At 67.5% G+C, this 57,671-nt stretch carries 47 protein-coding genes (1 of these 47 running past the window's edge); 33 read left to right on the top strand and 14 right to left on the bottom strand.

Annotation, left to right across the window (positions count from 1 at the left end):
* Both topA and ACERLL_RS00230 read left to right on the top strand, forming a co-directional pair.
* On the top strand, positions 1 to 1,646 hold the 3' portion of the coding sequence (gene topA / locus ACERLL_RS00235) for a type I DNA topoisomerase (protein WP_373654044.1). It extends 715 nt beyond the left edge of the window; 1,646 of the gene's 2,361 nt are visible here — the last part of the coding sequence; its start codon lies beyond the left edge, outside the window; its stop codon occupies positions 1,644 to 1,646.
* Positions 1,647 to 1,791: 145 nt separating this feature from the next.
* The gene (locus tag ACERLL_RS00230; RefSeq protein ID WP_373654043.1) at positions 1,792 to 2,517 is read left to right on the top strand and encodes a 5-formyltetrahydrofolate cyclo-ligase; all 726 of its coding nucleotides are present in this window, start codon (positions 1,792 to 1,794) and stop codon (positions 2,515 to 2,517) included.
* Between the two features lie 207 nt (positions 2,518 to 2,724).
* Here the strand turns inward: ACERLL_RS00230 and gyrB are convergent, their stop codons facing one another.
* From gyrB to dnaA, 4 genes are all read right to left on the bottom strand, one after another.
* Complete coding sequence (gene gyrB / locus ACERLL_RS00225) at positions 2,725 to 5,148, bottom strand: DNA topoisomerase (ATP-hydrolyzing) subunit B (protein WP_373654042.1); 2,424 nt, start codon at positions 5,146 to 5,148, stop codon at positions 2,725 to 2,727.
* A complete protein-coding gene (gene recF / locus ACERLL_RS00220) occupies positions 5,149 to 6,234 on the bottom strand; it encodes a DNA replication/repair protein RecF (protein WP_373654041.1) in 1,086 nt (361 codons plus the stop codon).
* 187 nt (positions 6,235 to 6,421) lie between these two features.
* Positions 6,422 to 7,519, bottom strand: a complete 1,098-nt coding sequence (dnaN, locus tag ACERLL_RS00215) for a DNA polymerase III subunit beta (RefSeq protein ID WP_373654040.1) — start codon at positions 7,517 to 7,519, stop codon at positions 6,422 to 6,424.
* A gap of 36 nt (positions 7,520 to 7,555) precedes the next feature.
* On the bottom strand, positions 7,556 to 8,908 hold the full coding sequence (gene dnaA / locus ACERLL_RS00210; protein WP_373654039.1) for a chromosomal replication initiator protein DnaA: 1,353 nt from the start codon (positions 8,906 to 8,908) through the stop codon (positions 7,556 to 7,558).
* Positions 8,909 to 9,381: 473 nt separating this feature from the next.
* On the opposite strand from dnaA, the gene rpmH reads away from it, so the two are divergent.
* From rpmH to ACERLL_RS00110, 20 genes are all read left to right on the top strand, one after another.
* Positions 9,382 to 9,516: a 50S ribosomal protein L34 gene (gene rpmH, locus ACERLL_RS00205; RefSeq protein ID WP_373654038.1), complete on the top strand. Its 135-nt coding sequence runs from the start codon at positions 9,382 to 9,384 to the stop codon at positions 9,514 to 9,516.
* 31 nt (positions 9,517 to 9,547) lie between these two features.
* Entirely contained in the window at positions 9,548 to 9,922 is a 375-nt protein-coding gene (rnpA, locus tag ACERLL_RS00200) for a ribonuclease P protein component (RefSeq protein WP_373654037.1), read from the top strand.
* Complete coding sequence (gene yidD / locus ACERLL_RS00195; protein WP_373654036.1) at positions 9,915 to 10,127, top strand: membrane protein insertion efficiency factor YidD; 213 nt, start codon at positions 9,915 to 9,917, stop codon at positions 10,125 to 10,127. The genes rnpA and yidD overlap by 8 nt, the downstream gene beginning before the upstream one ends.
* Positions 10,128 to 10,172: 45 nt before the next feature.
* Positions 10,173 to 11,870: a membrane protein insertase YidC gene (yidC, locus tag ACERLL_RS00190; protein ID WP_373654035.1), complete on the top strand. Its 1,698-nt coding sequence runs from the start codon at positions 10,173 to 10,175 to the stop codon at positions 11,868 to 11,870.
* The gene (gene mnmE, locus ACERLL_RS00185; protein ID WP_373654034.1) at positions 11,843 to 13,186 is read left to right on the top strand and encodes a tRNA uridine-5-carboxymethylaminomethyl(34) synthesis GTPase MnmE; all 1,344 of its coding nucleotides are present in this window, start codon (positions 11,843 to 11,845) and stop codon (positions 13,184 to 13,186) included. Before yidC ends, mnmE begins: the two co-directional genes overlap by 28 nt.
* A 2-nt stretch (positions 13,187 to 13,188) precedes the next feature.
* Positions 13,189 to 15,054 (top strand): tRNA uridine-5-carboxymethylaminomethyl(34) synthesis enzyme MnmG, encoded by a 1,866-nt coding sequence (mnmG, locus tag ACERLL_RS00180; protein WP_373654033.1) that lies wholly within the window; start codon positions 13,189 to 13,191, stop codon positions 15,052 to 15,054.
* An 84-nt stretch (positions 15,055 to 15,138) separates the two neighbouring features.
* Entirely contained in the window at positions 15,139 to 15,918 is a 780-nt protein-coding gene (locus ACERLL_RS00175) for a ParA family protein (RefSeq protein WP_373654032.1), read from the top strand.
* A complete protein-coding gene (locus ACERLL_RS00170) occupies positions 15,915 to 16,805 on the top strand; it encodes a ParB/RepB/Spo0J family partition protein (RefSeq protein ID WP_373654031.1) in 891 nt (296 codons plus the stop codon). Before ACERLL_RS00175 ends, ACERLL_RS00170 begins: the two co-directional genes overlap by 4 nt.
* A gap of 136 nt (positions 16,806 to 16,941) precedes the next feature.
* Complete coding sequence (locus tag ACERLL_RS00165; protein ID WP_373654030.1) at positions 16,942 to 17,352, top strand: ATP synthase subunit I; 411 nt, start codon at positions 16,942 to 16,944, stop codon at positions 17,350 to 17,352.
* A 2-nt stretch (positions 17,353 to 17,354) separates the two neighbouring features.
* Positions 17,355 to 18,146: a F0F1 ATP synthase subunit A gene (gene atpB, locus ACERLL_RS00160; protein WP_373654029.1), complete on the top strand. Its 792-nt coding sequence runs from the start codon at positions 17,355 to 17,357 to the stop codon at positions 18,144 to 18,146.
* A gap of 64 nt (positions 18,147 to 18,210) precedes the next feature.
* Positions 18,211 to 18,465: a F0F1 ATP synthase subunit C gene (atpE, locus tag ACERLL_RS00155; protein WP_373654028.1), complete on the top strand. Its 255-nt coding sequence runs from the start codon at positions 18,211 to 18,213 to the stop codon at positions 18,463 to 18,465.
* 80 nt (positions 18,466 to 18,545) lie between these two features.
* On the top strand, positions 18,546 to 19,016 hold the full coding sequence (locus ACERLL_RS00150; RefSeq protein ID WP_373654027.1) for a F0F1 ATP synthase subunit B: 471 nt from the start codon (positions 18,546 to 18,548) through the stop codon (positions 19,014 to 19,016).
* Between the two features lie 10 nt (positions 19,017 to 19,026).
* Complete coding sequence (locus tag ACERLL_RS00145; protein ID WP_373654026.1) at positions 19,027 to 19,563, top strand: F0F1 ATP synthase subunit delta; 537 nt, start codon at positions 19,027 to 19,029, stop codon at positions 19,561 to 19,563.
* Between the two features lie 28 nt (positions 19,564 to 19,591).
* Positions 19,592 to 21,133 (top strand): F0F1 ATP synthase subunit alpha, encoded by a 1,542-nt coding sequence (gene atpA, locus ACERLL_RS00140; protein WP_373654025.1) that lies wholly within the window; start codon positions 19,592 to 19,594, stop codon positions 21,131 to 21,133.
* A 27-nt stretch (positions 21,134 to 21,160) separates the two neighbouring features.
* The gene (atpG, locus tag ACERLL_RS00135; RefSeq protein ID WP_373654024.1) at positions 21,161 to 22,024 is read left to right on the top strand and encodes a F0F1 ATP synthase subunit gamma; all 864 of its coding nucleotides are present in this window, start codon (positions 21,161 to 21,163) and stop codon (positions 22,022 to 22,024) included.
* Between the two features lie 42 nt (positions 22,025 to 22,066).
* Complete coding sequence (gene atpD / locus ACERLL_RS00130; protein ID WP_373654023.1) at positions 22,067 to 23,467, top strand: F0F1 ATP synthase subunit beta; 1,401 nt, start codon at positions 22,067 to 22,069, stop codon at positions 23,465 to 23,467.
* A 78-nt stretch (positions 23,468 to 23,545) separates the two neighbouring features.
* Complete coding sequence (locus ACERLL_RS00125) at positions 23,546 to 23,971, top strand: F0F1 ATP synthase subunit epsilon (protein ID WP_373654022.1); 426 nt, start codon at positions 23,546 to 23,548, stop codon at positions 23,969 to 23,971.
* 107 nt (positions 23,972 to 24,078) lie between these two features.
* Positions 24,079 to 25,455, top strand: coding sequence for a bifunctional UDP-N-acetylglucosamine diphosphorylase/glucosamine-1-phosphate N-acetyltransferase GlmU (gene glmU / locus ACERLL_RS00120; RefSeq protein WP_373654021.1), 1,377 nt, complete (start codon positions 24,079 to 24,081; stop codon positions 25,453 to 25,455).
* Complete coding sequence (gene glmS, locus ACERLL_RS00115; protein ID WP_373654020.1) at positions 25,456 to 27,288, top strand: glutamine--fructose-6-phosphate transaminase (isomerizing); 1,833 nt, start codon at positions 25,456 to 25,458, stop codon at positions 27,286 to 27,288.
* A 51-nt stretch (positions 27,289 to 27,339) separates the two neighbouring features.
* The gene (locus ACERLL_RS00110; RefSeq protein ID WP_373654019.1) at positions 27,340 to 29,094 is read left to right on the top strand and encodes a chloride channel protein; all 1,755 of its coding nucleotides are present in this window, start codon (positions 27,340 to 27,342) and stop codon (positions 29,092 to 29,094) included.
* Positions 29,095 to 29,124: 30 nt separating this feature from the next.
* Here ACERLL_RS00110 and ACERLL_RS00105 read toward each other — a convergent pair whose 3' ends face one another.
* Positions 29,125 to 31,107 carry a chloride channel protein gene (locus ACERLL_RS00105; RefSeq protein ID WP_373654018.1) on the bottom strand — a complete coding sequence of 661 codons (1,983 nt, stop codon included), beginning with the start codon at positions 31,105 to 31,107 and terminating at the stop codon, positions 29,125 to 29,127.
* 117 nt (positions 31,108 to 31,224) lie between these two features.
* On the opposite strand from ACERLL_RS00105, the gene ACERLL_RS00100 reads away from it, so the two are divergent.
* Positions 31,225 to 33,405 carry a UvrD-helicase domain-containing protein gene (locus ACERLL_RS00100; protein ID WP_373654017.1) on the top strand — a complete coding sequence of 727 codons (2,181 nt, stop codon included), beginning with the start codon at positions 31,225 to 31,227 and terminating at the stop codon, positions 33,403 to 33,405.
* A gap of 20 nt (positions 33,406 to 33,425) precedes the next feature.
* On the opposite strand, the gene ACERLL_RS00095 is transcribed toward ACERLL_RS00100, so the two are convergent.
* From ACERLL_RS00095 to ACERLL_RS00085, 3 genes are all read right to left on the bottom strand, one after another.
* Positions 33,426 to 34,394: a homoserine kinase gene (locus tag ACERLL_RS00095; RefSeq protein WP_373654016.1), complete on the bottom strand. Its 969-nt coding sequence runs from the start codon at positions 34,392 to 34,394 to the stop codon at positions 33,426 to 33,428.
* A 17-nt stretch (positions 34,395 to 34,411) separates the two neighbouring features.
* Positions 34,412 to 34,747 (bottom strand): DUF2782 domain-containing protein, encoded by a 336-nt coding sequence (locus tag ACERLL_RS00090; RefSeq protein ID WP_373654015.1) that lies wholly within the window; start codon positions 34,745 to 34,747, stop codon positions 34,412 to 34,414.
* An 85-nt stretch (positions 34,748 to 34,832) separates the two neighbouring features.
* Positions 34,833 to 35,555: an LOG family protein gene (locus tag ACERLL_RS00085; protein ID WP_373654014.1), complete on the bottom strand. Its 723-nt coding sequence runs from the start codon at positions 35,553 to 35,555 to the stop codon at positions 34,833 to 34,835.
* Positions 35,556 to 35,631: 76 nt separating this feature from the next.
* Between ACERLL_RS00085 and polA the strand changes: the two genes are divergently transcribed.
* The gene (gene polA / locus ACERLL_RS00080) at positions 35,632 to 38,337 is read left to right on the top strand and encodes a DNA polymerase I (protein WP_373654013.1); all 2,706 of its coding nucleotides are present in this window, start codon (positions 35,632 to 35,634) and stop codon (positions 38,335 to 38,337) included.
* Here the strand turns inward: polA and ACERLL_RS00075 are convergent, their stop codons facing one another.
* Entirely contained in the window at positions 38,338 to 40,332 is a 1,995-nt protein-coding gene (locus ACERLL_RS00075; protein ID WP_373654012.1) for a PhoX family protein, read from the bottom strand.
* A 406-nt stretch (positions 40,333 to 40,738) separates the two neighbouring features.
* Positions 40,739 to 41,818, bottom strand: a complete 1,080-nt coding sequence (locus ACERLL_RS00070; RefSeq protein WP_373654011.1) for a class I SAM-dependent methyltransferase — start codon at positions 41,816 to 41,818, stop codon at positions 40,739 to 40,741.
* A 174-nt stretch (positions 41,819 to 41,992) separates the two neighbouring features.
* Here ACERLL_RS00070 and ACERLL_RS00065 point away from each other — a divergent pair, with 174 nt between their 5' ends.
* The 8 genes from ACERLL_RS00065 to ACERLL_RS00030 all read left to right on the top strand — a co-directional run bounded on the left by ACERLL_RS00065 (position 41,993) and on the right by ACERLL_RS00030 (position 52,741).
* Positions 41,993 to 42,625 (top strand): TetR/AcrR family transcriptional regulator, encoded by a 633-nt coding sequence (locus ACERLL_RS00065; RefSeq protein ID WP_373654010.1) that lies wholly within the window; start codon positions 41,993 to 41,995, stop codon positions 42,623 to 42,625.
* A gap of 11 nt (positions 42,626 to 42,636) precedes the next feature.
* Positions 42,637 to 43,206, top strand: coding sequence for an endonuclease dU (locus ACERLL_RS00060; protein WP_373654009.1), 570 nt, complete (start codon positions 42,637 to 42,639; stop codon positions 43,204 to 43,206).
* A 271-nt stretch (positions 43,207 to 43,477) separates the two neighbouring features.
* Positions 43,478 to 46,231 carry a PD-(D/E)XK nuclease family protein gene (locus tag ACERLL_RS00055; protein WP_373654008.1) on the top strand — a complete coding sequence of 918 codons (2,754 nt, stop codon included), beginning with the start codon at positions 43,478 to 43,480 and terminating at the stop codon, positions 46,229 to 46,231.
* Positions 46,218 to 49,706, top strand: a complete 3,489-nt coding sequence (locus ACERLL_RS00050; RefSeq protein WP_373654007.1) for a UvrD-helicase domain-containing protein — start codon at positions 46,218 to 46,220, stop codon at positions 49,704 to 49,706. Before ACERLL_RS00055 ends, ACERLL_RS00050 begins: the two co-directional genes overlap by 14 nt.
* A gap of 35 nt (positions 49,707 to 49,741) precedes the next feature.
* Positions 49,742 to 50,326, top strand: coding sequence for a methyltransferase family protein (locus ACERLL_RS00045; RefSeq protein WP_373654006.1), 585 nt, complete (start codon positions 49,742 to 49,744; stop codon positions 50,324 to 50,326).
* A gap of 80 nt (positions 50,327 to 50,406) precedes the next feature.
* On the top strand, positions 50,407 to 50,994 hold the full coding sequence (locus tag ACERLL_RS00040; protein WP_373654005.1) for an exopolysaccharide biosynthesis protein: 588 nt from the start codon (positions 50,407 to 50,409) through the stop codon (positions 50,992 to 50,994).
* A gap of 312 nt (positions 50,995 to 51,306) precedes the next feature.
* On the top strand, positions 51,307 to 51,885 hold the full coding sequence (locus ACERLL_RS00035; protein WP_373654004.1) for a hypothetical protein: 579 nt from the start codon (positions 51,307 to 51,309) through the stop codon (positions 51,883 to 51,885).
* A 301-nt stretch (positions 51,886 to 52,186) separates the two neighbouring features.
* Positions 52,187 to 52,741 carry an isochorismatase family protein gene (locus ACERLL_RS00030; RefSeq protein ID WP_373654003.1) on the top strand — a complete coding sequence of 185 codons (555 nt, stop codon included), beginning with the start codon at positions 52,187 to 52,189 and terminating at the stop codon, positions 52,739 to 52,741.
* Here ACERLL_RS00030 and ACERLL_RS00025 read toward each other — a convergent pair.
* The 4 genes from ACERLL_RS00025 to ACERLL_RS00010 are packed head-to-tail and all read right to left on the bottom strand — an operon-like array spanning position 52,731 to position 56,626.
* Positions 52,731 to 53,333, bottom strand: a complete 603-nt coding sequence (locus ACERLL_RS00025; protein ID WP_373654002.1) for a class I SAM-dependent methyltransferase — start codon at positions 53,331 to 53,333, stop codon at positions 52,731 to 52,733. The two genes, ACERLL_RS00030 and ACERLL_RS00025, sit on opposite strands and share 11 nt — an antisense overlap.
* Positions 53,334 to 53,384: 51 nt before the next feature.
* The gene (map, locus tag ACERLL_RS00020) at positions 53,385 to 54,131 is read right to left on the bottom strand and encodes a type I methionyl aminopeptidase (protein ID WP_373654001.1); all 747 of its coding nucleotides are present in this window, start codon (positions 54,129 to 54,131) and stop codon (positions 53,385 to 53,387) included.
* Positions 54,132 to 54,171: 40 nt separating this feature from the next.
* Positions 54,172 to 54,645 (bottom strand): carbohydrate-binding protein, encoded by a 474-nt coding sequence (locus tag ACERLL_RS00015; RefSeq protein WP_373654000.1) that lies wholly within the window; start codon positions 54,643 to 54,645, stop codon positions 54,172 to 54,174.
* Positions 54,646 to 54,661: 16 nt separating this feature from the next.
* Positions 54,662 to 56,626, bottom strand: coding sequence for an amylosucrase (locus ACERLL_RS00010; protein WP_373653999.1), 1,965 nt, complete (start codon positions 56,624 to 56,626; stop codon positions 54,662 to 54,664).
* Between the two features lie 561 nt (positions 56,627 to 57,187).
* Here ACERLL_RS00010 and ACERLL_RS00005 point away from each other — a divergent pair.
* The gene (locus ACERLL_RS00005) at positions 57,188 to 57,523 is read left to right on the top strand and encodes a hypothetical protein (RefSeq protein WP_373653998.1); all 336 of its coding nucleotides are present in this window, start codon (positions 57,188 to 57,190) and stop codon (positions 57,521 to 57,523) included.
* Positions 57,524 to 57,671: the final 148 nt, after the last annotated feature.

Raw genomic sequence — 57,671 nt, 5'->3', positions numbered from 1 at the left:
TGCGCGCTCGCGTGGAGGCGGCAGCCAGCGATGGCACCCTCCCCGTCACCTCGGTGGAGAAAAAGCAGAGCAAGCGCAACCCCACGCCGCCCTTCACCACTTCCACCCTGCAGCAGGAGGCCTCCCGGAAGCTGGGGTTCTCCGTTTCCCGGACCATGCGGGTGGCCCAGCAGCTCTACGAGGGCATGGACCTCGGCGAGGGCACCGTCGGCCTGATCACCTACATGCGGACCGACTCGGTGAACCTCTCCGAGGAGGCGGTGTCCGAGGCCCGGACCCTTATCGACGAGCGCTACGGGCAGGATTTCCTCCCCGACAAGCCGCGCCACTTCAAGTCCCAGTCCAAGAACGCGCAGGAGGCCCACGAGGCCATCCGGCCCACCAGCCCGGCGCGCCATCCCGAGCAGGTGAAGGACAAACTGGATAAGGACCAGTTCCGCCTCTACGAGCTGGTCTGGAAACGCATGGTGGCGGGGCAGATGACCCCGGCGCTGGTGGACAACGTCACCGCCCATTTCGAGATCGAGCCCGGCTGGCGCCTCAAGGCCACCGGCTCCACCATCGCCTTCCCGGGCTTCCTGAAGGTGTACGAAGAGGGCAAGGACGACGCCACGGGCGACACCAAAGAGAGCAAGCTGCCGCCCCTTGCCGAGGGCGATACCCCGGAATTGCAGCAGGCCCGCGCCGAACAGCATTTCACTCAGCCGCCGCCGCGCTACACCGAAGCCACCCTGGTGAAGCAGCTGGAGTCCTACGGCATCGGCCGTCCCTCCACCTATGCCTCCATTTTGTCTACCCTGCAGGATCGGGGCTACGCCGAGCTCGATAACAAGCGCTTTTTCCTCACGGACGTAGGGCGGGTGGTGAACCGTTTCCTGACCAATCACTTCACCACCTACGTGGACTACGACTTCACCGCCCGCCTCGAGGACGAGCTCGATGCCGTCTCGCGGGGTGAGGAGGACTGGCGCCCCGTGCTCCGGGAGTTCTGGGAGCCCTTCCACAAGCAGGTGGCGGAGAAGGAAGAGACGGTCAGCCGCGCCGAGGTGACCTCCGAGGCCATGGAAGAGGCCTGCCCCAAATGCGGCGCCAACCTGGAGAAGAAGCTCGGCCGCCATGGGCAGTTCATCGGGTGCTCCGCCTATCCGGAATGCGATTATACCCGTCCGGTGGAAGGGGAGGCCGAGGAGCCCGAGGAAACCGACCGGAGCTGCCCCAAATGCGAGCGGCCACTGGCGATCAAGCGCGGCCGCTACGGCAAGTTCCTTGGCTGCACCGGCTACCCGGAGTGCAAGTACCTCGAGCCCCTGGAAAAACCGAAGGGAACCGGGGTGACCTGCCCCGAATGCGGCAAGGGGGAGATCCAGGAGAAGAAGTCCCGCAAGGGCAAGACCTTCTACAGCTGCTCGGAGTACCCGGACTGCAAGTACGCAATGCCCAACCCCCCGGTGGCAGAGCCGTGCCCGGATTGCGGCTCGGCAATCCTTATGGAGAAGACCACCAAGAAATACGGGCGGGAGAAGGTCTGTCCCAACAAGGAATGCAAATTCCGCACGCCCTATCCGGAGGGCGACGAGGAAGGGGCCTCCGCCGAAGCCGCTGGCGAGTCACCCCAGCCGGTAAACGCCAAGGCCTCCGACTCCTGAGCTCCCGCAAGCCTGCAACGGAAGGCCTCCGGGGGCACTCGGAGCGGTTCGCGTAGGCCGCCCGGGGTCCCCCCGCTCCCGGCCATGGCGGGGTAGCCCCCTTGCGCTTTCCGGGTCTTCCCGCTCGCGCAAACGGACTTCCGCTATGCAGACTTACCCCACCAAGGACGCCGCCCGGCAGGCGGTCTGGGACGATCTCCAGGGTAACCGCGCCGCCCGCTTTCCGTATCCGCCCCACGGGCGCATCCCCAACTTCGCCGGTGCCGAGGAAGCAGCCTTTCGCCTCTTGGAGCATCCGCTTTTTTCGCGGGTTAACGTCATCAAAGCCAATCCCGACGCCCCGCAGCGTCCGCTGCGCCAGGGGGCCCTGGAAAGGGGTATCACCGTCTATATGCCCACCCCGCGTCTGCGGGGCGGATTCCATCGGCTTGACCCTGCCCGGATCCCCCCCGAACACCGCAAGGCGGCCGCGTCCTTGTCCAGGGGCACCCACTGGGCCGAAGCGATCCCGTTGAAGAGCCTGGACACTTCCATCGACCTGGTGGTTACCGGATCCGTGGCCGTGACGGCCAGCGGCAAACGCTGCGGGAAAGGCCACGGCTTCGGCGACATCGAGTACGCCATTCTCCGCGAGCTGGGGCACCCGGCCATCCCCGTGGTCACCACTGTCCACCCACTGCAAGTGGTGGGGGACTTCCCGGCCGAACCCTTGGATCTGCCGGTTTCCCTGATCACCACCCCCGAAGGGACCATCGGGGTCTCCAACCCACCGCCGGCACCATCCGGTCTCGATTGGGCGTCGCTTCCCGAGGGGGCCCTGGAGGAGATGCCGGTGCTTTTGGAGCTGCGCGAACAGGGGATAAACAAATAAGAAAACGCCAAGGCGCCAGGGCACCGGGAGTGCAGGATCCCAAAACGGGGAGTAACCGTTCAGGGTTGAATTCGGGATCGGTGGCCCAATGCGCAGTACCGAAAAAGGCCGGGGCTAGGCCCCGGCCTTTTTCGGTGATAACCGCCTTTCTCGACGTTGCTCGAGTTCCTTGGCGGCTTGGCGTTACATCCCTACCGTAGAATCCACTCAGACGTCCAGATTCTCCACCTCCAGGGCGTTGGCCTCCAGGAACGCCCGGCGCGGCTCCACATCGTCGCCCATGAGGGTGGTGAAGATCTGATCGGCGGCCACCGCGTCCTCGATTTGCACCTGAAGCATGCGGCGAGTCTCCGGGTTCATGGTGGTGTCCCAGAGCTGCTCGGCGTTCATCTCGCCCAGGCCCTTGTACCGCTGCACGGAGAGGCCACGCTTGCCCTCGTCGAGCAGCCAATCCACCACATGCTCGAAGGAGTCCACTTCCTTCTCCCGTTCACCCCGGCGGACCCGTGCCGGCGGCTCCAGCAGCCCCTCCAAATTCTGCGCCATTTCCCGGATCCGCCCGTATTCCGGGGATTCCAGGAACTCCCGGTCAATGAGGGAGCGGGTCACGGAACCATGCTCATAGCGCTCGATGCTGGCCTTATAGCCGCCTTGCTCGGGGTTTTGCAGGGTCTGGAGCCGGGCGTGCACGTCCTCTCCGCCACCTTCGGTAAGCTTGTCCACCACGGGCTCCAGGGCGGCACGCAGGTGTTCCTCGTCCCCGCACACCTCGGCGCCGAGCTCCGGATGGCCGAGGAGGGCACGGAGCAGTACGGGATCGTACCGACGACTCAGGCGTTCGATCAGGCGCTGGACGTCGCGGAAGCGCCGCGCCAGATCCAGCAGTCGGTTGCCCTCGATGGGCGCCTCGGCGGCCTCGCTCGGGTAGAGCTGCGCCCCTTCCAGGGCGTTCTCGAACAGGTACTCCTCAAGCGACGGCTCGTCCTTGAGGTAGGTCTCCTTCTTGCCCCGGGTTACTTTGTACAGCGGCGGCTGGGCGATGAAGATGTGGCCGCGCTCCACCAGGTCGTACATCTGCCGGTAGAAGAAGGTCAGCAGCAGGGTGCGGATGTGGGCCCCGTCCACGTCCGCGTCGGTCATGATGATGATCCGGTTGTAGCGCAGCTTCTCCGGATCGAAATCCTCCTTGCCCGCGCCAGTGCCCAGGGCCGTGATCAGGGTGCCGATCTCCTGGTGGGAGAGGATCTTGTCGAAGCGGGCCTTTTCCACATTCAGGATCTTGCCCCGAAGGGGAAGAATGGCCTGAAAGCGGCGGTCCCGGCCCTGCTTCGCCGATCCGCCGGCCGAATCGCCCTCCACCAGGTACAGCTCCGATTCCGACGGATCCTTGGTCTGGCAGTCCGCCAGCTTGCCCGGTAGGTTGGCGGTCTCCAACGCCCCCTTGCGCCGGGTCAGGTCCCGGGCCTTCCGGGCCGCCTGACGGGCGCGGGCCGCCTCCACCACCTTGCCGGCGATGGCCTTGGCCTCTTTGGGGTTCTCCTCCAAGTGGCGGGTCAAGGCCTCGTGGAGGACGGTCTCCACTACGTTCTTGACCTCCGAGGAGACCAGCTTGTCCTTGGTCTGGGAGCTGAACTTGGGGTCCGGCACCTTCACCGAGATCACCGCGGTCAGCCCTTCGCGGGCATCCTCCCCCGAAGTCTGCACCTTCTCTTTTTTCGCCAAGCCCGCGGCCTCGATGTAGCCATTGAGGCTGCGGGTCAGCCCGGCCTTGAAGCCGGAGAGGTGGGTGCCGCCATCCCCCTGAGGGATATTGTTGGTGTAACAGAAGACGTTTTCCTGATAGGACTCATTCCACTGCAGGGCCAGCTCCACCTCTATCCCTTCGCTCTGCTCCTGGATGTACACCGGATCCGGGTGGAGCGGATGCTTGTGCTGGTTCAGGTGATCCACAAAGGATCGGATGCCGCCGGCGTAGGCGAAGCTCTCCTCCTTGTCGCTGCGCTCGTCCCGGAGATCGATGGCCACACCGGCATTCAGGAAGGATAGCTCGCGCAGCCGGCGGGCCAGTACGTCATAGTGGAACCGGGTATCGGAGAAGATCTCCGGACTGGGACGGAACTGGATCGTGGTTCCCGAGCCCTCCGCCTGCCCGCTGACCTCGAAGGCTGTCGCAGGCTCGCCCAGGCGGTACTCCTGGTGCCAGACCTGGCCTTCCCGGCGGACAGTCAGCCGTAGCCACTCGGAGAGGGCGTTCACCACAGAGACCCCAACTCCGTGCAGGCCGCCGGACACCTTATAACTGTTGTCGTCGAACTTGCCCCCGGCGTGGAGGCTGGTCATGATCACTTCCGCGGCCGGGCGGTTCTCCTCCCGGTGCCAGTCCACCGGGACCCCGCGTCCGTTGTCCGAAACCGTGACGGAGTCGTCGGTATGGATGGTAACCGTTATGCGGTCGCAGTGCCCGGCCAGGGCCTCGTCGATGGCGTTGTCCACCACCTCGAACACCATGTGGTGGAGGCCGGTGCCGTCGTCGGTATCCCCGATGTACATCCCGGGGCGCTTTCGAACCGCCTCCAGGCCCTTGAGGACTTTGATACTGGAAGAATCGTAGGCCTGCGTGGTGTCGGGCATTCAATCGCTCCGCTCGATGTTTCCCCCGTGAACCCGGAATGTCGCTGCCGGGAGCTCGGGAGAGGGGAGGGGGCACAATGCCTCCTCCGTGCTTGTTACGAATACCTGTCGGCCGTAGCGCTCCAGGAGGTCCATGCCCGCCCGACGTCGCTCGGGGTCAAGCTCCGAGCCCACATCGTCGAACAGGAAGACCGGAACGTCGCCGCTCTCCTCCTTCGCCAGGACGAGCTGGGCGAGGCGTAGCGCCAGGATGATCACCTTTTGCTGGCCACGCGAAGCCCGTTCGCGGGCCGGTGCGCCATCGAGGACGAGCTGCAGGTCCCCGCGGTGGGGGCCAACCCGAGTCGTATCCGGCTCCCGACGGTTATCCCGTTCCAAGGCCTCCGCAAGCGTTGCCGCCTCCGGCCAGCCCTTGTCCAGACGCATACGGAGCTCCCCGAACCCCCCCAGCTCGGTGAAGACGTCCTGCGCCCGGATCTCCAGGCCTTCCGCATAGGCCTCTCGCCGTCGTTGGATCTCCTCTCCCATGCTTGCCAGCTGCTCCCCCCAGGGGTCCGGAGCCGGCATGCCGGTCTTGAGCCATCGGTTCCGTTGCTGCAGGGCCCGGTGGTAGCGGCGTGCCAGCTCCAGGTAGGAAGGTTCCACGTGGAACAACCCCCAATCCAGGAAGCGACGCCGCTCACGAGGCCCGCCGGAGGCCAGGCGATGACCCTCCGGGGTGTAGTGGATGGTCTTCAGCACTTCGGCGAAGGCCGCGAATCCAGAAGCGCGCTCCCCATTCAGGCGCAGCTCCCGACCCTCGGCACCCAGCCGGGCACCCAGGGTATGCCCGCTACCGTCACCCACTCGAGCGAAAAGAACGGCTTCTCCGTCGCCGTTTGCCCGCAGGGAGCTGGTGCTCCCCCGGCGGAAGGAACGTCCCGAGGCAAGAAAGTGGATGGCCTCGAGCACACTGGTCTTTCCGGCGCCATTGACGCCGATCAGCCGATTCAGACCCGGCTCCGGCTCCAGGCGGGCGGAAGAGATATTCCGGAACGCACCGATCTGGAGCCGCTCGATAATCACGGCAACCCCGCTGCACCGCATGGGAACCGGTTCAGTCTAGACGCGGGGATCAGGCCGCCTTTCCTGTCCCAGAGCCGAAAGCCTTCGCTGCAAACGTCCGGGTCGATCCGTCCCACGGCTGACGCCTGTGGCAACGGAGCTGTAGGATGCAAGCGCATTATGGCCAATATACGGATTTTACCGCATCGCCCCCTTCCCAGGGGGCGCATCAGAGCCGCATGGGCATGATGACATATTTGATCGAGGTATCGTCGGGGGGCATGATCAAGCAGCTCGATTGGGCGTCCCAGACATGGATGACCACCTCGTCGGTGGGCAGGGCGCTCATGGCCTGCTGCAGGTATTCCACGTTGAAGCCGATTTCCAGGGAATCGCCCTGGTAGGAGAGGGGCACCTCCTCGGCACCCTCCTCTTGGTCCGGGTTCTCCGCCGAAAGCTCCAGGAGACCCTCCCTGCAGGAGAATCGGATGCCGTGCGTCTTGCGATTGGAGAGGATGGCGATCCGCCGCAGGGCCTGCTGAATCTGCCGCCGGTCACCAAGGACCTGCTGCCCGTTGGCCTCCGGTATCACCCGCCGGTAATCGGGAAAGCGGCCCTCGATGAGCTTGGAGGTGAAGGTCACCCTGGGTAGCCGGAACCGGACATGGTTACCCGTGAATCCCACAGATACCGGCTCCTCGGTATCCGCCAGAAGTCGTTCCAGCTCCTGGACCCCCTTCCGCGGCAGGATTACCCGGGTCTCCTCAGCGGTGGCCTCCACCTCCCGGTCCATAAGCGCCAAGCGATGGCCGTCCGTGGCCACGGCCCGTAGATTGGATCCGCTCCATTCCAGCAAGATTCCGTTCAGATAGTAGCGGACATCATCCCGCGCCATGGCGAAGGAGGTTCCCTCGAACAGCGCCTTCAGCGCCCCCTGGGGGATGGCCACCTCCTGCTGATACTCTTCGAGCTCCAGCCGCGGAAAGTCCTCCGGATTCAGCCCGGAGAGCCGATAGCGGCCGCGTCCCGCCTGCACCGTCACCCCGCCGTCGTCCTGGAGAACCGCCACCTGGGTCTCTTCGGGCAGGGAGCGCACGATGTCCAGAAATTTGCGCGCGGGAACCGTGGCGGTCCCGGCCTCCTCCACATCCGCGACGCAGGCGGCCTGGAGCTCCACCTCCAGGTCGGTGCCCGTCAGGGAAACCTCGCCGTCCCCGGTCTGCAGGTGCAAGTGGCCCAGGATGGGCAGGGTTTGGCGGCTTTCCACCACCGATGCGGCGGGATTGAGGCCCGCTAGCAGATCCTCCTTGGAACACCGAAACCGCACTCTCTCCCCCTAACGCATGGCCAGGGTCCCGGGCATTCAGCCCGTCAGAACCCGTTTCAGATTGTTGAGGTCCTCCCGCAACCGGGGGTCCTCCCGCTGGCGCTCCTCGATCTTTCGGCACCCGTACAGGACGGTGGTGTGGTCTCGCCCGCCGAAGGCATCCCCGATCTCGGGCAGGCTGTGATCGGTCAGCTGCTTGGCCAGGGCCATGGCCACTTGCCGGGGCGCGGCTATGGCCCGGGAGCGCTTCTTGGAGCGCATGTCCGCCACCCGGATATTGTAGTAATTGGCCACCACTTTCTGGATGTTCTCGATGGTGATCAGCCGGGTTTGCATCTCCAGGAGATCCGCCAGGGCCTCCTTGGTAAGGTCCATGTCGATGGAGCGCCCCAAAAACCGGGCGTGCGCTACCACTCGATTGAACGCCCCTTCCAGGTCCCGGACATTGGATTGGATCCGCTCCGAGATAAAAAAGGCCACCTCCTCCGGCAGCTCCACACCGCTCGAGCCCGCCTTACGCATGAGGATGGCCATCCGGGTCTCCAGCTCGGGGGGTTCGATGGCCACCGTCAGGCCCCAGCCGAATCGCGACCGCAGCCGCTCCTCCAGCCCCTCCACCTCCTTGGGATAGCGGTCGCAGGAGATGCCGATCTGGCTGTTCAGATCCATGAGGGTGTTGAAGGTGTGGAAAAGCTCCTCCTGGGTGCGGTCCTTGCCGGCGAAGAACTGGATATCGTCGATGAGGAGCACGTCCAGGCTGCGGTAACGCTGGTTAAAGTCCTCGATGGCGTTGTGCTGGATGGAGCGCACCATTTCGTTCACGAACCGGTGGGCCGTGATGTAGCGAACCTTGGCATCCGGCTCGTGCTGCCGCACCAAGTTGCCTATGGCCTGCATGAGGTGCGTTTTACCGAGCCCGGTCCCTCCATAGATATACAGGGGATTGTAGGCCCCGCCGGGATTCTCGGCCACCTGCCGGGAGGCGGCGAGGGCCAGCTGGTTCGACTTGCCCTCCACGAAGGTCTCGAAGGTGAACTGCGGATCTAGCATGTCCCGGGCCCGCCCCGTTCCCCGGGATGGAGCCGACTTTTCCCGCACCCGGGGGGCCGCCGTCTCCCCAACGGCGGGCTCCGCTTCAGCCTCCACTCCCTCGGCCACCTCCAGCTCCACCGCCAGCCGGCTCTCGCTGAAATGGTCCACGAGCTCAGCGACCCGACCCAGGAATCGCTCACGGATCCAATCGTAAAAAAACCGGTTACTGACGCGCAGAAACAGCCGGTCCTCCCCCTCCTCGGCCTGAATCGGGCGAATCCACGTGTTGAACTGCTGCGAGGAAAGCTCCTCGCTCAGACGCTCCAGACACAGTTTCCAGACCGGCGATTCCGCCAACTAGGGCCCCCACATCCGCGTTCCCGTTTCGGCTCGGATCGAAACGGTGGATTCTAACCCAAAAGGGCAGGTACGGGTCGAATCCCTCCGTACTGCATTTCCTGGGGAAAAGCGGGTACACCTTGTGGAAAAAATGGCCCCTTGTCCCCAGGCCATCCCGACCCGGGAATTCGCTCCCCGATTCGTGCAGGACTATTCCACCGACTGCTCCCGCAGGATACCCACAGGCCCAAACACGTGGAAGTCCCTCCAGGATATGAGTTTTTCAATATTCTCCACAGCCGGGCCCGTACCTCCAATAAGTAATAACAAATTCAAAAAATAACTACGATTATTGTTTATTACAGAAACCACCAGCGGAGGCGTGAATTGACATTCGGGAGGGAAAGGCAGTATGTTGACTGCTTTTTTCAAGCCTATTCGCCTGCCGCAATGGCAGGAATCCGTCCAAACCCGACTGCCGGAGCAGCGCCATGAAACAAACCTTTCAGCCCAGCCGGATTCGACGTAAGCGCCGTCACGGTTTCCGTGCCCGCATGGCGACCAAGGGCGGTCAGCGCGTGCTCAAGCGCCGACGCGCCAAGGGCCGCAAGCGCCTCGCGCCGTGAAGGGCCCTGGAGCCTCCCCCCGGAGGCCTCGGTGCATCTTCCCGCTTCCCGCTTGAACGGTTCCGTCCGAAGCGCATTCCCTCAGACCGCCCGGCTCAAGACCGCTTCGCAGTTCCGCGAAGTATTCAACGCGGGCCGAAAGACGGTCGGGCGTTACTTCGTGGTCTTTCAGCGGCAACGGGAAACGGGTCCGCCGAGACTGGGATTGGCGGTGGGAAAGCGCGTGGGGAACGCAGTGCAGCGTAACCGCCTGAAACGCCTGGTTCGGGAAAGCTTTCGACATAAACAGGGCCCGCTTTCGGGACGGGACCTGGTGGTGGTGGCCCGGGGCACGGCTGCGCAGGCCTCCCGGGATCAGCTGGTACAGGATCTTTCCCGTTGTTGGCAGAGGGTTGCCAATGCCTAGAAGGCTCCTCATCTCGATGATCCGCATTTACCGCTGGATGATCAGCCCCTGGTTGGGCGCCCATTGCCGTTTCAGCCCCACGTGCAGCACTTACGCCATCACCGCCATTGATCAGCACGGTCCCTGGAAGGGATCGTGGCTGGCCCTGCGCCGCCTCTTGCGCTGCCATCCCTTTCATGCCGGGGGCAACGACCCCGTTCCCTGACATCCCGTCTTTCCGCGCTCCAACGCCCACAACTGCGAAAGATCCATGGATACAAAGCGCTTCCTCCTCGCCATCGGTTTGACCCTTCTGATCCTGTGGCTCTATCAGTCCTGGCTGGAATACCAGTATCCGACCTACTACCAGCAGCAGACGGCGGAAAACGGGCGATCCAAGGATTCCGCAGAGGGCAGGGAAGGCCGGCAGGAGCGAAAGGGCGGGACGACCGCCGAATCGGGAGAGTCCGTTCCGAAGGTCCGCGGCGATCGTCAGTCCCAGCCTGCCGAGCCGCGGCAACAGGCTGCCGGTTTCCCGGCGTCCGGCCTGACGGTAGAAACCGACGTGCTTCGGGTGTCCTTCTCGCCGGGGAGTGGCGATCCGGTGAGCGGCTCCCTCCTCAAATACCGGGAAGAGGACAATCCCAAGTCGCCGCCGGTCCAGGTTCTGGAAAACAGCGGGTCCTGGCTGGTGGTGGGGCAGTCCGGGTGGATACCCGGTTCCTCTTCGGGTTACGCACCCAGCCACCAGGCGGAGTTCCAGGGTCCCTCTGAGGGCAAGCGGATCCTTCAGGAGGGCGAGGACGCGCTGAAGGTTACCTACACCCGGACCCATGGTGACCTGGAATTCCGCAAGACCTACCACTTCCGTCGCGGCTCCTACGCGGTGCGCACGGAATACACGGTGGTCAATCGCGGCGATGATCCCTGGCAGGGCTATCTATACGGCCAGATCCGCCAGCGCGGCAGCAAGGCCAAGGGGAATTGGATGCTCGGGCAGTTCCTCTACCACGGCCCGGTGGTGTTCACCAATAACGCCATGAAGACCTTTTCCGCGGAGGATCTGCGGGAGAAGTCCAACAATACCTTCCAAAGCTCGGATCCCAGCGGTTGGGCTGGCATCATGTCGCGCTACTTCATGTCCGTCTGGGTTCCCAAGGTCATGGAGGGCAACAGCTTCACGGTCCGGGCTTCCGGTCAGGATCTGTATGCCGGCTTTACCGCGCCTTTTCCCCGGGTGGCGCCGGGTGGGCAGGCCAGCATGGAGCAGGCCCTGTTCATCGGGCCCAAGGAGCAGTCGGTGGTCGCGGAGGTTGGTGAAAACCGCCAGCTCCGCCGCGCGGTGGACTACGGAATCCTGTCCTTCCTGGCCATCCCCCTGTTCGAGGTGCTCCAGTTCTTCCATTCCCTCGTGGGGAATTACGGATTCGCCATTATCCTGGTGGTCATCGCCATCAAGCTGGTCTTCTACCCGCTTTTCACCATGAGCTACCGGGCCATGGCCAAGATGCGCAAGGTGCAGCCAGAGCTACAGCGGCTGCGTGAGCAGTACGGGGATGACCGGCAGAAGCTGAACGAGGAGATGATGCGGCTGTACCGGGAGGAGAAGGTGAATCCGCTCGGCGGATGTCTCCCCATCCTCGTGCAGATCCCGGTGTTCATCAGTCTCTATTGGGTCCTTCTGGAAAGCGTGGAGATTCGTCACGAACCGTTTATCCTGTGGATAACGGATCTCACCAGCCAGGATCCCTTCTATGTGCTGCCCATTCTCATGGGCGCCTCCATGGTGGTGCAGCAGCTCCTCAATCCGGCCCCTCTGGATCCCATCCAGAAGAAGGTCATGCTGGCCCTGCCCGTGGTATTCACGGTGTTCTTCATGCAGTTCCCGGCCGGGCTGGTGCTCTACTGGCTCTCCAATAACCTCCTCTCGATTGCGCAGCAATGGTGGGTGATGCGGAAGATCGACTGAGCGTACGGACTATCGCGGCCATCGCCACCCCTCCCGGTCGCGGAGGGGTGGGCGTGGTCCGTATATCCGGGCCCCGCGCCCTGGCCGTAGGCCGGGCCGTATGCGGTAGGTCTTCCCTGGAGCCCCGCCACTGCCACTTCACCACCTTCCGGGATGGGCAGGGGCGGGCCCTCGATCAGGGGCTCTCCATTTATTTCCCCGGCCCTGCATCCTTCACTGGCGAGGATGTCGTGGAGCTGCATGGGCACGGCGGGCCCGCCGTCCTGCAATCCTTGCTGAATGCGGTCCTGGAGGAGGGTGCGGAGATGGCCGGGCCCGGAGAGTTCACCCGGCGGGCCTTCCTAAACGACCGCATGGATCTGACCCAGGCCGAAGCCGTCGCCGAGCTGATCGAGGCGGATTCCACCGCCGCGGCCCGGGCAGCCATGCGCTCGCTGGAAGGCGAGTTCGGGCGCCTGGTGGAGGAGCTTGCGCAGGAGCTGGTGAACCTCCGTATCTTCGTGGAGGGGTCCCTGGATTTCCCCGACGAGGATGTGGATTTCCTGGAGGAGGGCCGGATAAGGGAACGGCTCGAGGGACTTGTGGACCGGTTTGCGCGCTTGCGTCGGCGGGCGGCCTCCGGCGTGCGGCTTTTCGAGGGCTTTCTGGTGGTCCTCGCGGGCCGGCCCAACGCGGGCAAATCCAGTCTTCTCAACCGTCTTGCGGGCCGGGAATCCGCCATCGTCACAGAGCGGGCCGGGACCACCCGGGACATCCTTCGGGAAACGGTGACCATCGCCGGCTTCCCCGTGGAGCTAGCCGACACGGCGGGACTCCGGGAGACCGAGGACCTTGTTGAGCGTGAGGGCGTTCGGCGGGCGCGGGATCTTGTAGAACGTGCCGACCTGGTAGTATTCCTGGTGGACGCCCAGGCGGGATGGACTGCGGAAGATGCCGCGGAATGGGAGCGGCTTCCCGCGGACCGGCGCCTCATCGTCTGGACCAAGGCCGACCTGGCCACCCCTCCGGAATCGGCCAATGCCATTTCCGCCTCCGGGGACCCTGGTATCGGCGCCCTTGAAGATACCCTCCGGGGGCGTTTGAACGTTGAGGGCGGGGGAGATGCCCTGGGGGCCCGAAAGCGTCATCTGGAAATCCTGGACCGGGTGGGCGCCGATCTGGAGGCCGCGTACGGCACCCTGGAAGGCTATGGAAGCGGGGATCTCGTGGCCCAGGACCTGCGTCGGGCCCATGAGGGCCTCGGGGAAATAACCGGCCGCTTGCACTCGGATGACCTTCTCGGCCGGATATTCGCTACCTTCTGCATCGGTAAATGACCATGGCAATCTATGACGTTCTCGTGGTAGGCGGCGGCCATGCGGGCGCGGAGGCGGCGGCCGCCGCCGCCCGCATGGGGGTCCGTACCCTCCTGGTGACCCAGAATCTGGACACCATCGGGCAGATGTCCTGTAACCCGGCCGTGGGTGGGCTGGGGAAATCCCATCTGGTCCGGGAGGTGGACGCCCTGGACGGGATCATGGCGCGCGCAGCCGACCGAGCCGCGATCCAGGTGCGCGTGCTCAACCGGCGCAAGGGTCCTGCCGTCCGCGCCACACGGGCGCAGACCGACCGCGCGGAATACCGGCGGGCCGTGCAGGAGGCCGTCTTCTCGCAGGCCGGTCTGGAGCTCCTGCAGGGCAACGTGGAGCAGCTCTGGATCGAGGGTGGACGGGTGCGGGGCATCATCCTGGCAGGCGACTGGCGTTTGGAGGCCAGGAACGTGGTCCTTACCACCGGTACCTTCCTGGCGGGCAAGGTCCACATGGGGCAGGAGCAGCATGCCGCCGGCCGGGCCGGCGAGGCCCCCTCGCTGGGCCTCTCCGAATGGCTCCGGGCCGAGGGGTTCCACGTGGAACGCCTCAAGACCGGAACGCCGCCGCGCTTGGACGGGCGCAGCATCGACTGGGAGCGGGTGACTCCACAGCCCGGCGAGGAGCCCACCCCCGGGCTCTCCGACCTTCCCCCCGAACAGCGTTTGCGGCAGGTGCCCTGCCACCTCACACAGACCACGGCGGAGACGCACGCGATCGTCCGGGAAGCGCTCACGGATTCGCCCATGTATTCGGGAGCCATCGAGAGCGCCGGACCCCGGTATTGTCCCTCCATCGAGGACAAGGTAGTGCGCTTTGCCGACCGCGACGCCCATACGGTCTTCCTGGAGCCCGAAGGGCTGCACACCACGGAGGTCTATCCCAACGGCATTTCCACCAGCCTCCCGCAGCGGGCCCAGCAGGCTCTGGTCAACAGTATCCCCGGACTGGAGGCAGCGCGCATTACGCGGTTCGGCTACGCCATCGAGTACGACTTCCTCGATCCCCGTCAGCTCGACCCCACCCTGGCCCTGCGGGAGGTGGAGGGCCTATACCTTGCCGGGCAGATCAACGGCACAACGGGGTATGAGGAAGCCGCCGCACAGGGACTCCTGGCGGCCACCAACGCCGCCCTCCGGGCTCAGGGTCGCGAGGATTGGTATCCGGCGCGCAATGAGGCCTATCTCGGCGTAATGGTGGACGATCTGGTGACGCGGGGCGTGGACGAGCCGTACCGCATGCTGACCTCCCGGGCGGAGCACCGGCTCCTGCTGCGAGAGGACAACGCGGATAGCCGACTCACCCCCACGGGAAGGGCGTTGGGGCTGGTGGGTGATGGCCGCTGGGAAGGCTTCTCGCGAACAAGTGAGCAGTTGGAGGCCCTGGTAACGGAGCTGGGATCGGTATGGGTGGACCCCCAGCAAGTTTCCCAGGTTCGGGCGCAGACGCTGCTGGGCGGACCGCTGTCCAAACCGAGCACGCTGTCCGACCTGCTGCGCCGTCCCAAGGTTGGTCTGGACCCGGTGGCCACCCTGGCCGACCGCGAGCATCTGCTGAATTATCCGAAGCGGATCCGGGAGCGGGCGGAGATAGAGGTAAAGTACGCCGGCTATATCGAGCGGGATCTCGCCCAGAATCGGCGCCTGGAATCGGAGATGGAGCGAAGCATCCCCGAAGGCTTGGCCTTTTCGGAGATCCGGGGCTTGTCCAACGAAGTGGTCCAGCGCCTGGAGGCAGCCCGGCCCCGGACCCTTGCCCAGGCGGCCAACGTCCAGGGTGTCACCCCTGCGGCCCTGTCCCTCTTACTGGTTCATACCAAACGAAAGGCCGGCTGAGGAAAAGCCTTGGCCTGCTTCACGGCCGAAGGGTATCCTACCCCGGTTCGCGACTCGCGTTTCACGTGGAATCAAGGAGCGGGAATGGGCAAGGTTATTGCCGTGACGAATCAAAAGGGCGGGGTGGGCAAGACCACAACCTCGGTAAACCTGGCCGCGGCCCTGGCCGTTGCCGAGCAGAAGGTCCTGGTGGTGGATATCGACCCCCAGGGCAACGCGACCATGGGGCTCGGCTACGACAAGAAGGTCCAGGAGACCACGGTTTATCAGGTCCTGACCGGGGAGGTGTCCCCCGCTTCGGCCACGCTGGGGCCCATAGACGAGGCGAAGAACGGTCCCGACCTCATCCCGAGCAACAGTAATCTCTCCGGGGCCGAGATCGAGCTCGTGGATCAGGAAAACCGGGATCGCCGACTGCGCCGCGCCCTGGTAGAGGCGCAGGAGAGCTACGATTACATCCTCATCGACTGCCCGCCATCCCTGAATCTTCTGACGGTGAATGCGCTGGTGGCGGCCCACAGCGCCCTGATCCCTATCCAATGCGAGTACTACGCGCTGGAGGGCCTCTCACAGCTAATGGAAGTGATCCAGCGCATCCGCCGCAAGGCCAATCCGGAGCTGCGGGTGGAGGGCCTGCTGCTTACCATGTACGACAGCCGCAACAACCTAGCCAACCAGGTCTCCGAGGAGGTCCGCAGCCACTTCGGCCGCAAGGTGTACGAGACCACCATTCCCAGGAACGTCCGGCTGGGTGAGGCGCCGAGCTTCGGCATGCCCGTGATCTACTACGACGCCCTATGCCGGGGCTCGGCCTCTTACCTGGATCTCGCCCAGGAGCTGATGGGCTGCGGAGTGCCCGCATGAGCAAGCAACGTCTCGGCCGCGGCCTGGATTCCCTCCTCGGGGACGATTTCGAGGAGTCCGCCCCAGAGGGGGAAACGGAAGTCAAATGGGTGCCGGTGGACATGATCCGACCCGGTACCTACCAGCCGCGAAAACAGATGAACGACGAAGCCCTGCGGGAGCTAGCGGAGTCCATCCGCACCCAGGGCATCGTGCAGCCCCTGGTGGTGCGCCGGCGGGAGGAAAGCGGCGATTACGAGCTGATCGCCGGGGAGCGCCGCTGGCGGGCCGCGCAGCTCGCCGGCCTCGAGAACGTCCCGGCCATGGTGCGGTCACTGGCCGACGGTCAGGCCCTGGAGATCGCCCTGATCGAGAACATCCAGCGCGAGGAGCTTACTCCTGTGGAGGAGGCACGCGCCTTCGAGCGCCTGGTCGAGGAGTTCGACCTCACGCACGAGGCCATCGCCGAGCGGGTCGGCCGCAACCGCGCCACCATTTCCAACACCCTGCGCCTGCTGCGGCTGCCCGATCCGGTGCACCATGCGCTGGAAGAGGGGACCCTCCGTATGGGGCATGCTCGAGCCTTGTTGTCCCTCGAAGGCCATGAGCGACTGGGGGAAGTGGCCAACGAGGTGGTCCAGAAGGGGCTTTCGGTCCGGGCCACCGAAGACCGCGTGCGAAAGGTGGCCAAGGAGGCGGAGGCTACCTCGGAAGAATCGGAGCGTACATCCGGCGGGGTAAGGAAAGACCCTGATATCGAGCGTCTGGAACAGGCCCTGGGCGAGCAGCTGGGCACCAAGGTACGCATCACGCAGCGGAAAAACCGGGGCAAACTGGAGATCAGCTATTCCTCCCTGGAAGAGCTGGAATCCATAATCCAGCGCATTCAGCAAGAGAGCCAAGATTGACTCTGAAGACACTCTCCCTTAGTCTTCAGCCGGTCCCAGGCCGCTGAGGGCCAATCCGCGCGAGCTTCCGCCCGCTTCGAAAGCCGCGACCCGGCCTTCCGAAGCGGGCGGAAGCCCAACGGAACGGGAAAGAACATTGGTCTCTCACAGCGAGCTGGTTAACCTAACGGGCCGCCTGATTGCTCGTCAGGTAGTAGTAGTGGCCGTTTTCGTCCTGCTGGCCCTGTATCTGGACAAGCAGGATCTGGCAAAAGGCCTGGCCTATGGGGGGGGATTAGCCGCACTGCTGGCGGTAATGCTGTCCGCCAACCTGCAGCGCGCGGCCGATCATAAGGCCGGGGACGCGAATGCGATCATGTTGCGAGGCGCTGTGGAGCGCTTTCTGGTGCTGGGCCTGGCGGTGGTCCTGGCAGGCCTGGTCTGGAAAATCTCCATCGGGGGCGTGGTCGGCGGTCTGATTATCGCCCACCTGGTGGTCTATTCCGAAGCGTTCGGCGCCACGGGCGGCACCTCCAAATACCGAACAAAATCCAGGATAGGGGAATAACGGTGAGTGACGGCAGCAGCCATGGTAGCCAAGGGCAGGAAGCCCACGGGAACTACATCGAGCATCACATCACGAACTGGACCTTCGGGGATGGCTTCTGGGCCATCAACCTGGACACCATGATCATGTCCATCCTCTCGGGCCTCCTCATCATCCTTCTGGGTAAGTACATCCAGAAGGGGATCACCGAAGGGGTGCCCAGCGGTCTCCAGAACGGCATGGAGATGATCGTGGAGTTCGTCAACAAGAACGTGACGGACAATTTCCCGGGACACAATCCGATTATCGCCCCCATGGCGCTCACGGTGTTCCTGTGGATCTTCCTCATGAACTTCTTCGACATCATTCCGGTGGACCTTATCCCGGGAATGGTGGAGAGCCTGGGGGCCGACAACTTCCGGGCCGTGGCGACGGCCGACCTGAACGTGCCCATGGGCATGGCCATCGTGGTATTCGGCACCGTGGTGTTCTACAGCCTAAAGGTGAAGGGCTCCGAGTTCCTTATGGAGTTCGTCACGCACCCCTTCGGCAAATGGCTGTTCCCCGTGAACTTCATCATGAAGCTGGTGGAAGAGCTGGCCAAGCCGCTCTCCCTGGGCCTGCGGCTGTTCGGCAACCTCTTCGCCGGGGAATTGATCTACTTGCTCATCGCTTTCATGGTTCCGTGGTGGCTCCACTGGGTGGGCGGCCTGCCCTGGACCATATTCCACGTGCTGGTGATCGTCCTACAGGCCTTCATCTTCATGGTGCTGACCATCGTGTACATGGCCATGGCCGTGACCTCGGAGCACTGATTCGCAGCGCAGCCAGTTTTCTTATAAAAAAACGCTAATCCGTCGAAAACTTCAGGAGGATAAGATGGAACCTGCCACTATCATTACCGCCGCCACCGCCATCGCTGTCGGCCTTATCCTTGCCGCCGCCGGCCTTGGTTCCGCCCTCGCCTGGGGCATCATCTCTTCCAAGACCCTTGAGGGAATCTCCCGCCAGCCGGAGATGCGGCCTCAGCTCCTGACCAACACCTTCCTGTTCGGGGGCCTGATGGAATCCTTCCCCTTCATCGTGCTGGCGCTGTCCCTCTGGTTCATCATCGCTAACCCGTTCCTGGGTTAACCAAGGGGCACGGCTCCGGGGCGGCCCGATAGCCGGGCCGCTCGGGCCCGTTTTTCGGGACCAAACATAGGGGAAAGACCTTGAATCTGAATCTGACCCTGATCGGCCAGGCCATAACCTTCGTGGTCTTCATCTGGCTGTTCCAGCGTTATCTATACGCACCCATCAATGCAGCCCTCACCAATCGTCAGCAGAAGATCCAGGAGGGCCTGCAGGCCGCCGAACGGGGTGAAAAGGAGCAGGAGCTCGCCGAGCAGCGTGCCAAGGAGACCATCGCCGAAGCCAAGGAGAAGGCCCAGGAGATGGTGGGCGCCGCCGAACGGCGGGCCAACGAGATCCGGGAAGAGGCCGCCGGAGAGGCCCGTCAGGAGGCCGATCGGATCCTGGCCAACGCCCGGGAAGAAGCCGAACAGGAAATCAACCGGGCGCGGCAAGAGCTGACCCAGAAGGTCGCGGACCTGGCGGTGGAAGGCGCCGAGAAGATCCTCGAGCGCGAGATCGACAAGAGCGCCCACTCCGAGGTCCTGGACCGCGTGGTGCAGCGCCTGTAAGGAGGGCCTCATGGCTGACGCCTATACCATTGCCCGGCCCTACGCGGAGGCGATCTTCGAGCTGGCCCAGAGCGGGGGAACCTTCTCCGAGTGGGAGGAGAGCCTGACCCTGCTCGCCGCCATCGCGGAGGACCCGAGCATGCAGCGCGTGCTCGGCAATCCCAAGGTGGGCAGGAAGCGCCAGGAAGAGGTGTTCCATTCCGTGGCTGGGGACCGCCTGGACCAGGGGGCCCGCAGGCTCCTCGACGCCTTGTTCACCAACGACCGGGTGACTTTCCTCCCCGATATCCTGGAGATATACCAGGACCTCCGGCGCGGCGCCGAAGGCGAGGTGCACGCGGAGGTGACCGCCGCCGCGCCCCTCGATGAGGAGGCGGAAAAAGCCATTGCCAGCCAGCTTGAAAAGCGCTTTGGTAAGAAGGTGAGCGTGGAGAGCCGGGTGGACGAGTCTCTCATGGCGGGGATCGTGATCCGCGCCGGAGACATGGTGATCGACGGCTCCGTCCGGGGCGGGCTGGAACAGCTCCGCAACCAATTAAAAGCCTGAACAGGCCGCTAGGATAAGGGATCTGACGGTGCAACTGAACACCTCGGAAATTAGCGAACTGATTCGCAAACAGATCGAGGGCTTCGAGCAGGATCTGGAAGCCCGTAGTGAAGGCACGGTGGTGGCCGTCCAGGACGGCATCATCAAGGCCCACGGTATCGAAGACGTCATGCAGGGGGAGATGCTGGAATTCCCCAATAACACCTATGGCATGGCGCTCAACCTGGAGCGGGACGCGGTGGGTGGCGTGGTCCTCGGCGACTACACCCACATCCGCGAGGGCGATACGGTCAAGGCCACCGGCCGCATCATGGAAGTGCCCGTGGGCGAGAACCTCGTCGGCCGGGTGGTGAACCCCCTGGGTCAGCCCATCGACGGCAAGGGCCCCATCGAGGCCGCCGGCCAAGAGCCCATCGAGAAGATCGCGCCCGGCGTGATCGCCCGCCAGGGCGTGGACCAGCCGCTTCAGACCGGCATCAAGGCGCTGGATTCCATGGTGCCCATCGGCCGGGGCCAGCGGGAGCTGATCATCGGCGACCGCCAGACCGGCAAGACCGCCGTGGCCGTGGACACCATCATCAACCAGAAGGATACGGGTGTTACCTGTATCTACGTCGCCGTCGGCCAGAAGGCCTCCTCGGTTGCGCAGGTGGTGGCCAAGCTGGAGGAAGAGGGCGCCCTGGACCACACCATCGTGGTCGCGGCCAACGCCTCCGAATCCGCCACCATGCAGTACATCGCCCCCTACGCCGGCGCCACCATGGGCGAGTACTTCCGGGACCGCGGCCAGGACGCCCTGATCGTCTACGACGACCTCACCAAGCAGGCCTGGGCCTACCGGCAGGTGTCCCTGCTGCTTCGGCGCCCGCCCGGCCGCGAGGCCTACCCCGGCGACATCTTCTATCTCCACAGCCGCCTGCTGGAGCGCGCCGCCCGGGTGAACGAGGAGTTCGTCGAGCAGAAGACGAACGGCGAGGTGAAGGGCCAGACCGGCTCCCTGACCGCGCTGCCCGTCATCGAGACCCAGGCCGGCGACGTGTCCGCCTTCGTGCCCACCAACGTGATCTCCATCACCGACGGGCAGATCTACCTGGAATCGGACCTCTTCAATTCCGGCATCCGGCCCGCCATCAACGCCGGCCTCTCCGTGTCGCGTGTGGGTGGCTCCGCCCAGACCAAGATCATCAAGAAGCTGGCCGGCGGCATTCGGACCGACCTCGCGCAGTACCGGGAGCTGGCGGCCTTCGCCCAGTTCGCTTCCGACCTGGACGAGGCCACTCGCAACCAGATCGAGCGCGGTAAGCGGGTCACCGAGCTCATGAAGCAGGGGCAGTACAAGCCGCTGTCCGTGGCCGAGATGGCCGTCTCCCTGTTCGCCGCCAACGAAGGCTACATCGACGACGTCGAAGTGGAGAAGGTGGTGGACACCGAAAAGGCCCTGCACGAGTACATGCACTCGCAGCAGAAGGACCTGATGGAGAAGATGGCCAGCGAGCTCGCGCTGACCGACGAGATCCAGTCCGGCCTGCACAGTGCCCTCAAGGACTTCAAGGAGAAGCACGCCTACTAAGGCGCTGCGCAACGATCGGAGAGCGGGATGCCGAGCTCCAAGGAAATCAAGAAGCAGATCGGCTCCATCGAGAACACGAAGAAGATCACTTCGGCGATGGAGATGGTCGCGGCCTCCAAGATGCGCAAGGCCGAGGCCCGGATGCACGCCACGCGGCCCTATGCCGACAAGATCCGGCAGGTGATCGGGCACATCGGCAAGGCCCACCCGGAGTACACCCACCCGTTCATGGAGGAGCGGGAGGCCAAGAACGCCGGGATCATCATCATAACCTCCGACCGGGGGCTGTGCGGTGGTCTGAACACCAACGCCCTGCGCCATGCCCTGAACCTCATGGAGGACCTCCAGAATCAGGGCATCGCCTACCGGGTGGCCGCCATCGGCAAGAAGAGCCTGCCCCTTCTCAACCGGTTGGGCGTGGACATCATGGCCGAGCGCTCGGACCTGGGCGACGCCCCCGAGGTGACCGACATCACCGGGACGGCCAAGGTGGTGATGGATGCCTACATGGAAGGCGAGCTGGACCGCGTCTATCTGGTGTACAACCAGTTCGTGAATACCATGACCCAGAACGTCCAGACCGAGCAGATCCTGCCGGTCACGGAAGTGGCCGAGCCGGACGAGCTGCACTGGGACTACATCTACGAGCCGGAGCCCCAGGAGGTCATCGACGGCCTCATGGCGCGGTACGTTGAGTCCCTGGTCTATCACGGCGTGGTGGAGAACATCGCATCCGAGCAGGCGGCGCGCATGGTGGCCATGAAGAGCGCCAGCGACAACGCCGAGGACCTCATCGAGGACCTCAAGCTGTCCTACAACAAGGCGCGTCAGGCCGCCATTACCGCGGAGCTCGCCGAAATCACCTCCGGTGCGGCGGCCCTGGAAGGCTAACGCGGCCACGGAATTTCCAAGCTAGAGAAAACGGGCACGAAAATGAGTGAATCCACTGGAACTGGAAAGATTGTCCAGATCATCGGCCCGGTGGTGGACGTGGACTTCGAGACGGGCGACATGCCCGAGGTCTACGACGCCCTGGAGCTGGTAGATGGGGACCTGGTCCTCGAGGCCCAGCAGCACACCGGCGACGGTGCCGTCCGCTGCATCGCCATGGGCTCCACCGACGGCCTGAAGCGCGGCATGGAAGTGAAGGGCACCGGCGCCCCGATCACCGTGCCGGTGGGCGAGAAGACCCTGGGCCGCATGATGGACGTCCTGGGCAACCCCATCGACGAGGCCGGCGAGGTCGACAAGTCCGAGACCGCGCCCATTCACGCCAAGCCACCGGCCTATGACGAGCTGTCGGCCACGGCGGATATCCTGGAAACGGGCATCAAGGTGATCGACCTGATGTGCCCCTTCGCCCGGGGCGGCAAGGTCGGTCTCTTCGGCGGCGCCGGCGTGGGCAAGACCGTGAACATGATGGAGCTCATCCGGAACATCGCCATCGAGCACTCCGGCTACTCCGTGTTCGCCGGCGTGGGCGAGCGCACCCGCGAGGGCAACGACTTCTACTACGAGATGAAGGAGTCAGAGGTCCTCGACAAGGTGTCCCTGGTCTACGGGCAGATGAACGAGCCGCCGGGGAACCGCCTGCGCGTGGCGCTGACCGGGCTGACCATCGCGGAGAAGTTCCGCGACGAGGGCCGCGACGTGCTGATGTTCATCGACAACATCTACCGCTACTCCCTGGCCGGTAACGAGGTGTCCGCGCTGCTCGGCCGCATGCCTTCCGCGGTGGGCTACCAGCCGACCCTGGCGGAGGAGATGGGCGTCCTGCAGGAGCGCATCACCACCACCAAGACCGGCTCCATCACCTCCGTGCAGGCGGTGTACGTGCCCGCGGACGACCTTACCGACCCCGCGCCGGCCACCACCTTCGCCCACCTGGACGCCACCGTGGTGCTCGCCCGCTCCATCGCCGAGCTGGGCATCTACCCCGCCGTGGACCCGCTGGACTCCACCAGCCGCCAGCTGGACCCGCAGGTCATCGGCCAGGAGCACTACGACGTGGCCCGGCAGGTGCAGCAGGTGCTCCAGCGGTATAAGGAGCTCCAGGACATCATCGCCATTCTGGGCATGGACGAGCTTTCCGAGGAGGACAAGCTCACCGTGGCCCGGGCGCGTAAGATCCAGCGCTTCCTGTCCCAGCCCTTCTTCGTGGCGGAGGTGTTCACCGGCGCCCCCGGCAAGTACGTCTCCCTGAGCGAGACCATCCGGGGTTTCAAGGGCATCGTCGAGGGCGAGTACGACGAGCTCCCGGAGCAGGCCTTCTACATGGTCGGCTCCATCGACGAGGCCGTGGAGAAGGCCAACTCCCTGAAGAAGGCTAGCTGAGCCGCGGCCCAGGTCGTCGACGGGGGTTGTCCGCCCCCGTCGATTTGGGGCTATATTGAGTAGGGGAGAGAGGGCAAAATGGGAATGACCATCCACGTCGATGTTGTTAGCGCCGACCGGGAGATCTACTCCGGCACCAGCGAGATGGTTGTCGCTCCTGCCGAGGAGGGCGAGGTCGGCATCATGCCCGGGCACTCCGCCTTCATAACCCGCTTGCTGCCCGGCGAGGTCCGGATCCAGCACGAGGGCAAGGAAGAGGAGGTGGTCTTCGTGTCCGGCGGGTACCTGGAGGTCCAGCCCTCCGTGGTCACCGTTCTCGCGGACACCGCGGAGCGGGCCCCGGATATCGATGCCGCCGAGGCCGAGGCCGCCAAGCGGCGGGCCGAGCAGGCGCTCGAGGAGCAGACCTCCGACATGGAGCTGGCCCGCGCCAAGGCCGAACTGGCCGAAGCCACCGCCCGGCTGCGGGTGTATCGCCGGCACCGGGAGGGCGCCGGGGCTTGATGCCCGGCGGCCACCGGCATCGGACACTGGGTGCCGGATAATTTCGGAAGCAGGGGGCGGCCCAATGGCCGCCCCCTTGCTATTTGGAGGGTGAACGAGCTTTGAACTTGACGGTAGTCATTTTGGCCGCAGGCCAGGGCACACGCATGCGCTCCGACCTGCCCAAGGTGCTCCATGAGGTGGGAGGGCGGCCCATGGTGGAGCACGTCCTCGAAGCCACCCGCTCCCTGTCGCCCTCGGCCATTCGACTGGTGGTGGGCCACGGGGCGGAGCGGGTCCGGGAACGGGTGGAAGCGCCGGACGTGACCCTGGTGGAGCAGCCCGAGCAGCGGGGCACCGGGCATGCGGTGCAGTGCGCGGGCTCCGATTTCTCGGATGCCGATTGGGTGCTCGTGCTGAACGGCGACGTTCCCCTGCTGCGCGGGAGCACCCTCGCCCAATGGACGGAGGCCCTGGAGGCGGCCGACCACGACCTGGGCATCCTCACCACCCACCCTGAGGATCCCACGGGCTACGGACGCATACTTCGGGACGACCGGGGGCGTGTCACCGGGATCCGGGAGGAGAAGGACGCCGGACCCGAAGAGCGTTCCATCGGGGAGGTGTTTACCGGTACGCTGGCGGTACGGGGGGAACGCCTCGGACCCTGGCTGGAAGCCCTCACCGCGGACAACGCCCAGGGCGAGTACTACCTTACGGATGTGGTTGGCATGGCGGCCGGGGCGCGCGGCGTGCTCGCCCACCGGGTGGCCGATCCCGGAGAGGTGCAGGGCGTGAACAACCGCAGCCATCTGGCCATCGTGGAGCATAGCTACCAGCGCCGCATCGCCGAGGCCCTCATGGCCGAGGGGGTCACCCTTCGGGCACCGGAACGGACGGTGGTGTACGGCCAAGTAGTGCCCGCGCCCGATGTGGTGGTGGATCCCGATTGCCAGTTCGAGGGCGAGGTGGTCCTGGAGGCCGGGGCGCACATCGGGCCGGGCTGCGTGCTGCGCAATTGCCGGATCGGTGCGGGCGCCCGGCTGGAGGCCTACAGCCACGTGGACGGGGCTGCGGTGGGTCCCGGGGCGTCGGTGGGGCCCTTCGCGCGGCTGCGTCCGGACACGATCCTCGAGCAGGGCAGCAAGGTGGGCAATTTCGTCGAGGTGAAAAAGGCGCGGCTGGGCGCTGGCGCCAAGGCCAACCACCTCAGCTACGTGGGGGACGCGGAAGTGGGGGCCGGAGCCAATCTCGGCGCGGGGACCATCACCTGCAACTACGACGGTTACCGAAAGCACCGGACCGTGATCGGTCCCGGCGCCTTCATCGGCTCCGCAGTCCAGCTGGTGGCTCCGGTTACCGTGGGTGAGGCGGCGACCATCGGCGCGGGGTCGACCATCACCAAGGACGCCCCGGAGGGAGCCCTTACCCTCTCCAGGGCCAAACAGTTCACCCGTCACGACTGGAAGCGCCCGGAAGAGCGGGCCAAGGAGGAGCAGGAATAGATGTGCGGCATCATCGGGGGGGTAGGCGAACGCAATATGGTGCCCGTCCTGCTGGAGGGGCTATCCCGGCTGGAATACCGAGGCTATGACAGCGCCGGCCTGGCCGTCCTCGGCGCGGGAGGCCTCATCCGCCGCCGCCGGGAGGGCAAGGTGTCCGCCCTGGAGCGAGATGTGGATGCCGAGGGAGTGAGCGGTCACACCGGGATCGCCCATACCCGCTGGGCCACCCACGGCAGCCCCTCGGAGGAGAACGCCCACCCCCACATGGCCGCGGACCGCGTGGCGGTGGTCCACAACGGGATCATCGAGAACCATGCGGAGCTGCGCGCCGACCTCGAAAAAGCCGGCTATACCTTCTCCTCCCAGACCGACAGCGAGACCATCCCCTGCCTTATCCATCAGGAGCTGGCCAAGGGTGTCGAGCTGTTCGCCGCCCTGCGGCGGGTAGCCCAGCGCCTGCAAGGCGCCTATGCCCTGGCGGTGGTGGACGCCGAGGATCCGGGCCGCATCGTCGGCGCCCGCAAGGGCAGCCCGCTACTGCTGGGGGTGGGGGTGGGTGAGCACTTCCTCGCATCCGACGCCGCCGCCCTGGTCCCGGTGACCCAGGAGCTCGTGGACCTGGGGGATGGCGACTTCGTGGAGCTGACCGGGGACGGCTTCACGGTAACGGACATCGAGGGAACCCCGCAGGAACGGGAGATCCGCACCTCGCACATCCGGGTGGACCAGGTGGAGCGCGGTCAGTACCGCCATTTCATGCAGAAGGAGATCTTCGAGCAGCCCTCGGCCATCTCCGAGACCCTGGAGGGGCGCATTGAGCGACCGGACTGGGGCCTGGACGACATCGCCGACGGCCTGGCGGAGACCTGGGCGGGTGTGCGCGAGGTGCTGATCCTGGCCTGCGGCACCAGCTACCACGCGGCCCTGGTGGCCCGCTACTGGATGGAGGCGCACGCCGGCCTGCCCACGGCCGTGGAGGTGGCCTCGGAGTTCCGCTACCGCGATCCCGTAGTGCGACCCGGCACCGCCATCATCGCCATCTCCCAGAGCGGAGAGACTGCGGATACCTTGGCGGCGGTGCGCGAGCTGCGCGCCAACGGTCACGGCCCGGTGCTGGCCATATGCAACGTCCGGGAGAGCTCCCTGGACCGGGAGGCGGACACCACCCTCTACACCGAGGCGGGCCCGGAAATCGGGGTGGCCTCCACAAAGGCCTTCACCACCCAGCTCACGGTGCTGGCCCTGCTCACCGCCGCCGCCAGCCAGTCCAGTCGGGGCGCCGCCTGGCGGGAGCCGGATGCGTGGCGGAGCGAGCTGCGGGGGCTGCCGGGCCGCATCCACAAGGCCCTGGAGCTGGATGAGCCCATCCGGCGGGTAGCGGCCGGGCTTCTGGGCCGGGAGCACGCCCTGTTCCTGGGCCGGGGGCCCTTCTACCCCATCGCCATGGAAGGGGCGCTGAAGCTCAAGGAGATCAGCTACATCCACGCCGAGGCCTATCCGGCCGGGGAGCTCAAGCACGGGCCGCTGGCGCTGGTGGACGAGGACATGCCGGTCTTCGTGCTGGCGCCCAACAACCAGCTTCTGGACAAGGTGCTCTCCAACCTGGAGGAGGTCCGTACCCGCGGCGGCGACGTGATGGTGCTCACGGAGCCCGGTCAGGGGCCCACGAGCGGCGAGGGCATGGAGGTGGTGGAGCTGCCGGATCCCGGGGCCCTCCTCGCCCCGGTACTCTATACCATCCCCTTGCAGCTCCTCGCCTACCACACCGCCGTGCTCAAGGGCACGGACGTGGATCAGCCGCGCAATCTGGCCAAATCGGTGACCGTGGAGTAACCGGACCATCGGCCGGGACCCGCCCCGAAGCCGCGAACCCCAGCGAGGCCCATGGACCTAGCCCGGCTGCTGCGCACCTGGACCCGGCACTGGAGCCTGCGGCTCATGGCCCTGGGGGTGGTCGTGGGCGTGCTGGCGGGCTTGGTGGTGGTGCTCTTCCGGATCGCCATCGGCGAGGCCGCCGAGCTGTTCACCCTGGGTGCCGGGTTTGCCGGATTGCCGGCCTGGGGACGTCTGCTTCTTCCCGCCGCCGGAGGGCTGGCCGTGGGCCTGCTCGCGGCCTACGCCTTTCCCCGCCACGCCGACGTGGGCGTGAGCCGGGTGCTGGAGCGGGTGGCCTACGGCGCCAGCCACCTGGGGGCCAAGAGCGCCTTCGCCCAGTTCCTCTTCGGCACCCTGGCCATTGGCTCCGGCCATTCGGTGGGCCGGGAGGGTCCCTCCATCCACATGGGCGCCGCCATCGGCTCCCTGGTGGGTCAGCGGCTCGGGGTCCCCCCCGAGCATCTCCGCATCCTGGTGGCCGCCGGGGCCGCCGGGGCCTTCTCCGGGGCCCTCAATATCCCCTTGGCCGGCGTGGTCTTCGCCCTGGAGGTGATCCTCGGCGAGTACACCCTGGTCCTGTTCGCGCCGGTAGTGGTGAGCGCGGTCATCGCCACCGTGGTGGCGCAGATCGGCATCGGTCCCGGGGTCCTGCTGGATGTCCCGGAATACCCCGCCCACTCCCTGTGGTTCCTCCCCCTGGACTGGTTCATCGGTCTGGGTGCCGCACTGGTATCCTTCGCCCTGTTGCGCGGCGTGGAGGGGATCTACCACCTCAGCCAGCGCGTCCCCGTACCCACCTGGGCCCTTCCCGGGATCGGCGGGCTCCTGGTGGGGATGATCGCCGTGGAGGTGCCGGCGGTCATGGGCGTCAGCTACGGCACCATGGAGAGGGTGTTCGCCGGGGTCTTTCCCCTCGCCACGCTGGCCATCCTGCTGTTGGCCAAGCTGGCCGCGACGGCGGTGAGCATCGGCGCCCAGGCGCGTGGCGGGGCCATCGGTCCTTCCCTGTTCATGGGCGCCCTGGTGGGGGCGCTGGTGGCGGAAGGCGGACGGTTGCTGGGGCTCCCGGTAGGGGGGACCGGCATCTACGCCATCATCGGCATGGCGGCCGGGATGGCCGCCATACTGAATGCGCCGTTCTCCGCCATCATCGCCGTCTTCGAGCTGGTGCGGCATCCGGGCATCATCCTGCCGGTGATGCTGGCGACGGTGACGGCGGCGGTCACCTCCCGGGACTGGTTCAAGGCCCAGTCCATTTTCGCTTGGACCCTCCATCTACGGGAGCTATCGGAGCCCACCCTCCCGGAGGCCGGGCAGAAGTGCACCGTACCGGTGAATGAGGTGATGCAGTCGGACTACCGGAACCTGCCTCTGCGGGTGGACGCCGGGGAGCTGCGCGCGGCGCAGTCGGATTCGGGCATTCAGGTGGTGTTCCCGGTCTACGAGGAGGGGCGGTTCCGGGGACTGGTGGACCTGGGGGGACTGCTGCAGGCGGGGCTGGCCTACCCGGACGAGGAAGGGCGGATCGATCTGGGTCCCTACCTGCACAGCGCCGAGGATCTCCGCTACCTCTATCCGGGGGATGGCGCGGTGAAGGCCATGGACCTCATGGCCTCCTACGGCCTGGAGGGCTTCCCGGTGCGGTCACCGCGCGACCCGGAGGTGCTCATCGGGCTGGTGAATCGGACCGAGGTGGTGCGGGCCTGCCTGGAACAGATGCGGCGGCGGGACGACGGATCGCACGCGCACGGCGCGGAGGGATGAAGCGGAGGGGCCGTTCACGCGCGGGGCCGGCTAGGCCTCTTGGCCCGTGGCCAGGATGTGGCGGGTGAGATTGCTGCAGCGGGCGATGTCGTCCAGGGTCAGGATACCCACCACGCTACCGGCCCCCTTGAGGCGGCCGTCGCGGGTGAGCAGGGCGATCTCCGCCCCGTTGGCTCGGAGCTTGGCCACCACGTCGAAGATCATGTCTTCCTGACCGACCACCACGAAGCGGCTGTCCACGTGCTCCTCGATCCAGGCGTGGGGCTCGCCTTCCTCGTCCAGGAAGCGGTGCCTCTCCGCCGTAAGCACCGACTCCACCTTGCCGTCCCGCTCCAGCAGCACATGGGGATGGGGCTGGTCGGCGGGGAGCTCCTCCCGGAGCTGGGCGAGGGTCCCCCGGCTGTCGATGCGGATTACCGGCGCTTCCTGCAGGTCCAGGGCGCGCCGCAGCATGTACATGTTGGTCTGCAGGGAGTCGGGGATGTAGTGGCCGCGCCGGGTCAGCTTGAAGGTGTAGATGCTGTCGCGCATGAAGAGCTGCCGCACCCCGTAGGCGATGGATACGGTGATGATTAGCGGGATGATGACGTTGTAGTTGCGGGTCATCTCGAAGATCATCACCACCGAGGTGAGCACCGCGCTGGTGGCCCCGCCCACCATGCCGGCCATGCCCACCACCGCCATGTTGGCGGCGTTCAGGTGGAGGCCGGGAGCGAAATGGCTGACCACCACGCCGTAGGCCGCGCCCAGGGCCGCCCCCAGGTAGAGGGAGGGCGAGAATACGCCGCCGGAGGCCCCCGAGCCCAGGGTGAGGGAGGTGGCCAGTAATTTGGCGGCGAACAGCGTGATGAGCAGCAGCGGCGCGCTGAGCTGGTCGGATAGGATGTCCTGGATGGTGGCGTAGCCCACCCCCTGGATGTAGTAGTGACCGTACTGGGTCATGACCACGTACATCAGGATGCCCACCAGCAGCATGCCGAGGGGGTGGCGGACGTAGTAGCCGCCAGGGATGGCGTCGAAGAGGTCCTCGGCCCGGTAGATGACCCGGATGAAGGCCAGCGCCATGAGGCCGAGCAGGACGCCGAAGAGGATGTAGACCAGGAAGCTGCCCGGGCTCATCAGGTGCAGGGCCGGATGGGCCATCTCCGGGATGTCGAAGGCCGGGCTGAGCCCGAAGAACATGCGGCCAATGAAGGTGGCGGCCCCGGTGGCGAGGGCCACGGGAACCAGGGTGCGGCCGCTGGATTCCGGCAGGGTCAGCTCGATGGTGAACAGCAGGGCACCGAGCGGGGTATTGAAGGTGGCCGCGATGCCGCCCGCCACCCCACAGGCGATCAGGGTGATCCGCTGCCATTCCTGCATGCGCACCACCTGCCCCAGGGTGGAGCCGAAGGCGGCACCGATCTGGATGATGGGGCCCTCGCGCCCGATGGCGGCGCCGGTGCCGATGGAGATGGAGGAGGCCAGGGATTTGACGAAGGCCACCATGGGCCGGATGATGCCCCGTCCGTAGTAGATGGCATCGTCCACCTCTGGCACGCCGTGCCCCTTGGCTTCCGGGGCGAAGTTCTTCACCAGGAAGGCCACTACCAGCGCGCCAGCCACCGGGACCAGAATGATGCCCGCCCCCCAGGGGCTCGGGGCGGCGTGCAGGTTGGCGTCGTATTCGAGGCTCCAGGCCCCGTAGAAGGTCAGGTTGTGCACCAGGGCGATCATGGCGCGGAAGGCCACGGCGCCGAGACCGGCGATGATGCCCACCAGGATGGCCAGCAGGCCCAGCCGGAGGCGGGCGTTCTGAGTCAGCTGGACGGCGGCCGGGATCTTCCTTCGGAACCAGCCACAGCCGGCATCAAAGGAGACAGGGGGGGGCGTGGGCCCGGAAACGGAGTCGCTCCGACTTGCTGAAGCCGGCTCGTCCGCGGCTTCCGGGTCGATGGTCTCCCCGGGCATCTCCTCGACAGGCGGGGAAGCGGATGTGCGGGTGCTAGCCGATGAGTCGCTTTCCGAGTTCATTGCATTGAACACCCTAACAAAAATTTCCTCCAGCCCCAAAAGGGAACGGGCGCAATCCCCGCAGATTCGCCGCGTTTCGCGGCGTGGCGGCGTATTTTCAAGGCAGGACACCGAACCATGAGCAGCTTTCCGCCCCAATTCGACGGCCTCAACGACCAGCAAAACGAGGCGGTTTCCCTGCCGGCCGGGCCCAACCTCATCCTGGCCGGGGCGGGAAGCGGCAAGACCCGCGTGCTCACCCACCGCATCGCCCATCTGGTGGGCCACCTGGGCGAGCCGCCGGGCTCGATCCTGGCGGTGACCTTCACCAACAAGGCCGCCCGGGAAATGCGCGAGCGCGTGGAGGAGCTGCTGGGCATCAGCGTCGTCAACCTGTGGATCGGCACCTTCCACGGGCTCTGTCACCGCATCCTGCGTGCCCACGCGAGCGCCCTGGAGCTGCCCGGCGACTTCCAGATCCTCGATGCCGAGGACCAGAAGCGCATGGTCCGCCGGGTGGTGCGCGAGGCGGGGGTGGACGAGAAGACCTACGATCCGCGTCGCATCCAGGGGGCCATCAACGGCTACAAGGAGGACGGCCTGACCCCGGCGGACGTGGCGGGCGGCGGGGACGGTGACCCCACGGTCACCGAGCTGTACCGGCGCTACCAGGCCACCCTTCACCAGGCGGGGCTGGTGGACTTCGGCGACCTGCTGCTGCGCTGCCTGGAGCTGTTCCGCAAGCAGCCGGAGGTGGCCGCTCACTACCGGGAGCGCTTCCGCCACGTCCTGGTGGACGAGTTCCAGGACACCAATCGTGTTCAGCACCTGTGGCTGCAATCCCTGGTGGGCGAGGGCGACGATTTCTTCGCCGTGGGCGACGACGACCAGTCCATCTACGGCTGGCGCGGCGCCCGGGTGGACCATGTGCTGAACTTCCGCGACCACTACCCCGATTGCCAAGTGGTGCGCCTGGAGCGCAACTACCGCTCCACCCAGCCCATCCTCGCCGCCGCCAACGACGTGATCCGCCGCAATACGGGCCGGCTCGGCAAGGAGCTGTGGACGGACCGGGAGGAGGGCCAGCCCGTGGCCTGGCTGACCGCCCCCACGGAGCGGGAAGAGGCGCAGTTCGTGGTGAACGAGATCCGCAAGTGGGTGGAGGTCGGGCGACCCCGCGCCGATTGCGCCGTGCTGTACCGTTCCCACGCCCAGTCCCGGCAGTTCGAGGAGGCCCTGCTCGGCGCCGGACTCCCGTACCGGGTCTACGGCGGCATGCGCTTCTACGAGCGGGCCGAGATCAAGGATGCCCTGGCCTACCTGCGCCTGCTGCGCAACCTGGACGATGACGCCAGCTTCGACCGGGTGGTGAACCAGCCCGCGCGCGGGGTGGGGGAGAAGTCCCTGGCCACGGTGCGCGAGGCCGCGGAGGGCGGCTCGCTGTGGCAGGGCGCCGAGAACGCCCTGGCCGCGGGAGCGGTGCGCGGCAAGGCCCGCACCGGCCTGGAAAATTTCATGCGCCTCGTCAATGACCTCACCGCGGCCTCCCGGAACCTGGAGCTGGGTGACTTGGTGGAGCGGGTCCTCAAGGACACCGGCTTGGCGGAAGCCTGGGGGGCCAAGGGTGACGGCGACGCCGAGAACCGGGTGGAGAACCTGGAGGAGCTCATGAGCGCGGCGGACCAGTTCGCCGCCGAGGAAGTGCCCGACGAGGAGGACCCCCTGTCCACCTTCCTGGCCCACACCGCCCTGGAGGCGGGCGAGGGCCGCGCGGATCCCGACGAGGACGCCGTGCAGCTCATGTCCCTGCACGCCGCCAAGGGCCTGGAGTTCCCCCGGGTCTTTCTCACCGGAATGGAGGAGGGGCTGTTCCCCCACTTTCGCACCATCGACGACGAGGTCGCCCTGGAGGAGGAGCGCCGGCTCTGTTATGTGGGTATGACCCGCGCCATGGAGGAGCTGACCCTGACCATGGCGCGGCGCCGGCGCCTGTACGGCCGCGACCAGACCAATCCGCCGTCGCGCTTCGTGGAGGAGATCAGCCCGGAGCGTCTAAACGACATCACCCCCCGCCCCGCCATGGACGGTCCGGGCCTCGGCAAGGCGGGAATGGCCGGGGGCGGCGTCCAGCCGGCGGAGGGCCGCGAGGCGCCGCCCTTCCCGCCGGGCGCCGGGGTGCGCCACCCGCGCTTCGGCGCCGGGGTGGTCATGGCCTGCGAGGGCAGCGGGCCCAAGGCGCGTGTGCGCGTCTACTTCCGGGATCTGGACGAGGAGAAGTGGCTGATCACGGAATACGCGGGGCTGGAACGGCTGGAGTAAGGCGAGCAGGTAAAGGAGCGCTACTCCGCCACCGCCTTGGGCCACCCAATCCAGGCATTCTGGGGCAGGTCGCGCCTGGCCTCCAGGATGGCGCGGAAGGTATCCGGGTCCTTGGTGGAGGTGAGCTCGCCATCGCGGGGATGATGGTAGTCCCAGAGCCGCGACAGCCAGAAGCGCAGCGCGGCGCCCCGCAGCATCACCGGCCACAGGGCCTCCTCCACGCTGCTCAGGGGGCGCTCGGCATTGTACTGCTTCAGCAGCGCCCGCGTCCGGTAGGGGTTCAGGGTGCCGTCGGGGTGGGTGCACCAGTCGTTGACGACGATGGCCAGATCGAAGGCCAGAACGTCGCTGCAGGCGTAGTAGAAGTCGATCACCCCGGTGAGCTGGCCCTCTTCGAACAGGGCGTTGTCGTGAAACAGGTCGGCGTGGATCACGCCGCGCGGCAGGTCCACCCGCCGGTTGTGGTACTGATAGGTGAGCTCGTCCTGGAGCAGGCGGTGCTCGTCGGGGGACAGGTCGCCCTCCAAAGCCTCGGCGGTCTCCTTCCACCAGCCCGGCCCGCGCGGGTTGTCCCGGGTGTCCGGGAAGCGCTGGCCGGCCTTGTGCATGCGCCCGAGTACCCCGCCCACCTCCGCGCAGTGGTCCACCCCCGGGTAGTAAATGGTGCGTCCCGCCAGCTTGGTGACGATGGCCGCGAGCTTGCCCGCCAGGCGGCGCAGGTAGCGGCCCTCGTCGTCGAGCACCGGCTGCGGCACGGGCAGCCCGTCGTTGGCCAGGAAGGCCATGAGGTTGAGGAAGAAGGGGAGGTCCTGCTCGGGTACCCGCTCGAAGATGGTGAGTATGTACTCACCTTTTTCGGTGGTCAGGAAATAGTTGGTGTTCTCCACCCCCTGGGAGATCCCCTGCAGGTCGCGCGCCTGCCCGATCTGCCGAAAGTGGGCCAGGAATTCGTCCAGCTGCTCCGAAGTAACCGAGGTATAAACCGACATCGCCCTCTACGCAGGCCTCACCATTCGAAGATGGTCCATTGCGGCACGGAAATGTCCGGACCGAGCTCGGAAAAGCGGTCGTCCCACTCGCCGTCGCCGTTGCGGTCGTACAGGTAGTAGGACGGTCCCGCGACAGGATCCACCTTGATCATATAGACCCGGCCCTGGGCCTGGTACTCGGTGATGGTGGCATCCTCGCGCTGGATGATGCGGACCTCGGGCTCCTCCTTGCCGGGAGCGATCCGCTGCTCCGGCGGGATGTCCGCATTCTCGTCCGCATCCTGGGCCGCCACGGGGAGCGCCAGCGCCAGGCCCAAAACGAGGGGAATGAGGAACTGCATAACGGGCTTCATGGTTCTTGCCCTCCGATGCCGGCGCGGCGGACGGCGCTGGCCAGCATGATACCAGGGAAATGGGACACGGGCGGCGCCTGTAGGTTCAGAATTCTCGCGCGCCGCCTTTCGCGGGGACGGAGCCGTGCTCCTGGTGGTAAAACTCCAGGATTTCGCGAACCACGTCATCCGGGTCGTCGCGGACCTGGAACAGATCCAGATCCTCCGGGCTGATGGTGCCGAAGCCCAGCAGGGACTCCCGGAACCAGTCGATGAGTCCCTCCCAGAAGGGGGATCCCACCAGGATGGTGGGGAAGCGCCGGCTCTTGCCAGTCTGCTGCAGGGTCAGGGCCTCCACCAGCTCGTCCAGGGTGCCGAAGCCGCCCGGCATGACCACGTAGGCGGTGGCGTACTTGACGAACATGACCTTGCGGGCGAAGAAGTGGCGGAAAAAGAGCTGCCGCGTCTGGTACTGGTTGGCGCGCTGCTCGTGGGGCAGATCGATGTTGAGTCCGACGCTCTCGGCGCCTCCCTCCACACCGCCGCGGTTGGCCGCCTCCATGATGCCCGGGCCGCCGCCGCTGATAATGGCGAAGCCGTCCTCGGCCAGACGCCGGGCGATCTGTACGGTGGACTCGTAGTAGGGATGTCCCGGGGCGATCCGCGCCGAGCCGAAGATGCTCACCGCCGGCTCGATGTCCGCCAAGTTCTCGAAGCCGTGGCTGAACTCGGCCAGGATCTCGTCGTTCCACGCCCCGTTGGTGCTCGTTCTCCCCGGCTTCAGGAATTCCTGGGCCCGGGGCGCGGATCGGTCACCCTTATCGTTCATGGTACCCTTTTCGCCTTTGCCGCCCGAACCGGCTGGAGCCGGCGGGCCGCCGTCAAAGAGAGAGAGCATACCGCCTATGACGAAGGACGGGCAAAAATCCGAAGGGGGCACGGGCCCCGTCTTCCTAGTGGACGGCAGCTCCTACATCTTCCGCGCGTACCATGCCCTGCCGAGCCTCACCAACACCAGGGGAACGGCGACCGGTGCGGCCTTCGGCTTCGCGCAGATGATCCTCAAGCTCATCGAGGACTACGCCCCCGCCGAGCTGGGCGTGGTCTTCGACCCCAAGGGGCCCACGTTCCGCGCCGATATCTACCCGGAATACAAGGCCCATCGGCCCCCCATGCCGGAGGACCTGGCGGAGCAGCTCCCCTATATCCACCGTCTGGTGGAGGCCTTCGGCCTGCCCATGCTGGTGGAGGAGGGCGTGGAGGCGGACGACGTCATCGGCACCCTGGCCGCCCAGGCGGAGTCCACCGGCTGCGAGGTGATGATCGTCACCGGTGACAAGGACATGGCCCAGCTCGTGGACGGCCACACCCGCATATTGGACACCATGAAGAACCGCCTGATCGACGAGGAGGCGGTCCGGGAGCGCTGGGGCGTGCCGCCTACAGCTATCGCGGACCTCCTGGCTCTGGTGGGCGACAAGGTGGACAACATCCCGGGGGTGCCGGGCATCGGCGAGAAGACCGCCGCCAAGCTGCTCCAGACCTACGGCAGCGTGGAGAACCTGCTCGACCACCTCGAAGAGCTCAAGGGCAAGCAGCGCGAGAACCTGGAGGCCAATGCCGGACAGCTACGGGTCAGCAAGGACCTCACCACCATCCGCCGCAATCTGGAAATCGGCCGCACCCTGGACGACCTGCTGCGCAACGAAGAGGACGTCCCCGCCCTGCAGAAGCTGTTCCGCGAGCTGGAGCTCCACAGCCTGGCCCGGGAGCTGGGTGAGGTGGAGGAGACTGGCCCGTCCCTGAGCTACGAGGCGGTCACCGACGAGGCGGCGCTCACCGCTCTTACCGGGCGGCTGGCGGAGGCGGAGTGCTTCGCCTTCGATACCGAGACCACCAGCCTGTCCTCGGTGCGCGCCGACCTGGTGGGCCTGTCCTTCGCCGTGGAGGCGAATACCGGCTACTACATTCCCGTGGGGCACACCGGGGAGGGGGCGGAGCAGCAGCTTCCGGCCGCGCAGGTGCAAGAGGCGCTGACCCCGGCCCTAACCGGCTCCGACCCCAAAGTGGGCCACAATCTCAAGTACGACCTCTCCGTGCTTCGCCGGGCCGGCTATGAAGTGCATGGCCCCTTCCACGACACCATGCTCATGAGCTATGTGCTCAATCCCACGCGCCACAACCACAGCCTGGACAACCTGGCCGGCGAGCGCCTCGGGCGGGCCACCACCGGCTACACGGAGGTGGCCGGCAAGGGCGCCAAGCAGGTGACCTTCGACCGGGTGCCGGTGGCGGAGGCGGTGGCCTACGCCGGTGAGGACGCTGAGGTGACCCTGGCCCTGTACGAGTCCCTGGCCCCGGAGCTGGAGGCCGAGCCCCGGCTGCGGACCATATACGAGGAGCTGGAGCTGCCGCTCATGCCGGTGCTGGCGCGGATCGAGCGCACCGGGGTGCGCCTGGATCTGGACCTGCTCGGGCAGCTTTCCGAGGAGATGGCCGGCGAGATGGAGCGCGCCGAGGAGCAGGCCTACGCCATCGCCGGCCGGGAGTTCAATCTGGGCTCGCCCAAGCAGATCCAGGCCATCCTCTTCGACGAGCTGGAGCTTCCCGTGCTAAAGCGAACCCCGAAGGGGGCGCCCTCCACCGCCGAGGAGGTGCTCTCCCAGCTCGCCGAGGACTACCCCTTGCCGGCGCGCATCCTGGAGCACCGCGGACTCTCCAAGCTCAAGTCCACCTACACCGACGCCCTGCCCAAGCTCATCAATCCCGAGACCGGCCGGGTGCACACCAACTACCACCAGGCCAACACCGCCACCGGCCGGCTGTCCTCGGCGGAGCCCAACCTGCAGAACATCCCGGTGCGTACCGAGCAGGGGCGGCGCATTCGCAAGGCGTTCATCCCCGAGGACGGCTGGACCATGGTGGCGGCGGACTACTCCCAGATCGAGCTGCGCCTCATGGCGCACCTATCCGGGGACCAGCGTCTGCGCGAGGCCTTTGCGCACGGCGAGGACATCCACGCCGCCACCGCCGCCGAGGTATTCGGCGCGAGCGGCGCGGACGCGGTGCAGCCCGCACAGCGGCGCGCCGCCAAGGCCATCAACTTCGGCCTCATCTACGGCATGTCCGCCTGGGGCCTGGGCAAGCAGCTGGAGATCCCGGCGCAGGACGCTCAGGCCTACATCGATGCCTACTTCGAGCGCTACCCGGGGGTGCGCGCCTACATGGAGGCCACCCGGGAGCGCGCCCGCGAGCAGGGCTATGTGGAGACCCTGCGGGGCCGGCGCCTCTACCTGCCCGACATCCACGCCCGCAACGCGGCGGTGCGGGCCGCCGCCGAGCGCACCGCCATCAATGCCCCCCTGCAGGGCACGGCCGCCGACATCATCAAGCAGGCCATGATCGAGGTGGACCGCTGGCTGGCGGCTGAGGGCCTGGAAGCCCGCATGCTCATGCAGGTGCACGACGAATTGGTGTTCGAGGTGCCGCCAGCGGAGCTGGAGCGCCTCCGGGCCGCGCTTCCCGACCTCATGACCCGCGGCAACGACATGCTCGACGTGGCCCTGGAGGTGGAGATCGGTGAGGGGGCCAACTGGGAGGAGGCCCACTAGCTAGCCGATGCGCCCGCCCCCCTGGCGGGTGATCGCCACCACCGCCGGACGCGGTGGCATGGTGTCCTCGAAGTCCGGCCAACGGGTGGCGGGGCTCTCGAAGCTGGCGCCGGGCGCGGCCCCGGGATGCTGGACGGCGACGAAGAAGGTCTCGTCGTCGGGGGTGAAGCAGGGCCCGCACATCTCGGCACCTGCCGGAACCCGGTAGAAGTGGCGGCCCGAGCCGCGCAGGGGGCCCTCGGTCTCCAGCGCCCAGATGCCGTCCGCCCGCCCGGATGCGGCCTCGCTGTTGCCGTCGGTGGCCACCCACAGCCGCCCGCCGTGGTCCACCGCCCCGTTGTCCGGATTGCGGAACCAGCCATCGCCCGAGGTGCCCGGCCCCCACCGGGCATCTGCAGCCGGCGCCGCCGGATCCCCGCACAGGGCCAGGACCTCCCAGTCGTCCCGCCGGTTGGCGAAGTCGCCGTCGCGCACCCGGATCTCCAGGATATGTCCGGTCGAGTTGCCCGCCCGCGGATTGGCGGGATGGGTGGCGTCGGCCTTGCGCTTGGCGTTGGCGGTGAGCATGACGTAGATGCGGCCGGAGTCGGCGTCGACGGTCACGTCCTCGGGCCGGTCCATGGGGGTCGCCCCGACGAGATCCGCCGCCCGGCGGGCCTCGATCAGGACCTCCGCCTGGGACCGGAAGCCGTTGTCGGCGGTGAGCGGACCCGTGCCATGGACCAGGGGCAGCCAGTCGAGGCTGCCGTCGGGGTTGAAGCGGGCGGCGTACAGGGTCCCCGCATCCAGCAGGCCGAAGTTGCGCGCGCGCCGGTCGGGGTCGAGGCGTCCCTTGCTGACGAATTTGTAGACGTACTCGAAGCGCTGGTCGTCGCCCATGAACGTGACGAGCCGGCCGTCCCGGTTGGCTACCGTCTCCGCGCCCTCGTGCTTGAACCGGCCCAGGGCAGTGCGCTTGATCGGCTCCGAATCGGGGTCGTAGGGATCGATCTCCACCACCCAGCCGAAGCGGTTGGGCTCCCGCGGCTCGGCGCCCACGTCGAAGCGCCGGTGGTAGCGGGCCCAGTCGTAGAAGCCCGCCGGGACCCCGTAGCGCGCGTGGTTGGCCCGCTCGGCGGGATCCTCCACGGTCCCCGCAAAATAGTACTGGAAGTTCTCCTCGGCGATCAGCACGCTGCCGTAGGGGGTCACGCCGCCCGCGCAGTTGTTGAGGGTGCCCAGCACCCGCACGCCGTCGGGGTCGGCCTCCGTCCGGAGGCGCTCGTGCCCGGCGGCGGGTCCGGACAGGACGATCTCCGTGGAGCGGGCCGATATGCGCCGGTTGTATCTGCCGTCCGGTCGGTAGCTCCAGCGCCCTTCCGCGCCGCGGGCCACCTCCACCACCGTATGCCCGTGTGCCGCCATCTCAATCGCCACGGTTTCCCCATCCCGCCCCCGGGAGTCCGGAAACATCAGCCCGCCGTCGGTGAACTCGTGGTTCACCGCCAGCAGGCCCCGGGCGGAGCGTCCCGCGCCGGCGGGCAGGGGCAGGAAGGCGACGAAATCGTTGTTGTAGCCGAACTGCCCCTCCTGGGCCGCCGCCGACTGCTCCGCCGGATCCAGCGTCCCTGCCCCGGGGAGCACCGGATCCCCCCAACGGATCAGGACCTCCGCGATGAAGCCCTCGGCGACGTGGTGGTCCTCGTCCACCCCCGCAGTCAGCTCAGGGAAATCGAAGGACCAGCCCGTGACCCCGGAGCGCCCCCCGGAATCGCCCCCCGGCGGGACGCCGGTACCGGCCCGGCCGGCGGCCGCCGGTCCGCCCAGGGCGGCAATGGCGGTGACGCCGAGGGCGCCGCGCAGGAAGGCACGGCGGCCGTGGCGGGCTCCCAGAACCTCGCCGAAGGTGGGCCGGTTCCGGGGCGAGATGGGGATGTCCTCGGCCAGCTCCCGGAGCAGGGTGCGCGGCAGCTCGCGGATGGCGATCCGGCGGGGGAAATGGTGGTTGCAGGTCATGATGCGACTCCCAGCGACGAGGGGCGGTGGGCTTTCCCGGACGGGGCGCCATTGCGGCACCGGAATTGGCCATTGTCCACGGCCCGTTTTGCAGTCTCGTATCAAACTGTCGGTAGCCCTTCAATAAACCTGCAATCCGTATTTCCGGAAATGGCAATGTTTCCAGTCAGGCACCGGACCGCGGAGCACAGCCGCCGGTGGTTCCCGGCTGGAGGAAATCCGCAGCGTCCAGGAGGGGACTGGCCGGAACCGGCGCGATTATGCCTGCGTCGACCTGGCCGGCGAGGACAGGGGACGGCCCCTGCACATCCGGGTCAGGAGTACTGCCGGCAACCTCCTGTGGGCGGACCGGATCGAGGCCAGCGGGCCCGGCGCGTGAGGGGCCCGCCGCCCCGGGCGCTAACCGTTAATGCGCCGCCTCCTTGCGGATCACGTAGTAATCGTTCTGGATGTCGTGATCCAGCCGATGGATGCTCACCGATTGGAACCCCGCCTCTTCCAGGTAGCGGCTGGCCTGCTCCCGCCCCCACATGGCGCCCAATCCCTCGCCGCCCTGGGCCAGGGAAACCGTCATACAGTGCATGCAAGAGATGGTGTAGAGCAGGGTACCCAGCGGGTGGTCGCGGTTGTGATGGACCTCGCTGTGGCCGTGGATGTCTTGCATGAGGTAGACTCCGTCCCGCTTCAGGGTGCGGTGGATGCCCCGCAGCACCGACAGGGGTCGAGCCTGGTCGTGGACCGCGTCGAAAGTGGTCACCAGGTCGAATGCCTCGGGCTCGGCCTCCACGTCGAATTGGCTCAGGTCCCGCACCGCGAAGCGCACATTCTCTAGCCCCCGCTCCTGCGCCTCCCGTTGTCCGATGGCCACCGCCTCCCCGGAGAGATCGAAGCCCTGGAACCGGCTGTTGGGGTAGGTAGCCGCCAGCAGGTTGAGCGCCCGGCCGCTGCCGCAGCCCACGTCCAGGACCCGGCTGCCCACCGCCAGACGCTCCGGGAGTCCGGGGGCCAGGGGCAGGATGTGGTCGATCAGGGAGGAGAGCACCGTCTGGCCGCTGTCCTCCGCCATCACCGCGTGAAAGCGCGGATAGCGCGCGTATGGCACCCCGCCCCCGCGTTGGAAGCAGGCCACTATATCGTCCTCCACCGCCCCGAGCAGGGGGATGTATTGGGCGAACACCGCCACGTTCTCCGCCGCCCGCCGGGTCAGGAGGTCCGCGTGCTCGGGCGGCAGGGTGTAGCGGCCCGTTTCCGAATCGTAGTCGACCACCCCGCCGGTCACCAGCGCCCCCAACCCTTCGCGCACATAGCGCTCATCCAGCCCGCTTTCCCGGGCGATCTCCGTGCTGGTAGCGGGGGAAAGGGTGTCCAGCCAGTCAAACAGGCCCGTGCGGTGGCCCACCGAGACCATGAGGCTCAAGGCCCCCTGGTTCAGAACGTCCACCATGCGGTCGCCAAAAGCCTCGGCTTTCTGGGTATCGTAGCTCATGGTCTGGCCCTCCCTGGGTGTTAAACAGACCGGTTGGTATAAGAACTACGCCGGCTCCGGGCCGAAATGAATTGGGGTGAATACCTATAAGGTGGATTTCCTAAAGGTTTGCAGGCAAAAATCTCCATACCGTCCGGTATGCAAGGGCGGCCGAACAACCCTGGAGGACTCCCCATGCCGCGCGATGGCAGCGCCACCCGAGAGCGCATCCTGAATGCCACCGAATCGCTGGTACTGGACCACGGCTTCGCCGGTACTTCCCTCGACATGGTCCTCACCGAGACCGGCATCACCAAGGGCGCCTTCTTTTACCATTTCCGCGGCAAGGGGGAGCTGGCCCGCGCCCTGGTGGAGCGCTACTCGGAGCAGGACTTGGCCAACCTGGAGGCGTACATGGCCCGCGCCGAGCGCCTGAGCCGCGATCCACTTCAGCAGGTCCTGATCTTCGTGGGGCTCTACGAGGAGGCCGCCGGGGCCCTCACCGAGCCCTACCCGGGCTGCCTATTCGCCTCCTACTGCTACGAGAGCCGGCAGTTCGACCCCGCCACCATCGGCGTCATCAACACCACCTTCGATCGCTGGCGGGAGCGCCTCGGGAGCAAGTTCGAGGCGGTCCTCGCGGCCTATCCGCCCCGGCTCCCTGTGGACGCCGCCGGCCTCGCCGACCTGCTCACCACCGTCTTCGAGGGCGCCTTCATCCTCTCCAAAACCCGGGGCGAACCGGAGGTGGTGGCCGCCCACCTGCGCCACTACCGCAATTACCTCGAGCTGCTGTTCGGGGTGGTCCCGGCCCCCGAAGGCACCTGAGCCGTTCCGTCATGGGGCGAGTCGGGTTCGCGCATGCCATCGGCTTCGACGACGTCCCCTTCGGCCGGGACAGCGAGGGGCCGGTGCGGGTGGTGGGGGCGGTATTCGCCCGCGACCGGCTGGACGGCGTGGTGAGCGGCCACGTACGCCGGGACGGTGCCGACGCCACCGCCACCCTGATCCGCCTGGTGGCCCAGTCGCGATTCCACGCCCAGCTCAAGCTGATCCTCCTGCAGGGCGTGGCCGTGGCCGGATTTAACGTGGTGGACCCGGTGCTGCTCCACCACGCCCTCGGAATCCCGGTGCTGGTGGTCTCCCGCCGGGCGCCGGACCGGCCGCGCATCCGTCGCGCCCTGCTGGAGCGCGTACCGGACGGCGCGCGCAAGTGGGCCGTCCTGGAACGATTGGGGCCCATGGAGCCCGTCGCCGGGGTCCACGTCCAGCGGGCCGGACTGACCCCCGCCGAGGCGGAGCAAGCGGTGCACCAGTGGGCGCTGCACGGCAAGATCCCCGAGCCCCTGCGGACCGCCCACCTCATCGCCGGGGGGGTGGGGGATGGCCACAGCCGCGGCCGGACCTAGCCCGTGGAATCGGCAAGGGGCCCTTGGGGCGGTACCCCTGGTGGGGCCGGTTGAAGGACGCGGATAGCGCTTAAACGGGGCACTGTCCCGACTTCTCGACCACGGTCAAGCCCCGGCGATCGGACTCGTTCCGCGATGGGCGTTCCCTCCGAAACCCCGTCCGGCGAGGCGCCGCTCGCGCCCGGCGGTTGGCCCCGGGGCCGGAAATGGGGCATCCTTCTCGGGATGAACCCCTACTAGCCCGGCCCGGGTGCAATCGCTGCCGAGAGCCATGGAATCCCGACTCCTCGACGAGCTGGAACAGGGCGCCACCGTCCTGTCCGCCACCAACCGACTCGCCCGCACCCTGCGCCGGGCCTACCAGCAGCGCCAGCTGGAGGCCGGGCGCGCCGCCTGGCCCAGTCCGGATGCCCTGCCCTGGGAGGCATGGCTGCAGCGCTGCTGGACTGATGCGCGGGACTTCGCGGCCCTGCCGGGCATGCTCCTCGGCCCGGGCCAGGAGCTGACCCTCTGGGAGGCGGTCATGGCGGCGGACGCGGAGCTCCCGGAAGGGTTCCGCGTCGCCGGAACCGCCCCGCTGGTGCAGGAGGCCTGGACCCTGGTGCACCAGTGGCGGCTGGACCAGGCCGCGGGTCCCGGCGATTCGCAGGAGGCGGCGGCCTCGGTGGACGCCAGCGCCTTCCGCCGCTGGCGCGGCGCCTTCGAGCGCCGGCTGGCGCGGGGCGGCTGGATCACCCGCGCACAGCTTCCCGACCGGCTGGCCGCCGCCTTTCGCGAGGGGGCCCTGCCACCGCCCCGCCGGCTGGTGCTGGCGGGCTTCGACGAGCGCTCTCCCCAGCAGGCCCACCTCCTGGACGTGCTGGAGGCGCTGGGCACGGAGGTGGCGGGTGCGCCGGAGCCGCGACCCGGCAGCGAAAGCCCCGCGGCCCGGCTGGCCCCCTACCCGGACCGGGACGCGGAGATCCGGGCGGCCGCTGCCTGGGCGCGGCATGAGCTGGAGGCGGGCGCCGAGGGCCCGGTGGGGATCGTGGTCCCTGACCTGGGCGAGGTGCGCGCTCCCCTGGAGCGGGCGCTGCTGGACACCTTCCACGACCCCCTGACCCATCCCGAGCGGGCCCCCGACGAGCTGGCCTTCAACCTCTCCCTGGGCCAGCCCCTGGCGGAGGTGCCGGTCCTGCACGCCGCCCTGTCCGTCCTGTCCCTGGTGGTGGACGAGCTGCCCATCACCGAGGCCGGGGCGCTGGTCCGCTCCCCCTACCTGGAGGCGAGCGAGGCGGAGGCGGGGGCGCGGGTGCGCCTGGACCTGCGCCTGCGCCGCCGGGGCGGCCAGGGCGTGGATCGCTCGGTGGTTGCCCAGCTCGCCGCCGCCACGGGTGCCGGGGGCAAGCCCGCGGCCCACGGCTGTCCGCGGCTCGCCGGGGCCCTCGGCCGGGCCCGGCGCCGCCTGGAGGCGCTGCCCGCCCACCGGCCGCCGAGCGCCTGGGCCGAGACCTTCGCCGACCTGCTGGGCGACCTGGGCTGGCCCGGCGAGCGCACCCTGGACAGCGTGGAGTTCCAGGCGGTGGGCGCCTGGCGGGAGCGGGTCCTGGAGCCCATGGCGGCGCTGGACGGCGTATCCGGGCCGGTACCCTTGCACGAGGCCCTGCGGCGGCTGCGCCGGCTGGCGGGCGAGGCGGTCTTCCAGCCGCGCAGCAACCCGGAGGCCCCGGTGCAGGTGCTGGGCATCCTGGAGGCGGCGGGCCTGGAATTCGACCGGCTGTGGCTGTTGGGGATGCACGAGGGGGCCTGGCCGCAGCCGCCCCGGCCCAACCCCTTTCTGCCGCGGCGCCTGCAGCGCCAGCAGGGGCTCCCCCGGGCCACGCCGGAGCGGGAGCTGGCCTTCGCCGAGCGCACCATGCAGCGCCTCCTGGCCTCGGCGCCGGTGGTGGTGGCCAGCTATCCGGAGCGCGGCGCGCGCGACGAGGAGCTGCAGCCCAGTCCGCTGGTGGCCGGGCTGGCCCCGGAGCCGGCGCCGCCCGAGGCCTCCGTGCCCGGCCGGGCCTGGGAGGAGCGTCTGCGGCGCGCCGCGGACCTGGAGCCCCTGCACGATCCGTGGGGGCCGCCGCTGGGCGAGGAGGGGCCGGTGCCGGGCGGCGCCTCGCTGTTCCGCGATCAGTCGGCCTGCCCCTTCCGGGCCTTCGCCGCCCGCCGGCTGGGCGCCTCCGCCCCGGAGGCGCCGCCTTCCCACCCCACGCCACCGATCCGCGGCAACCTCCTGCACGAAGCCCTGCACACCGTTTGGGGCGAGCTCGGCGACCAGGCCACGCTCCGGGATTGCAGCCCCGAGCGGCTCAATCAGCTCTGCAAGGCGGCCAGCCGCGCCGCGGTGGACTCGACGCGCCGCGAGCACCCCGGGCTGTTCGGCGAGCGCGCGGCCCGCCTGGAGGTGCGGCGCCTCACCGAGCGCCTGGAGCAATGGCTGGGCAAGGAGGCCCAGCGGCACACCCCGTTCCGGGTGCTGGACCGCGAGCTGCCCGCCGAGGCGGCGGTGGGCGGGGTGAACGTCAAGCTCCAGGTGGACCGCGTGGACGAGCTGGCGGACGGCCGCTGGCTGGTGATCGACTACAAGACCGGCGAGGCCGATTACCGGCGCTGGCTGGGCGAGCGCCCCGAGGAGCCCCAGCTTCCCCTGTACGCCCTGGCCCTGGGCGAGCAGGTGGCCGGGGCGGCCTTCGTGCGGCTCAAGCCGGACCTCATGGACTTCAGCGGCCTCGCCGCCGACGGCATCGACGAGGGGTCGGGCGGCCGCGGCATCAAGCCCGCCGACCAGGCCCGGGAGGCGGAGGGCCGGAACTGGGCCGCCCTGGCCGGGGACTGGCGGCAGGTGCTCGGCGACCTGGCGGAGGAGATCCGCACCGGCAAGGCGGCGGTGGCCCCCCGCTTCGGACCCGGCAGCAGCAAGTCGCCCTGCCGGACCTGCCCGCTCCCGGCCTTGTGCCAGATCCACCACGACGACCCGGGGAAAGACGACCTTGGCGGCGAGTGAGCGGGCCGTTCCCTTCCAGGAGGGGCTGGCCGACGGCGAGGCGCGCCGCGCCGCCATCGACCCGGAGCGCTCCTTCATCGTCCAGGCCCCGGCCGGCTCCGGGAAGACCAGCCTCCTGGTGAACCGCTTCCTGCGGCTGCTCACCACGGTGGAGGAGCCCGAGGAGATCCTGGCCATCACCTTCACCCGCAAGGCCGCCGAGGAGATGCGCAGCCGCATCGTCGGCGCCCTGCGGGCGGCGGAGGCCGGGGAGCCGCCCGCCGACGACAACGCCCGCATCACGCGCGCCATGGCCGACGCCGTGCTGGAGCGCGAGACGGCCAAGCCCGAGGAGGCGCGCTGGAACCTGGCCCGTAATCCCAACCGGCTGCGGGTGCAGACCATCGACGCCCTGTGCGCCTCCTTGGCCCGCCAGCTTCCGGTGCTGGCCGGATTCGGCCTGCCGCCGAGCGTCACGGAGCGCGCCGGCCCGCTGTATGAGGAGGCGGCGCGCGCCACGCTGGGGCTGGTGGAGCACGACGGCTACAGCGAGCAGGTGGCGGCACTCGTGCGCCACCTGGACAACAACTGGGAGCGGGCCGAGGGCCTGCTGGCGGACCTGCTGGCCCACCGGGAGGAATGGCTGGCGCCCCTGGTGGGTCACCGCCTGGCGCCCGACGAGGCCCGACCCCTCTTCGAGGCCGCACTGGAGCGCGCCGTCACCGAGACCCTGGAGGCCGCCCGGGCGGCCTTCCCGGTGGGTCGACTGGGGGAGGCGGCGCGGCTGGGTGCCTTCGCCGCGGCCAACCTGCGCGCCCAGGGCAAGGATTCGGCGCTGCTAGGCCTGGAAGGGCGGGAGGGGCCCCCGGGCACCGGTCCCGAGGACCTGGCGGCCTGGCAGGGGCTGGCCGCTCTGCTCCTTACCGGCGACGGCGACTGGCGGAGGTCGGTGACCAAGACCCAGGGCTTCCCCGCCGCCAAGGACGCGCCGGAGGGGGAGGGGGCGGCCTTCGAGGCCAGCAAGGCGGCCATGAAGGAGCTTCTGGACGCCCTGGCCACCCAGGCGCCGGAGCTGGCCGAGCGCCTCCAGTCCGTGGCGGTTCTGCCCGAGCCCCGCTACACCGATGCCCAATGGCGGCTGCTGGACGCGCTCATCGAGGTGCTGCCGCTGGCGGCGGCGCAGCTCGACCTGGTGTTCCAGAGGCGCGGCGAGATCGACTTTACCGGCCTCGGCCTCGCCGCCCGCGACGCCCTGGGCGACCCGGAGGCGCCCACTGACCTGGCGCTGGCCCTGGACCAGCGGCTGTCGCACCTGCTGGTGGACGAGTTCCAGGACACTTCCAACCTGCAGATGGGCATGCTGGAGCGCCTCACCGCCGGCTGGGCGCCCGGGGACGGGCGCAGCCTGTTCCTGGTGGGCGATCCCATGCAGTCCATCTACCGCTTCCGCGACGCCGAGGTGGGCCTGTTCCTGCGCGCCCGCGCCGCCGGCATAGGCGACCTGCATCCCGAGCCCCTGGAGCTGTCCGTCAACTTCCGCAGCGATCCGGCGGTGGTGTCGGCGGTGAACGGCGCCTTTCCCGCCATCCTGCCGCGGGCGGAGGAGGTCAGCACTGGTGCCGTGCCCTACACCGCCGCGCGTGCCTTCCACGAGCCCGCTCCCGGCGCCGAGGTGGCCGGCCATCCCGTGCTGTTCCCGCAGGAGCGGCGCGGCGACGACCCCGACATGGAAGCGGCGGCCCTGGAGGCCGAGGCGCGGGAGGTGGAGCGCCTGGTGGGCGAGGCGCTGGCCGAGGACACCACCCAGCGGGTGGCGGTGCTGGTGCGGGCCCGACCCCATCTGGAGCGAATCCTCGACCGCCTGCAGGCGGCCGGCATCCCCTACCAGGCGGTGGAGATCGAGCCGCTCTCCCAGCGGCCCGTGATCCAGGGCCTGCAGGCGCTGGCGCGGGCCCTCGGCCACCCGGCGGACCGCATCGCCTGGATGGCTGTGCTGCGCGGTCCCTGCTGCGGGCTGTCGCTGGCGGACCTGCACCATCTGTTCGGGGCCGCCCCCCACGCGCTGCCCCTGGAGCGCCTGGCCGACGAGGCGGTCCGGGCGGGTCTGTCCGCGGACGGCCGGCAGCGTCTGGAGCGGGTGGCGGAGGTGCTGCTGGAGGCGGCGGCGGACCGCCAACGGGGCGGCCTGCGTCGTCGCGTGGAGCGGACCTGGCGTGCCCTGGGCGGTCCGGCCACCGCGACGCGGGCCACGGACCTGGACGACGCGCGGGAATTCCTCGACCTGTTGGAGGGGCTGGAGGAGGGGGGCGCCCTGCCCGATCCCGACCGGCTCGAGGAGCACATGGAGCGCCTCTACGCCCGGCCGGAGCCGGGGGAGGGCCGCGTACAGGTCATGTCCATCCACAAGGCCAAGGGGCTGGAGTTCGAGGTGGTGATCCTGCCCGGGCTCGGTCGCGACCTGAGGGCCGGCGAGGGGGGCAAGCTGCTGCGCCACCTGGAGCGGCCCAGCGCCCGGGGACGGGACCTGCTACTGGCGCCGGTGCACCCCACCGGCTCGGAGAAGGACCCCATCTACGACTACCTGGGCAGCATCGAGACGGAGCGGGACCGCAACGAGATCCGCCGCCTCCTCTACGTAGCCACTACCCGGGCCAAGCGGCGCCTGCACCTGGTGGGCCACTGTCCCTGGAAGCCGAGCAAGGAGGTGCTGACCCCGCCGAGCACCAGCCTTCTCCATATGCTGTGGCCCCTGGTGGGCGCGGATTTCGAGGCCGCCTTCGAGGCCGGCCTGACCGAGCCCGCCGCCGCCCCGGCGGCGCGGGAGGCGCCCCCCGACCGAATCCTGCGCCTGCCCGCCGGCTGGCGGCCGGAGCCCCAGCCGGAGAGCTACCAGCGGGAGGCCGAAGCCCGCACGGAGGCGGCGCCCTGGGGTGAGGAGGAGCCGCCGCTAACCGACCTGTGCGCGGTAACCACCGCCCTGCGGGTTGGAACGCTCGTCCACCGCATGCTGCGCGTCATCGCCGAGCAGGGTCCCGCTGCCTGGGACGAGGGGCGCATCGCCGGGCGGCGCCCCACCTTCCTGGAGGAGCTGGCGGCTTTGGGCGTACCGGGCTCCGCGCTGGAGGAGGCCGCCGACCGAGTCGTGGCGGCCCTGCAGGGCACCCTGGCTGACGAGCGCGGCCGCTGGCTGCTCGACCCCGGGCACCGCGAGGCCCGCTGCGAATATCCCGTCAGCGGCCTGCTGGGCGGCAAGCTGGTGAACGGTGTCATCGACCGCACCTTCGTGGACGGCGACGGCACGCGCTGGATCGTGGACTACAAGACCGGCAGCCACGAGGGCGGCGGCCGCGATGCCTTCCTCGACGGCGAGCGGGAGCGCTACCGGGAGCAGCTGGAGGGCTACGCCGCGCTGTTCCGGAGTCTGGAGGAGCGGCCGGCCAGGACGGCGCTGTATTTTCCCCTGCTGGCCGATTGGCGGGTCTGGGAACCGGACTGAACCGACAGCCCCCGCGCAAAGGGAGGGAGGCCGCCTTGCCGCAACCATCCCCGAGCTTCTGGGTTACCCTGGCCACCGGGCTGATTCTGTTGCTGGCCCTGGTCGGCTCCCTGGTGCTCCCCAACCGCCGCGTCTGGCCGCCAACCACGAAGGGGGCGGGCTGGCGGATCGCCCTGGTTTGGATGTGCACGATCCTCCTCTTCGCGGGACTGATGGTGGTCGGGGTGTCCTCCGTGGACACCCTGGGTCTGGGCGGTGGCTGGGTGCGCTGGGTCGGGGCCGTCCTCGTGCTCGGCGGTATCGGGCTCGCCTTCCACGGGGTGGCCTTCCTGGGGGAGCGGGCCACGGCGGGACTGAAGGATGCCCTGGTCACCACGGGACCGTACCGCTTTACCCGCAATCCCCAGTACCTGGGGAACCTGATGGTCATCGTCGGTCTGGTGGTGCTCACCGATTCCGTGCCGGCGGCGCTGGCGGCCATTCCCGGGATCCTGGGCTTCGTGGTGTTTCCCTTCACCGAGGAGCCCTGGCTGGAGCGGCAATACGGCGCTGAATACCGCGTCTACCGGGAGCGGGTGCCCCGGTTCCTGGGACCGGTAGGCCGTCCCCCGGCGACCTGAAGGCCGGTACCCGGCCTGGTTCCGGCAGCCCATATGGACGGCTGTTTCTTCCGGCAGCGGGAATGGCGCACGGTGGGGATATGCGCCAAGAGCCCCTGAGCCTGGAGGACCTGCTCGACCGGATCGGCGATGCGGCAGCCGAGCGGGAGCGGGTCAACCTGGACACCATTCTCGACGCCACCGGGCGTCGCTCCTTCGGGCCCCTGATCCTGTTGTCGGGCCTGATCACGCTTGCCCCCGTTATCGGCGATATTCCCGGTATGCCCACCATCATGGCGGCGCTGGTGCTGCTTACCGCCGGCCAGCTACTGTTCCGGCGGGAGCACTTCTGGCTGCCCGGTTGGCTCCTCAAGCGCTCCGTGGGGCGGCAAGGGCTCTGCAAGGCCCTGCGCTGGATGCGGCCGCCCGCGCGGTTCCTGGACCGCTGGACCCGGCCGCGCTTGCGGCGGTTTGCCCAGGGAACCGCGCTCTACGCCATCGCCGGGGTCTGCATCCTCATCGCCCTCGGCATGCCGGTCATGGAGCTGATCCCCTTCAGCGCCAATGGCGCCGGCGTCGCCCTGACCGCCTTCGGACTCGCCCTGATCGCCCGGGACGGGGCCCTGGCCCTGTTCGCCTTCCTGGCTACCGCGCTCACCTTCGGGCTCATCATCTATACCATGGTGTGAATCCGGTCCTCCGAGGGCTTCCCGGCTTCTCCGGATATCCCCCTTCAATTCCGCATTCTTATTGCGGAAGCTGGTAATCCCCCCAAGCTGGCCTATTCTGATTTCCTGTGCGGCAATCCCTAACTTTTTAAGTGGGTCCAGCTGCCACTCGTTATGCCTATTTAAAATTTAAATCGGATATTAATTATATTTGCAATGAAAGGGCTTATAGAATCCCGCTTACCATTGCGGCGATATTTACCGGATGCTAGATTCTAATGCTCTTAAATGCCCCATCCGGGGATAACATGCCATTCAAAAAGGGGGAGTACGGTGCAACATCTTTACCGGTTGGGCCTGGCAGCGGTCCTGGGCTTCTTCGCCACCGCCGGCGCCGCCGCCGAGCTCGGGGTCGACTACGTCAGCGATTCCGTCAGCCGCGAAACCACGTATACGCCTGGCAGCTCAACTACGGACAATGGATCCCTGTCCGGTTACCGGGTATATGGCGCTTTTGGAGCGGAGAAGTCCCCGCAGGTGGAGCTGTTCTACGAGTCCCTCACCGGGGATGAAGAGATTGCCAGCAACAGCCAAGTGGCCTTCGGGCTGGACTTCCTCGTGCCCTTTGCCGTGCAGGAAAGGCTGATTCCCCACTTCAAGTTCGGTGGCGCCTATGGCTGGAGGAAGCTGGACTACAAGGTCTACAGGAATGGCTCCCTGGATGACACCTGGTACAACTACAGTGCCAATGTCGGCCTGGGCCTGACCTATATGCTCGGCGACCACCTCGGGATCAAGGCCGGCGGGGAGTACATCTACCGCGTCTGGGAAACCATGACGTACCGCGGGACGGACATCGAGCCCGCCGACACGGTGACCCGCCTGTCCGCGGGGCTGACCTACAGCTTCTGATCGCCGTATCGGAGCCCGCTTCCCGGACTACGCCGGCGCCAAAGGCGGCGCGCAAAGCCCTTCCCTTCCGGGAAGGGCTTTTCCTTTGCCTCCAGGGAGTTAGGGCACGGTGAATCGCGGCCATGCTGCGGTTGCCGTTTCCGCGGCCCCGCACTCGGAGCAGTGGAGAGTAAAATGCAATGAATTGCCGTTGCCGGGAACCGGGCCTGCAGCGCGGCCGCGGATTGGCTTACAATCCGGTCCCTGGCCTCCCTTTGCATGGGGGCTTGTAACCAGTTAGCGCCAAGGAGAACCTTCCGCCATGACTATCGCCCGCGCCGAAAACAGTGTCCTGGCCGTCGTGGACATCCAGGAAAAGCTCGCTCCCGCCATGAACCCCGATGTCCGGCGCGAGGTGCTGGCCGGTGTGGGCGTGCTTCTGCAGGCCGCGGAAACGCTCGATGTCCCCGTGATCGCCACCGAGCAGTACCCCAAGGGGCTCGGTGCCACCCTGCCCGAGGTAAGCGACCAGTTCCCGCAGAACGTCCAGGTCCTGAGCAAGGATAGCTTCTCCTGCTGCGGCGAATCGGCCTTCTCCGGTGCCCTGGAGGCCACCGGCCGCAGCCAGGTGGTCCTGCTCGGCATGGAGGCCCACGTCTGCGTTCTGCAGACCGCCCTGGAGCTGCGGGGAGCCGGCTACACCCCCTTCGTGGCGGAGGACGGGATCTGCTCGCGGCGCGCCGACCACAAGGAGAATGCCCTCCACCGCCTGCGGAGCAACGGCGTGCAGGTGGCCAACGTGGAATCGATCCTGTTCGAGTGGCTGCAGCAGGCGGGCACCGACAGCTTCAAGAAGCTGGCCCGGCTCATCCGCTAGGCTTGCGCACCAGCAGGAGGAAGGCCGGGGTCGGATTGAGGGGCTTGGTGCGCTTGGCCGCGATCTCCAGTCCGGCGGCCCGGGCCCGCCGGTCCAGGCTCCGGCGCTGAAAGGCCGTCTCCATGGCGCTTTCGGCGTCCCGCTGCTGCAGGGCGATGGCCAGGCGCCCGCCCGGGCACAGGATGCGCGCGGTTTCGTCCAGGCTGGCCATGGGATCGGGCCAGAGCTGGATATTGTTGATGGTGAAGGCGGCCTGGAAGGCCCCGCTCCGGAACGGTAGGCGCGAGGCGGAGGCCCGCTGCAGCCCCACCCGGCCGGCCCGCATGTGGGCCCGGTTCCGGCGCGCCGCCTGGGCCAGCATGACCTCGGAGAGGTCCACGCCCATCACCAGTCCGTCCTTTACTCGCTCCGCCGCATCGCCGATTCCGACCCCGGGGCCCGCGCCGATCTCCAGGACGCATTCCCCCCGGGCGGGCTCGAGCAGGGAGAGGGTTTCCCGCGCCAAGGCCCGATTGGAAAGGGCCATCACCCAACCGGCCACCCGTCCCAGGGGACCGCGCGGAAGGGCGAACTGGCTCTGCAGCGGATTCATGGCCGGGCTTCCCCCGGGGAATGGTCCGCGAAGCGGGGTGCACCCCCGGCATCAGGCCTTGGTGAGGATGAGGGGCTCGTCCTTGGTGACCACCAACGTATGCTCGTACTGCGCCGAGCGGTTCTTGCGCGGGCCGGAAAGGGTCCAACCGTCCGCACCCTCCCGGACCCGGGAGGCGTGGGTGGAAAGGAAGGGCTCGATGGTGATCACCTGGCCGTCCTCCAGGACCCGGTCGTCGTGGGGATCGAAGTAGGGCGGTATGAAGCGCGGCTCCTCGTGGAGGGTGGCGCCCACGCCGTGGCTGCCCAGGTTGCGCAGCACCTTGAAGCCCTCCAGCCGGGCGGTCTGCTGAATGGCCCGGCCGATCACGTTCAGGGGCTGGCCGGCGCGCACCTGGGCGAGGGCGCTATCCCGGGCGCGCAGGGTGGCGGCGCAGAGGCGCTCCATTTCCGCGGAGGCCCCGGGCATGAGGAAGCTGCCTCCGGTATCGGCGAAGTAGCCGTCCAGCTCCGCGGAGACGTCCACGTTCACCACGTCGCCCTTCTGCAGCGTTCGGTCGCCGGGTACGCCGTGGGCCGCCTCCTCGTTGAGGCTGATGCAGGTGGCGCCCGGGAAGTCGTAGCAGAGCTGCGGCGCGGAGCGCGCTCCGTGGCGCTCCAGGATCTCGGCGCCCAGGGCGTCCAGCTCCGCGGTGGTCATGCCGGGCCGCGCCTGCTCGGCCATCTCCTTGAGCGTGTGGGCGACGACCCACCCTGCGGCGCGCAGGCCCTCGATGTCTTGCGGGGATCCGATGGTCACGGAGCGCTCCTCCGGTGAAGATTGGAAAGCCGCGCCGGGGCTAGGCCACCCGCAGCCGCTCCAGGGAAGCCCGGGCGTCGCCGTGGCTGATGTCCGGCACGATGACCAATTCCAGCACACCCACCCGGGCCAGCTCGACCCGGTAGTCCTCGTCCTCCCGCGTGGCGCCCTCCGGGTCGAAATGCCACTGCTGGCGGACGATCTCCCGCGGCTCCTCGCCGGGCCCGGTGGCCCAGCCCAGGAACAGCTCCTGGGTCCGGGACTCCACGGTCTCCCGGAATTCCAATTGGACCCGCATGAGCGCCCGTGGTTCGTCGAACAGCAGGCGGAGCGTCTGCGGTCCGGGCGCGGATGCCCGCCAGCCGTCCCGGCGTCCGGGGAGCAGGGCATTCTCCACGGGATATTCGGGCGCCTCGGAGGTGACCTCTACCCGGGCCAGCGCCTCCAGGTCCAGCCAGCCTTCTTCCCAGGGGATTGGCTCGGTCTGCCGGGCGCCGATGATCTGCTTGCGCATGGTGCGTTTCCTCGCTTCAGCTGCCCCGGCTCAGCACCATGAACTGATACGGCTCCATGACCAGCTCCTGGGTGGCGATGATGGTGCGGCCCGCGAACAGGTCCACCATGGTCTTGCGCATGCCCATCTGGCGGAGCCGCCGCGCCTCCAGGCACTGCTCGTGCTCGCTGAAGTTGGCGAGCACCAGGACGCTGGCCTGGTCGTTGATGCGGATGTAGCCGAAGACGTGCTTGTTGCCGGTGGCGGCGAATTCCGTCTCGGAGCGGGTGAAAGCGGGGTTCTGCTGGCGCAGCTGGATGAGCCGCAGCAGGCCCTCGTACACCCGTCCCGGGACCGTGGTGGTGTCGTGGCGCTGCTCCGCCCGTTCCCAGTCGAAGGGCGCGCGGTGCAGCCAGCGCGAATCCCCCATCTTGGCCGGTTCCTGGTCGTAGCTGTAGTCGTTCAGGCTGGCGATCTCGTCCCCCAGATAGATGAGCGGGATACCCCCGATGGTGATGTTGATGCCCTGGAGGAGCAGTATGCGGCGGACGGCCAGGTCCACCTCCTTGCAATCCTCCTCCTCGAGCGCCTTTTCCAGCCCGGCCAGCGACGCGCAGGTGCCGGAAACCCGGGCCTGGCCGGTCTCCGGCTCCTCCTGGAAGGGGGCGCCGCGGGCGAAGCTGCCCGGAAAGCGGCCGGTGTAGAACTGCGTCAGGAAGCGCCGGTGGGCGTCGGGGTCGAAGCCCACGGCCTCCACGTCCTCGTTGGCGAAGGTCCAGCCGATGTCGTCGTGGCTGCGCACGTAGTTGACCCAGGTGCAGCCCTCGGGCAGATGGAAGCTGCGCTCCATGGCCGTGTACAGCACGCGGGTATCGCGGGTGGCCAGCGCCTCCCACAGCAGCGCCATGAGCTGCGGGTTATAGGAAAGCGGGCACTCCTCGGTGGAGATGTAGCGGCGTACCTCGTCCGGGTGGACGATGGCCTCCGATTTGAACACCACCGCCGGCGCGGCGATCTTCGCCAGGGCGTTGAAGGCCTGAATGATCCAGTGGGCCTCCGGCAGGTTCTGGGAGTTGGTGCCCAGGCGCTTCCAGATGAAGGCCACCGCGTCCAGGCGCAGGATCTCCACGCCCTGATTGGCGAGGAACAGCATCTCCTCGAGCATGCTGTTGAACACCGCCGGATTGGCGTAGTTCAGGTCCCACTGGTAGGTGTGGAAGGTGGTCCAGACCCACTTCTTCATCCGGGGAACGTAGGTAAAGGCCCCGGGGTGATCCTCGGAGAAGACCTCCGGCATGGTGGCCTCGTAGGCATCCGGCCACTCGCGGTCGGGGAATATGCGGTAGTAGCCCTGGAGCTCCCGCTCGCCGGCCAGGGCCCGCCGGGCCCACTCGTGCTCGTCGGAGGTATGGTTGAACACGAAGTCCAGGGTCAGCGAGATACCGTGGTGGCGGAGCTCGGTGGCCAGCTCCGCCAGCTCGCCCATGGTGCCCAGCGCCTCGTTCACCTTCCGGTAACTGCGCACTGCGTAGCCGCCATCATTGTCCCCCTCCGGTACCTGGAACAGCGGCATGAGGTGCAGGTAGGTGATGCCCAGCTCCGAGAGATAGGGCGTGCGCTCCCGCAGTTTCTCCAGATCCCCGGCGAACAGGTCCACGTAGCAGGTGGCGCCCATCATGCGCTGCGACTGGTACCAGTAGGGGTCGGCTTCGCGCAGAGCGTCCAGGGCCTTGAGCTCGTCGGGACGGGTGAGCCACATCTCGGTGGCCGAGGCGAGGATGCTCTCCAGATGGTAGAAGAAGTCGTAGTTGTCCCCGTAGAGCGTGTGCAGGAGCTGGAAGAGGCGCGGGAAGTGGCGGGTGAGGCGCTCCACGTAGGCCTCCCACTCCGCCGGGTCGGTGCGCTCCTTGAAGCGCGCCTCGATGCGGGGCATCAGGCGCCGCAGGGAGGAGGCGCTGTGCTCCGCCACCCACTCCGGGTCGCCTTCCCGGGGCTCTTTCATAAGCGGGATTCCCCTTCATGTTCCTGGAATATAAGCGCGACAGGCTGCAAGGGACCGTCTGCGGGATCCGTCCGCCGGGCCCGGCGGACCCCGCCCCCCATGGTAGCGGCAGGAGGCCGCGGAGTCTTCGGAGAAGAGCACTCCCCGCCACATTACCTTCGAGGGGTGCGGCAACAATGGGTTCCTGGCTTCCCCGCCGCGTTTCCGGTACGGCGGGGGAAGAGGACCGTGGAAGCGGCGGCATTGCCCGAAGGACGGCCATTGGGGAAGAGCCGCATATTCTGAGCGGTTTCCCGGATTGAAAGGAAGAATCCGGGAAAAATTCCAGTTATCAGGAATCTCCCCGAAAGGTGCCGTACGCGTCTCAAAAGGAGTGGAAAAATCGATTCGCGGGCCGGCCCATGGCGCGGCCGAAGCACCGCGAATGGGAACCGTATGCGGATTCCATTGCCGATAATTGCAGAGGATCAGGCATGGAAACATCCGATAGGGGGGGCGGACCGCGCGCTAGGCGGTGCGGCCCGATAAAAGAATAAAAAAGTCATTAATCAAGAGGGATCCATGAAAAGTTTCAGCACCCTGGAATGGAATGCCGTGCTTAATCGGGCCGAAAGCTCCTTGAGGGAGCAGGAGCGCCTCCTCGACGGAGGGGATGGCCCCTCCCCGCAGGGAGTCCGCGGTACCGAGCCGAGACGAGCCGAGGTGCCCGCCGACTGGGATAGCTCCCGACGGCGCTTCCGGGGCGCCCATTCGCGGCTGGCGCAGCTGGCCGAACAGGGGCACCCGGCCCAGCGCACGCACATGCGGGATGTCGTGGAGCGTCTGGCGCGGAACGCCGAGGATCTGGGAGGACGTCTCCGCGAGGAGGGGGAGGAAGCACCCCAGGGGACGGTCTAGCGGTGCTCCTTAACGGCCTTCGTATCGGCCGGCCCTCGGGCCGGCCTTTTCATGTCCGGCGGGGTGGTCGGCTAGGGCCTGTTAACGCTATTTGATATACTGTGCTAATGGAAATCACCCAAGCACAGTACGAACAGATTGAAGACCT

Origin of the sequence: Thiohalorhabdus sp. Cl-TMA (genome assembly GCF_041821045.1) — a bacterium.
Lineage (GTDB): Bacteria > Pseudomonadota > Gammaproteobacteria > Thiohalorhabdales > Thiohalorhabdaceae > Thiohalorhabdus > Thiohalorhabdus methylotropha.
This window is presented reverse-complemented; position numbering and strand designations above follow the sequence as displayed.

Excerpts from the sequence above, each read along its gene's own strand:
- mnmG (WP_373654033.1), top strand. The coding sequence starts at position 13,189 with ATGGCAATCTATGACGTTCTCGTGGTAGGCGGCGGCCATGCGGGCGCG.
- recF (WP_373654041.1), bottom strand. The coding sequence starts at position 6,234 with ATGCGGTGCAGCGGGGTTGCCGTGATTATCGAGCGGCTCCAGATCGGT.
- ACERLL_RS00025 (WP_373654002.1), bottom strand. The coding sequence starts at position 53,333 with ATGAATCCGCTGCAGAGCCAGTTCGCCCTTCCGCGCGGTCCCCTGGGA.
- ACERLL_RS00170 (WP_373654031.1), top strand. The coding sequence starts at position 15,915 with ATGAGCAAGCAACGTCTCGGCCGCGGCCTGGATTCCCTCCTCGGGGAC.
- ACERLL_RS00125 (WP_373654022.1), top strand. The coding sequence starts at position 23,546 with ATGGGAATGACCATCCACGTCGATGTTGTTAGCGCCGACCGGGAGATC.
- ACERLL_RS00040 (WP_373654005.1), top strand. The coding sequence starts at position 50,407 with ATGCGCCAAGAGCCCCTGAGCCTGGAGGACCTGCTCGACCGGATCGGC.
- ACERLL_RS00100 (WP_373654017.1), top strand. The coding sequence starts at position 31,225 with ATGAGCAGCTTTCCGCCCCAATTCGACGGCCTCAACGACCAGCAAAAC.
- ACERLL_RS00055 (WP_373654008.1), top strand. The coding sequence starts at position 43,478 with ATGGAATCCCGACTCCTCGACGAGCTGGAACAGGGCGCCACCGTCCTG.
- mnmE (WP_373654034.1), top strand. The coding sequence starts at position 11,843 with ATGGTGGGTGATGCGGAAGATCGACTGAGCGTACGGACTATCGCGGCC.
- polA (WP_373654013.1), top strand. The coding sequence starts at position 35,632 with ATGACGAAGGACGGGCAAAAATCCGAAGGGGGCACGGGCCCCGTCTTC.
- ACERLL_RS00010 (WP_373653999.1), bottom strand. The coding sequence starts at position 56,626 with ATGAAAGAGCCCCGGGAAGGCGACCCGGAGTGGGTGGCGGAGCACAGC.
- ACERLL_RS00145 (WP_373654026.1), top strand. The coding sequence starts at position 19,027 with ATGGCTGACGCCTATACCATTGCCCGGCCCTACGCGGAGGCGATCTTC.
- ACERLL_RS00015 (WP_373654000.1), bottom strand. The coding sequence starts at position 54,645 with ATGCGCAAGCAGATCATCGGCGCCCGGCAGACCGAGCCAATCCCCTGG.
- atpD (WP_373654023.1), top strand. The coding sequence starts at position 22,067 with ATGAGTGAATCCACTGGAACTGGAAAGATTGTCCAGATCATCGGCCCG.
- ACERLL_RS00110 (WP_373654019.1), top strand. The coding sequence starts at position 27,340 with ATGGACCTAGCCCGGCTGCTGCGCACCTGGACCCGGCACTGGAGCCTG.
- rpmH (WP_373654038.1), top strand. The coding sequence starts at position 9,382 with ATGAAACAAACCTTTCAGCCCAGCCGGATTCGACGTAAGCGCCGTCAC.
- atpG (WP_373654024.1), top strand. The coding sequence starts at position 21,161 with ATGCCGAGCTCCAAGGAAATCAAGAAGCAGATCGGCTCCATCGAGAAC.
- ACERLL_RS00075 (WP_373654012.1), bottom strand. The coding sequence starts at position 40,332 with ATGACCTGCAACCACCATTTCCCCCGCCGGATCGCCATCCGCGAGCTG.
- ACERLL_RS00085 (WP_373654014.1), bottom strand. The coding sequence starts at position 35,555 with ATGAACGATAAGGGTGACCGATCCGCGCCCCGGGCCCAGGAATTCCTG.
- yidD (WP_373654036.1), top strand. The coding sequence starts at position 9,915 with ATGCCTAGAAGGCTCCTCATCTCGATGATCCGCATTTACCGCTGGATG.
- ACERLL_RS00095 (WP_373654016.1), bottom strand. The coding sequence starts at position 34,394 with ATGTCGGTTTATACCTCGGTTACTTCGGAGCAGCTGGACGAATTCCTG.
- ACERLL_RS00005 (WP_373653998.1), top strand. The coding sequence starts at position 57,188 with ATGAAAAGTTTCAGCACCCTGGAATGGAATGCCGTGCTTAATCGGGCC.
- gyrB (WP_373654042.1), bottom strand. The coding sequence starts at position 5,148 with ATGCCCGACACCACGCAGGCCTACGATTCTTCCAGTATCAAAGTCCTC.
- ACERLL_RS00065 (WP_373654010.1), top strand. The coding sequence starts at position 41,993 with ATGCCGCGCGATGGCAGCGCCACCCGAGAGCGCATCCTGAATGCCACC.
- glmS (WP_373654020.1), top strand. The coding sequence starts at position 25,456 with ATGTGCGGCATCATCGGGGGGGTAGGCGAACGCAATATGGTGCCCGTC.
- atpE (WP_373654028.1), top strand. The coding sequence starts at position 18,211 with ATGGAACCTGCCACTATCATTACCGCCGCCACCGCCATCGCTGTCGGC.
- ACERLL_RS00060 (WP_373654009.1), top strand. The coding sequence starts at position 42,637 with ATGGGGCGAGTCGGGTTCGCGCATGCCATCGGCTTCGACGACGTCCCC.
- ACERLL_RS00230 (WP_373654043.1), top strand. The coding sequence starts at position 1,792 with ATGCAGACTTACCCCACCAAGGACGCCGCCCGGCAGGCGGTCTGGGAC.
- ACERLL_RS00175 (WP_373654032.1), top strand. The coding sequence starts at position 15,139 with ATGGGCAAGGTTATTGCCGTGACGAATCAAAAGGGCGGGGTGGGCAAG.
- ACERLL_RS00090 (WP_373654015.1), bottom strand. The coding sequence starts at position 34,747 with ATGAAGCCCGTTATGCAGTTCCTCATTCCCCTCGTTTTGGGCCTGGCG.
- ACERLL_RS00105 (WP_373654018.1), bottom strand. The coding sequence starts at position 31,107 with ATGAACTCGGAAAGCGACTCATCGGCTAGCACCCGCACATCCGCTTCC.
- ACERLL_RS00030 (WP_373654003.1), top strand. The coding sequence starts at position 52,187 with ATGACTATCGCCCGCGCCGAAAACAGTGTCCTGGCCGTCGTGGACATC.
- ACERLL_RS00070 (WP_373654011.1), bottom strand. The coding sequence starts at position 41,818 with ATGAGCTACGATACCCAGAAAGCCGAGGCTTTTGGCGACCGCATGGTG.
- yidC (WP_373654035.1), top strand. The coding sequence starts at position 10,173 with ATGGATACAAAGCGCTTCCTCCTCGCCATCGGTTTGACCCTTCTGATC.